Annotated in this window: 57 protein-coding genes, 1 tRNA gene and 2 rRNA genes (2 of these 60 running past the window's edge); 36 read left to right on the top strand and 24 right to left on the bottom strand. The window is 64.9% G+C overall.

The window, feature by feature from the left end; genetic code table 11:
• Positions 1-583: the 5' portion of an N-acetylneuraminate synthase family protein gene (locus DND132_RS14235; protein ID WP_014323453.1), read on the bottom strand. Its footprint begins 509 nt before the window's first position; 583 of the gene's 1,092 nt are visible here — the first part of the coding sequence; it begins with the start codon at positions 581-583; its stop codon lies beyond the left edge, outside the window.
• Between the two features lie 2 nt (positions 584-585).
• Positions 586-1,200, bottom strand: a complete 615-nt coding sequence (locus tag DND132_RS14230; RefSeq protein ID WP_238528172.1) for a winged helix-turn-helix transcriptional regulator — start codon at positions 1,198-1,200, stop codon at positions 586-588.
• A gap of 546 nt (positions 1,201-1,746) precedes the next feature.
• Here DND132_RS14230 and DND132_RS14225 point away from each other — a divergent pair.
• From DND132_RS14225 to DND132_RS14195, 7 genes are all read left to right on the top strand, one after another.
• On the top strand, positions 1,747-3,504 hold the full coding sequence (locus DND132_RS14225; RefSeq protein ID WP_014323451.1) for a long-chain-fatty-acid--CoA ligase: 1,758 nt from the start codon (positions 1,747-1,749) through the stop codon (positions 3,502-3,504).
• Positions 3,505-3,850: 346 nt separating this feature from the next.
• Entirely contained in the window at positions 3,851-5,026 is a 1,176-nt protein-coding gene (locus DND132_RS14220; protein WP_014323450.1) for an ABC transporter substrate-binding protein, read from the top strand.
• 122 nt (positions 5,027-5,148) lie between these two features.
• Positions 5,149-6,060, top strand: a complete 912-nt coding sequence (locus DND132_RS14215) for a branched-chain amino acid ABC transporter permease (RefSeq protein WP_014323449.1) — start codon at positions 5,149-5,151, stop codon at positions 6,058-6,060.
• A gap of 13 nt (positions 6,061-6,073) precedes the next feature.
• Positions 6,074-7,168: a branched-chain amino acid ABC transporter permease gene (locus tag DND132_RS14210; RefSeq protein WP_014323448.1), complete on the top strand. Its 1,095-nt coding sequence runs from the start codon at positions 6,074-6,076 to the stop codon at positions 7,166-7,168.
• A 10-nt stretch (positions 7,169-7,178) separates the two neighbouring features.
• Entirely contained in the window at positions 7,179-7,946 is a 768-nt protein-coding gene (locus DND132_RS14205; protein WP_014323447.1) for an ABC transporter ATP-binding protein, read from the top strand.
• On the top strand, positions 7,943-8,683 hold the full coding sequence (locus DND132_RS14200; protein WP_014323446.1) for an ABC transporter ATP-binding protein: 741 nt from the start codon (positions 7,943-7,945) through the stop codon (positions 8,681-8,683). The genes DND132_RS14205 and DND132_RS14200 overlap by 4 nt, the downstream gene beginning before the upstream one ends.
• 159 nt (positions 8,684-8,842) lie before the next feature.
• On the top strand, positions 8,843-9,463 hold the full coding sequence (locus DND132_RS14195) for a hypothetical protein (RefSeq protein ID WP_014323445.1): 621 nt from the start codon (positions 8,843-8,845) through the stop codon (positions 9,461-9,463).
• Between the two features lie 106 nt (positions 9,464-9,569).
• Here DND132_RS14195 and DND132_RS14190 read toward each other — a convergent pair whose 3' ends face one another.
• The 7 genes from DND132_RS14190 to dsrA all read right to left on the bottom strand — a co-directional run bounded on the left by DND132_RS14190 (position 9,570) and on the right by dsrA (position 16,009).
• Positions 9,570-10,064, bottom strand: coding sequence for a peptidylprolyl isomerase (locus DND132_RS14190; protein WP_014323444.1), 495 nt, complete (start codon positions 10,062-10,064; stop codon positions 9,570-9,572).
• 106 nt (positions 10,065-10,170) lie between these two features.
• Positions 10,171-10,521, bottom strand: coding sequence for a hypothetical protein (locus DND132_RS14185; protein WP_014323443.1), 351 nt, complete (start codon positions 10,519-10,521; stop codon positions 10,171-10,173).
• A 7-nt stretch (positions 10,522-10,528) separates the two neighbouring features.
• Entirely contained in the window at positions 10,529-11,659 is a 1,131-nt protein-coding gene (locus tag DND132_RS14180) for a DegT/DnrJ/EryC1/StrS family aminotransferase (RefSeq protein ID WP_014323442.1), read from the bottom strand.
• 74 nt (positions 11,660-11,733) lie between these two features.
• Positions 11,734-13,119 carry a cobyrinic acid a,c-diamide synthase CobB gene (locus tag DND132_RS14175; protein WP_014323441.1) on the bottom strand — a complete coding sequence of 462 codons (1,386 nt, stop codon included), beginning with the start codon at positions 13,117-13,119 and terminating at the stop codon, positions 11,734-11,736.
• 88 nt (positions 13,120-13,207) lie between these two features.
• Positions 13,208-13,456 carry a dissimilatory sulfite reductase D family protein gene (locus DND132_RS14170; RefSeq protein ID WP_014323440.1) on the bottom strand — a complete coding sequence of 83 codons (249 nt, stop codon included), beginning with the start codon at positions 13,454-13,456 and terminating at the stop codon, positions 13,208-13,210.
• A gap of 69 nt (positions 13,457-13,525) precedes the next feature.
• Entirely contained in the window at positions 13,526-14,671 is a 1,146-nt protein-coding gene (gene dsrB / locus DND132_RS14165; protein WP_014323439.1) for a dissimilatory-type sulfite reductase subunit beta, read from the bottom strand.
• An 18-nt stretch (positions 14,672-14,689) separates the two neighbouring features.
• Positions 14,690-16,009, bottom strand: coding sequence for a dissimilatory-type sulfite reductase subunit alpha (gene dsrA / locus DND132_RS14160; RefSeq protein WP_014323438.1), 1,320 nt, complete (start codon positions 16,007-16,009; stop codon positions 14,690-14,692).
• Here dsrA and DND132_RS18575 point away from each other — a divergent pair.
• From DND132_RS18575 to DND132_RS14150, 3 genes are read left to right on the top strand one after another with little or no spacing between them, the layout of a single operon-like run.
• Positions 15,998-16,351: a hypothetical protein gene (locus DND132_RS18575; RefSeq protein ID WP_190275288.1), complete on the top strand. Its 354-nt coding sequence runs from the start codon at positions 15,998-16,000 to the stop codon at positions 16,349-16,351. The genes dsrA and DND132_RS18575 overlap by 12 nt on opposite strands.
• A gap of 36 nt (positions 16,352-16,387) precedes the next feature.
• Positions 16,388-17,056: a YkgJ family cysteine cluster protein gene (locus DND132_RS18885; protein WP_014323437.1), complete on the top strand. Its 669-nt coding sequence runs from the start codon at positions 16,388-16,390 to the stop codon at positions 17,054-17,056.
• 11 nt (positions 17,057-17,067) lie between these two features.
• On the top strand, positions 17,068-17,322 hold the full coding sequence (locus DND132_RS14150) for a hypothetical protein (protein WP_014323436.1): 255 nt from the start codon (positions 17,068-17,070) through the stop codon (positions 17,320-17,322).
• 771 nt (positions 17,323-18,093) lie between these two features.
• On the opposite strand, the gene DND132_RS14145 is transcribed toward DND132_RS14150, so the two are convergent.
• The 5 genes from DND132_RS14145 to DND132_RS17795 all read right to left on the bottom strand — a co-directional run bounded on the left by DND132_RS14145 (position 18,094) and on the right by DND132_RS17795 (position 22,029).
• Positions 18,094-18,525, bottom strand: a complete 432-nt coding sequence (locus tag DND132_RS14145) for a Fur family transcriptional regulator (RefSeq protein WP_014323435.1) — start codon at positions 18,523-18,525, stop codon at positions 18,094-18,096.
• Positions 18,526-18,546: 21 nt separating this feature from the next.
• A complete protein-coding gene (locus DND132_RS14140) occupies positions 18,547-19,467 on the bottom strand; it encodes a metal ABC transporter solute-binding protein, Zn/Mn family (protein ID WP_014323434.1) in 921 nt (306 codons plus the stop codon).
• 534 nt (positions 19,468-20,001) lie between these two features.
• Positions 20,002-20,496 (bottom strand): GlcG/HbpS family heme-binding protein, encoded by a 495-nt coding sequence (locus DND132_RS14135; protein ID WP_014323433.1) that lies wholly within the window; start codon positions 20,494-20,496, stop codon positions 20,002-20,004.
• A gap of 193 nt (positions 20,497-20,689) precedes the next feature.
• Positions 20,690-21,223 carry a hypothetical protein gene (locus DND132_RS14130; RefSeq protein WP_014323432.1) on the bottom strand — a complete coding sequence of 178 codons (534 nt, stop codon included), beginning with the start codon at positions 21,221-21,223 and terminating at the stop codon, positions 20,690-20,692.
• 8 nt (positions 21,224-21,231) lie between these two features.
• Positions 21,232-22,029: a NifB/NifX family molybdenum-iron cluster-binding protein gene (locus DND132_RS17795; protein ID WP_014323431.1), complete on the bottom strand. Its 798-nt coding sequence runs from the start codon at positions 22,027-22,029 to the stop codon at positions 21,232-21,234.
• 226 nt (positions 22,030-22,255) lie between these two features.
• Here DND132_RS17795 and DND132_RS14120 point away from each other — a divergent pair, with 226 nt between their 5' ends.
• Positions 22,256-22,549: a hypothetical protein gene (locus DND132_RS14120; RefSeq protein ID WP_014323430.1), complete on the top strand. Its 294-nt coding sequence runs from the start codon at positions 22,256-22,258 to the stop codon at positions 22,547-22,549.
• Between the two features lie 191 nt (positions 22,550-22,740).
• The gene (locus tag DND132_RS14115) at positions 22,741-23,163 is read left to right on the top strand and encodes a hypothetical protein (protein WP_014323429.1); all 423 of its coding nucleotides are present in this window, start codon (positions 22,741-22,743) and stop codon (positions 23,161-23,163) included.
• Between the two features lie 95 nt (positions 23,164-23,258).
• On the opposite strand, the gene DND132_RS14110 is transcribed toward DND132_RS14115, so the two are convergent.
• Positions 23,259-24,143 (bottom strand): helix-turn-helix domain-containing protein, encoded by an 885-nt coding sequence (locus DND132_RS14110; RefSeq protein WP_014323428.1) that lies wholly within the window; start codon positions 24,141-24,143, stop codon positions 23,259-23,261.
• 162 nt (positions 24,144-24,305) lie between these two features.
• On the opposite strand from DND132_RS14110, the gene DND132_RS14105 reads away from it, so the two are divergent.
• The 9 genes from DND132_RS14105 (at position 24,306) to DND132_RS14065 (ending at position 32,651) form a co-directional block, all read left to right on the top strand.
• On the top strand, positions 24,306-25,337 hold the full coding sequence (locus DND132_RS14105; protein WP_014323427.1) for a TRAP transporter substrate-binding protein: 1,032 nt from the start codon (positions 24,306-24,308) through the stop codon (positions 25,335-25,337).
• Positions 25,338-25,408: 71 nt separating this feature from the next.
• Positions 25,409-25,915, top strand: coding sequence for a TRAP transporter small permease (locus DND132_RS14100; protein WP_014323426.1), 507 nt, complete (start codon positions 25,409-25,411; stop codon positions 25,913-25,915).
• Positions 25,915-27,195, top strand: a complete 1,281-nt coding sequence (locus DND132_RS14095; protein ID WP_014323425.1) for a TRAP transporter large permease — start codon at positions 25,915-25,917, stop codon at positions 27,193-27,195. The genes DND132_RS14100 and DND132_RS14095 overlap by 1 nt, the downstream gene beginning before the upstream one ends.
• Before the next feature lie 23 nt (positions 27,196-27,218).
• Positions 27,219-28,532 (top strand): Zn-dependent hydrolase, encoded by a 1,314-nt coding sequence (locus tag DND132_RS14090; protein ID WP_014323424.1) that lies wholly within the window; start codon positions 27,219-27,221, stop codon positions 28,530-28,532.
• Positions 28,532-29,605 carry a dihydroorotase gene (gene pyrC, locus DND132_RS14085; RefSeq protein ID WP_148267005.1) on the top strand — a complete coding sequence of 358 codons (1,074 nt, stop codon included), beginning with the start codon at positions 28,532-28,534 and terminating at the stop codon, positions 29,603-29,605. The genes DND132_RS14090 and pyrC overlap by 1 nt, the downstream gene beginning before the upstream one ends.
• Positions 29,606-29,625: 20 nt before the next feature.
• On the top strand, positions 29,626-30,321 hold the full coding sequence (locus DND132_RS14080; RefSeq protein ID WP_014323422.1) for an orotate phosphoribosyltransferase: 696 nt from the start codon (positions 29,626-29,628) through the stop codon (positions 30,319-30,321).
• A gap of 16 nt (positions 30,322-30,337) precedes the next feature.
• Positions 30,338-30,661, top strand: coding sequence for a hypothetical protein (locus DND132_RS18570; protein ID WP_014323421.1), 324 nt, complete (start codon positions 30,338-30,340; stop codon positions 30,659-30,661).
• 311 nt (positions 30,662-30,972) lie between these two features.
• A complete protein-coding gene (locus DND132_RS18565) occupies positions 30,973-31,752 on the top strand; it encodes a dihydroorotate dehydrogenase electron transfer subunit (RefSeq protein ID WP_014323420.1) in 780 nt (259 codons plus the stop codon).
• Entirely contained in the window at positions 31,749-32,651 is a 903-nt protein-coding gene (locus tag DND132_RS14065) for a dihydroorotate dehydrogenase (protein WP_014323419.1), read from the top strand. Before DND132_RS18565 ends, DND132_RS14065 begins: the two co-directional genes overlap by 4 nt.
• An 82-nt stretch (positions 32,652-32,733) precedes the next feature.
• Here the strand turns inward: DND132_RS14065 and DND132_RS14060 are convergent.
• Positions 32,734-32,820, bottom strand: a tRNA-Leu gene (locus DND132_RS14060).
• A 437-nt stretch (positions 32,821-33,257) separates the two neighbouring features.
• On the opposite strand from DND132_RS14060, the gene DND132_RS18560 reads away from it, so the two are divergent.
• A complete protein-coding gene (locus tag DND132_RS18560) occupies positions 33,258-33,755 on the top strand; it encodes a hypothetical protein (RefSeq protein WP_014323418.1) in 498 nt (165 codons plus the stop codon).
• 204 nt (positions 33,756-33,959) lie between these two features.
• On the top strand, positions 33,960-35,396 hold the full coding sequence (gene aldA, locus DND132_RS14050; RefSeq protein WP_014323417.1) for an aldehyde dehydrogenase: 1,437 nt from the start codon (positions 33,960-33,962) through the stop codon (positions 35,394-35,396).
• 64 nt (positions 35,397-35,460) lie between these two features.
• On the opposite strand, the gene DND132_RS14045 is transcribed toward aldA, so the two are convergent.
• Positions 35,461-36,351, bottom strand: coding sequence for a LysR family transcriptional regulator (locus tag DND132_RS14045; RefSeq protein WP_014323416.1), 891 nt, complete (start codon positions 36,349-36,351; stop codon positions 35,461-35,463).
• Between the two features lie 87 nt (positions 36,352-36,438).
• Between DND132_RS14045 and DND132_RS14040 the strand changes: the two genes are divergently transcribed.
• From DND132_RS14040 to DND132_RS18625, 7 genes are all read left to right on the top strand, one after another.
• Entirely contained in the window at positions 36,439-36,849 is a 411-nt protein-coding gene (locus DND132_RS14040; protein WP_014323415.1) for a CidA/LrgA family protein, read from the top strand.
• Positions 36,833-37,543, top strand: coding sequence for an LrgB family protein (locus tag DND132_RS14035; RefSeq protein WP_014323414.1), 711 nt, complete (start codon positions 36,833-36,835; stop codon positions 37,541-37,543). The genes DND132_RS14040 and DND132_RS14035 overlap by 17 nt, the downstream gene beginning before the upstream one ends.
• A 116-nt stretch (positions 37,544-37,659) precedes the next feature.
• Entirely contained in the window at positions 37,660-38,343 is a 684-nt protein-coding gene (locus tag DND132_RS14030; protein WP_014323413.1) for a DUF554 domain-containing protein, read from the top strand.
• A 135-nt stretch (positions 38,344-38,478) separates the two neighbouring features.
• Positions 38,479-39,102 carry a cysteine hydrolase family protein gene (locus tag DND132_RS14025; protein WP_014323412.1) on the top strand — a complete coding sequence of 208 codons (624 nt, stop codon included), beginning with the start codon at positions 38,479-38,481 and terminating at the stop codon, positions 39,100-39,102.
• Between the two features lie 2 nt (positions 39,103-39,104).
• Positions 39,105-39,557 (top strand): MarR family transcriptional regulator, encoded by a 453-nt coding sequence (locus tag DND132_RS14020; protein WP_014323411.1) that lies wholly within the window; start codon positions 39,105-39,107, stop codon positions 39,555-39,557.
• Complete coding sequence (locus DND132_RS14015; protein WP_014323410.1) at positions 39,550-39,756, top strand: putative antibiotic biosynthesis monooxygenase; 207 nt, start codon at positions 39,550-39,552, stop codon at positions 39,754-39,756. The genes DND132_RS14020 and DND132_RS14015 overlap by 8 nt, the downstream gene beginning before the upstream one ends.
• Positions 39,753-39,953 carry a hypothetical protein gene (locus DND132_RS18625; protein ID WP_014323409.1) on the top strand — a complete coding sequence of 67 codons (201 nt, stop codon included), beginning with the start codon at positions 39,753-39,755 and terminating at the stop codon, positions 39,951-39,953. Before DND132_RS14015 ends, DND132_RS18625 begins: the two co-directional genes overlap by 4 nt.
• A 73-nt stretch (positions 39,954-40,026) precedes the next feature.
• Here the strand turns inward: DND132_RS18625 and DND132_RS14005 are convergent, their stop codons facing one another.
• From DND132_RS14005 to DND132_RS13995, 3 genes are all read right to left on the bottom strand, one after another.
• Complete coding sequence (locus DND132_RS14005; RefSeq protein WP_014323408.1) at positions 40,027-40,518, bottom strand: hypothetical protein; 492 nt, start codon at positions 40,516-40,518, stop codon at positions 40,027-40,029.
• Between the two features lie 254 nt (positions 40,519-40,772).
• The gene (locus DND132_RS14000; protein WP_014323407.1) at positions 40,773-41,681 is read right to left on the bottom strand and encodes an AEC family transporter; all 909 of its coding nucleotides are present in this window, start codon (positions 41,679-41,681) and stop codon (positions 40,773-40,775) included.
• 78 nt (positions 41,682-41,759) lie between these two features.
• The gene (locus DND132_RS13995) at positions 41,760-42,509 is read right to left on the bottom strand and encodes an N-acyl homoserine lactonase family protein (protein ID WP_014323406.1); all 750 of its coding nucleotides are present in this window, start codon (positions 42,507-42,509) and stop codon (positions 41,760-41,762) included.
• Positions 42,510-42,808: 299 nt separating this feature from the next.
• Here DND132_RS13995 and DND132_RS13990 point away from each other — a divergent pair, with 299 nt between their 5' ends.
• Together DND132_RS13990 and DND132_RS13985 are read left to right on the top strand one after the other, a co-directional pair.
• Complete coding sequence (locus DND132_RS13990; protein WP_014323405.1) at positions 42,809-43,267, top strand: chemotaxis protein CheX; 459 nt, start codon at positions 42,809-42,811, stop codon at positions 43,265-43,267.
• Between the two features lie 33 nt (positions 43,268-43,300).
• Entirely contained in the window at positions 43,301-44,884 is a 1,584-nt protein-coding gene (locus DND132_RS13985) for a HEAT repeat domain-containing protein (RefSeq protein ID WP_014323404.1), read from the top strand.
• Between the two features lie 257 nt (positions 44,885-45,141).
• On the opposite strand, the gene DND132_RS13980 is transcribed toward DND132_RS13985, so the two are convergent.
• Positions 45,142-45,984, bottom strand: coding sequence for an esterase/lipase family protein (locus tag DND132_RS13980; protein WP_014323403.1), 843 nt, complete (start codon positions 45,982-45,984; stop codon positions 45,142-45,144).
• Between the two features lie 126 nt (positions 45,985-46,110).
• Here DND132_RS13980 and DND132_RS13975 point away from each other — a divergent pair, with 126 nt between their 5' ends.
• From DND132_RS13975 to DND132_RS13960, 4 genes are all read left to right on the top strand, one after another.
• Positions 46,111-47,139 (top strand): DUF1786 domain-containing protein, encoded by a 1,029-nt coding sequence (locus tag DND132_RS13975; RefSeq protein ID WP_014323402.1) that lies wholly within the window; start codon positions 46,111-46,113, stop codon positions 47,137-47,139.
• Between the two features lie 202 nt (positions 47,140-47,341).
• A complete protein-coding gene (locus DND132_RS13970) occupies positions 47,342-48,046 on the top strand; it encodes a DUF4197 domain-containing protein (RefSeq protein WP_014323401.1) in 705 nt (234 codons plus the stop codon).
• A 10-nt stretch (positions 48,047-48,056) separates the two neighbouring features.
• Entirely contained in the window at positions 48,057-50,117 is a 2,061-nt protein-coding gene (locus DND132_RS13965; RefSeq protein ID WP_014323400.1) for an AsmA family protein, read from the top strand.
• Positions 50,118-50,589: 472 nt separating this feature from the next.
• Entirely contained in the window at positions 50,590-51,978 is a 1,389-nt protein-coding gene (locus DND132_RS13960; RefSeq protein ID WP_014323399.1) for an esterase-like activity of phytase family protein, read from the top strand.
• A gap of 152 nt (positions 51,979-52,130) precedes the next feature.
• Here the strand turns inward: DND132_RS13960 and DND132_RS13955 are convergent, their stop codons facing one another.
• The 3 genes from DND132_RS13955 to DND132_RS13945 all read right to left on the bottom strand — a co-directional run.
• Entirely contained in the window at positions 52,131-52,889 is a 759-nt protein-coding gene (locus DND132_RS13955; RefSeq protein ID WP_014323398.1) for a dimethylarginine dimethylaminohydrolase family protein, read from the bottom strand.
• Positions 52,890-53,277: 388 nt separating this feature from the next.
• A 5S ribosomal RNA gene (gene rrf / locus DND132_RS13950) occupies positions 53,278-53,392 on the bottom strand.
• A 66-nt stretch (positions 53,393-53,458) separates the two neighbouring features.
• Positions 53,459-56,026, bottom strand: a 23S ribosomal RNA gene (locus tag DND132_RS13945) (it continues 371 nt past the right edge of the window).

Genomic DNA, 56,026 nt, shown 5'->3' with positions numbered 1-56,026 from the left:
CCTCGGGGCAGGGGTAGGTGGAATTGCAGTGCAGCAGGATGACGTTGTCGTGGTAGGCGCGGATCTCGGCCATGGCCACGTCGATGTCGTCCAGGCCGCTCATGCCGGTGGACAGGATGATGGGGATGTCGGCCCTGGCGTATTTGCGCACCAGGGGGACGTTGACGAGTTCGGCGGAGCTGATCTTGAGCAGTTCCACGTCCAGGTCCAGGATCTGGGCCAGGCTCGGGTCGTCCCAGGCCGAGGCGAAGAAGACCAGGCCCAGGGACTCGGCGTATTCCTTGAGCCGGGCCATCTGTTCGATGGACAGCTCAAGGGCGGCGCGGTGTTCGCCGTAGGTCGGGCCGAAGCTGTTGGGACCGGTGTAGGGAGCGGCCCGTCCCTGGCGGGTGAGCAGCGCCTCGCTGTCCCGTTTCTGGAACTTGACTCCCTGGACCCCGGCGCCGGCGGCCTCGTCGATCATCCGCTTGGCGATGTCGAACTCGCCCTGGTGGTTGTTGCCGATTTCCGCGACCACGAAGCAGGGGTGGCCCTTGCCGATGGTGACGCCCGAACGCAATGTGACGGATTGGAGCTGTTTCATAATCAGAATCTCACGATTTGAAATCCGCGCTTGTCGGCGTAGGGCTTGACCTGTTCGAAGATCTCGCCCTGCTTGCCGAAGGAGGTGATGACCACGGCGTCGCAGTCCACCTGATCCAGGACATGCGGTGCGGAAACCACGTGTCCGTTGAAAATCTGCCCCTGTTTCTTGGTGTCGTTGTCCAGCAGGACCTTGACCCGGAAGCGGGTGCCGCGCAGGGCGGACAGGACCACCTCGCAGGTCTCGGACGCGCCGAACAGCGCCAGGTCCCGCTTGCCTTCGTTGTCCAGGCCGTGCAGCTTGTCGAGCACGAACTCCTTGATGGTGGAATAGAGCCGGACGGTCTCCGAGGAATAGTCGGAGAACATGCGCTGGCGGGAGCGGCGGCCCTGTTCCGTCAGGGTGTAGTGGTAGCTCTTGCCGTTGACCGGGAGGAACTCGACCAGTCCCTCGGTCTGCAACTGCTTGAGGTACTGGTTGACCATGGCCCCGGACAGGTGCAGCTGCCTGCCCAGTTCGTACTGGGACAGGCTGGAATCCCGGGACAGGGCGTCCAGGATGGCCAGGACGCGGGTGCTCTTGCTCGGCCTGAGATAGCCGCCCTCGGTAATCAGCATTCCGGTCACCACATTTTCAGCGTGTTCTGCCATGCAACTTCTCGGTCATTCGTTCGGTCAATGATTCATCCGTTCGAGGTGGCGTCCGGTGTGCCGAGGATTTCACTCTAGGCACGGCCACCACCCCTGTCAACTCGGCCCCGGACCGGGCTTTCCGGTCTTCGGGCCCCGAGGTCCGTCCCGCCCGTCCGCCGGATCAATCGTTGACATATTGAATAATCGGCGCTTCCGGGTCCCGACTTTAGCCGACGGGCAACGATTTCCCCCGAAAGGGGCGTGCGCGGGAGGTTGCAAGGAGTCTGCCAAGGGACCCGCGCGGGGTGCACGTGGCCTGTCTTTACTGGTTAATATACTGATAAACAAGGAGTTAATTTTTCAGCCTTTCGCCCGGCCGGGCCGTTTCCTGGACATTCCTTCCCCGGAGACGAAAAACCGTCAAAAGTTCGACCCCGTCTGTTTGAAACACGCCATATTGACCACGGGACCGGGCTATTATACCGTCCCCGCACCTTCTCAACACCGAAACCCTCTTGAAGGAAGCGCCCGATGGAGCAAATCGACCGCCCCTGGCTCAAATCCTATGACCCGGATGTGCCGCCGACCCTGGATTACGAGCGGATTCCCCTGTTCAAATTCCTGGACCGGGCCGCGCACAAGTGGCCCAAGCGCCAGGCCATCGTCTTCCGCAACTGGTCGATCACCTACGCCAAGCTCAAGGCGCAGACCGAGATCGTGGCGGCCAATCTCCGGGCCGCGGGCATACGCAAGGGCGACCGGGTGGCGCTCATGCTGCCCAACCTGCCCCAGTCCATCATCGCCTTCTGGGGCGTGCTCCGGGCCGGAGGCGTGGGGGTCATGACCAACCCCCTGTACATGGAGACCGAGATCATCCACCAGTTCAACGACGCCGGGGTGCGCTGCTGCATCACCCTGGACCTGCTCTGGCCCAAGCTCGAGAAGCTCCGCGACTCCCTGCCGGTGGAGAAGTACTTCGTGACCACCATCGGCGAGGGGCTGAAGTTCCCCCTGAACATGCTCTACGCCCTCCAGGCGAAGAAGAACGGCAACACCCCCAGGGTGCCCTTCGACGGCCGGTCCGTGCTGCCCTTCAAGACCCTGACCAAGGGGCGCGAAAAGTTCACCAACGAGCGGGTGGACGCCGAGGACATGGCCCTGTTGCAGTACACCGGCGGGACCACGGGCGTGGCCAAGGGATGCATGCTGACCCACTTCAACATCGGCGCGAACATGCAGCAGTGCCAGTCCATGATGCACACCCTGGGCAAGAAGAAGGAGACCTTCCTCGGCATCCTGCCCTATTTCCATATATATGGGCTGACCACCTGCCTGGCCTGGCCCACCAGCCTGGGCGCGACCCTGGCCCCGTTCCCGCGCTATGTGCCGCTGGACGTGCTCAAGGGCATCCACAAGCTGCGCCCCACGGTCTTTCCCGGCGCGCCCGCCCTGTATATTTCGCTCCTGCAGCAGAAGGACATCGACAAGTACGACCTCAAGTCCATCGAGGTCTGCGTGTCCGGGTCCGCGCCCATGCCCGTGGAGTACATGGAGCAGTTCCTCGAACGCTCGGGCACGTCCATCACCGAAGGGTACGGGCTGACCGAGGCCTCGCCCGTGACCCACTTCAACCCCCTGGAGGGCAAGAGCAAGAACGGCTCCATCGGCCTGCCCTTCCCGGACACGGACGCCAAGATCGTGGACATGGAGGTGGGCGGCGACCCCCTGCCGCCGGGCAAGCGCGGCGAGTTGGTCATCCGGGGCCCGCAGGTCATGAAGGGGTACTACAACCGGCCCGACGCCACGGCAGACGTGCTCCGCAACGGCTGGCTGTACACCGGCGACATCGCCACCATGGACGAGGAAGGCTATTTCTACATCGTGGACCGCAAGAAGGACCTGATCATCTCCGGGGGATACAACATCTACCCGCGCGAGATCGACGAGGTCCTGCACGGCCACCCCAAGATCAAGGAGGCCGTGTCCGTGGGCATCTCCCACGAGGCGCGCGGCGAGATCGTCAAGGCCTACGTGGTGGTCCAGGACGGCGAGACCCTGTCGCGCAGCGAGGTCATCGCCTACTGTCGCGAAAAGCTGGCCAACTACAAGGTCCCGCGCCAGGTGGAGTTCCGCAGGGACCTGCCCAAGACCATGGTCGGCAAGGTCCTGCGCCGCGCCCTGCGCGAGGAGGAGGAAGCCAGGGCCGAGGCCAAGAAGCAGCGCCGCAACGGGAACAAGGACGCCGAGACCGCGAACGGGAACGCCGAGGCCGAAAACGGGGGTGAATAGCCGCCGGACAGGGCCGTCCCAAGCCGTTTCAAGGGCCGGTTTCCGCAAGGAAACCGGCCTTTTTGCGGGCCATCCAAGGCCTGCGGCCCGCCCCGCACGGCCAACGGGCCCGGGAGAAACGCCGATTCTCCGCTTCTTTTCTCACATTAATGAAAAATTTTATTCCCCCAAAAATTTCTTTTTGAGAAATTTCGCGCCGTTTTATCCTGAAACTGCGCAATATATTCAACCATACCGCGAGATTTGCAAAAATGTACTACCGAAAAGCCCTTCCTCTCACCCCCCTTTTCGTGTATGAATCATCACTGTTTCAACCAGCAACCATATTCCTATGAGAGGAGGAGTAATGAAACTGAGTTTGCACAAGACGGGCCTGCTGGCTCTGGCGTTCGTTCTGAGCTTCCTGATGATCGTCCCGGCCTTCGCCGCCGACACCATCAAAATCGGCTTCAACCTGCCCCTGACGGGCGACATCCCCGAGGTCGGCGACGGCTCCAAGAAGGCCGCCGAGATGTACCTCAAGGACATCAATGACGCTGGCGGCCTCGAGGTCGGCGGCAAGAAGTACATGCTCGAGTTCGTCTACATGGACAACGAGTCCAAGGCCGAATCCGCGGTCAACGCGGCCCTGAAGCTCATCGAGCAGGAGAACGTTGTCGCCATCATCGGCCCCAACTCCTCCAAGCAGGCCGTGCCCGCCGGCGGCACCTGCAACGACAACCGTTGCCCGATGATCACCCCCTGGTCCACCAACCCCGACACCACCAAGGATCGTCCGTGGGTCTTCCGCGCCGCCTTCCTGGATCCGTTCCAGGGCCCGGTCGCCGCTGACTTCGCCGCCTCCAAGTTCGGCGCCAAGACCTCCGCCGTCCTGTTCGACGTGTCCAACGACTACTCCAAGGGCCTGGCCGAGATCTTCAAGGCCGCCTGGGAGAAGAAGGGCCTCGGCCCGGTCGTGGCCTTCGAGTCCCACGGCACCAAGGACCAGGACTTCTCCGCCCAGCTGACCACCATCATCAAGGCCAACCCCGATTTCATCTTCGTGCCCGACAACTACAACCAGGTTGCCCTGATCGTGCAGCAGGCGCGTGACCTCGGCTACAAGGGTCCCTTCATGGGTTCCGACGCCTGGGGCACCCCCGACCTGATCAAGCTCTGCGGTGAGCAGTGCTACGGCAACTACTTCTCCACCCACTACGCCGCTGCCGGCGCCACCGGCGCCACCAAGGTCTTCATCGACCGCTACGAGAAGGCCTACGGCTCCACCCCGGCCGACTACGCGGCCCTGACCTGGGATTCCATCGGCCTGCTCGTTCAGGGCATCCAGAACGCTGGCAAGGTGGACTCCAACCCGCGCAAGGAGCGTCAGCTCATCCGCGACGGCCTGGCCGCCATCAAGTCCTTCGACGGCATCACCGGCAAGTCCAAGTTCGACGAACAGGGCGACCCGATCAAGTGCGCCGTCGTGGTCAAGATCTCCGACCAGGGCGAATTCGTCTTCGAGCAGTCCGTCTGCCCGTAGACACCCGATTGCATCTGCCTAGGCGAGCGGGGGCTTAACGGCCCCCGCTCTTGTATCCCCCTTCCGAGGCATCCGGCACCCCTCGGCCCAGATTCAAGACATTCTCCCCAGGGAAGGCTACCGTGGACTTCATCATTCAAAATATCATCAACGCCCTGCAGTGGGGCAGCTTCTACGCGCTCATCGCGTTGGGCTACACCCTGGTGTACGGCGTGCTCCGCCTGATCAACTTCGCCCATGGCGACATCTTCATGGTCGGGGCGTACATCGCGTTTTTCGTGGCCGGGTTCCTGCTCGGCCCGGCCATCGGGCTGTCGCCGTTCGCGACTTTCCTGCTCGCCGTGCCGCTGACCATGTTCCTGACCGCCTGCGTGGGCGTGACCCTGGAGCGCATCGCGTACCGGCCGCTCAGGCGCAAGGGGGCGCACCGCCTCTACGTGGTCATCACGGCCCTCATGTGCGGCCTGATCCTCGAGTACTCCAACCTGGCCGTGCTCGGCGCCAGCCGGTTGAAGTTCCCGGAGCTGGTCCAGAAATCCGTCTGGAACCTGGGCGGCGTGACCGTGACCAACCTGAAGGTCATCGTCATCTTCGCGGCCATCGCCGTGTTCATCATCCTCAATTTCATCGTCACCAAGACCAAGATCGGCATGGCCATGCGCGGCATCTCCTACGACAAGTTCGCCATCCCGCTCATGGGCATCCCCATCGACCAGATCATCGTCTTCACCTTCATCCTGGGCTCCGGCTTCGCGGGGTTGGCCGGGCTGCTCTTCGCCATGTCCTACCCGGTGCTTGAGCCGTTCATGGGCATGCTCATCGGCTGGAAGGCGTTCATCGCGGCCGTGGTCGGCGGCATCGGCGACATCCGGGGCGCGTTCTACGGCGGCTTCCTGCTCGGCTTCATCGAGGTCGGCGTGGTCACCGTGTTCCCGTCCACCTACCGGGACCTGTTCGCCTTCACCATCCTGCTGATCATTCTCTGGATGAAACCGACCGGGCTGTTCGGCATGCCGCAGTCCACCAAGATCTAGTTGGGAGAAACCGATGCAGAAATACTCTCTCAACGTCCTCATGGTCCTGGTGGCCGTGGTCCTGCTGGTCCTGGCCCAGTACCGCATCCTCGACAACTACATCCAGGCGGTCATCATGTTCGGCGGCATCAACATCATGATGTCCACCTCGCTGAACCTGGTGAACGGCAACATGGGCGAATTCACCTGCGGGCACGCGGCCTTCATGTGCGTGGGGGCCTACGTGGCCTCCCTGCTGTCCGTGCTCTGCTTCGGCAACAAGTTCGGCGACCCGCTGCTGCCCGCGGCGGCCTCCTACTTCGTCTTCCCGGTCATCATCCTGATGGGCGGCGCGGTGGCGGCCCTGTCCTCGATCCTGGTGGCCCTGCCCTCGTTCAAGACCCGCGACGACTACCTGGCCATCATCACCATCGCGGTCAACTACATGGTCATCTCGGCCATCGAGAACATGGACTGGATCGGCGGCTCGCGCGGCTTCCAGGGCATGAAGGACACGGTCTGGGCCATGGTCGATTCCACCCCGTCCTGGCTGGCCGGGGACAACGACTTCCCCTGGGTCCTGCTCTTCGTCATCCTGTTCACCGCCTTCGACATCTGGGTCATCCGGCGGTTCATCACCTCGACCTACGGCAAGGGCGTCAACGCCGTGTGCCAGGACGAGACCGCGGCCGAGATCATGTCGGTCAACACCAACAAGATCAAAACCGTGAACTTCATGATCTCGGCGGGTCTGGCCGGATGCGCGGGCGGCCTGTTCGCCCACGTGGTCGGCTACGTCAACCCGCAGTCCTTCAACATCCTCAAGTCCACCGAGGCCATGGTCATGGTCTACCTGGGCGGCATGGGGTCGCTCTCGGGCGCGGTCATCTCGGCGGTGGTCTTCACCTTCCTGCTCGAGGTCCTGCGCTCCCAGGCGCTCATCGACTTCCTGCTGGCCCCGGCCACCTTCGTGTTCCCGGACTGGGAGCCGTCGGCGGGCGTCATCAAGTGGGTCCTCATCCCCCTGCTCCTGGTCCTGATCATGCAGTTCCGGCCCGAGGGCATCATGGGCAACAAGGAGTTGTCGGACGTGTTCCCGAAACTCAAGAAATACTACACATTCAAATAGGGGGCTGTTCATGTCACTGCTTAAAATAGACAGCCTCACCCAGCGGTTCGGCGGCCTCCAGGCGGTCTCCGAGTTCTCCGTGGACATGCAGGGCGGCGAATTGATGGGCCTCATCGGCCCCAACGGCGCGGGCAAGACCACCATCTTCAACCTCATCTCCGGCTTCTACCAGCCCACCGAGGGGACCATCACCTTCGACGGCAAGCCCACCAAGGGGCTCAAGCCCCACCAGGTCACCTCCATGGGCATCGCCCGGACCTTCCAGAACATCCGCCTGTGGCACGACATGACCGTGCTGGACAACATCCGCATCGCCCAGCACTACCGGCTCGGTTACTCGGTCTGGGATTCGGTCATCCGGGGCAAGAAATACCGCAAGCGCGAGGAGCGCATCCTGGAGATCGCCGAGAAGCTGCTCGATGCCATGTCCCTGACCGAAGTGGCCATGGAGCTGCCCAAGAACCTGCCCTACGGCCTGCAGCGCCGTGTGGAGATCGCCCGGGCCATGTCCATCCGGCCCAAGCTGCTGCTCCTGGACGAGCCCGCTGCGGGCCTGAACTCCAAGGACGTGGAGGACCTGATCACCCTGGTCCGCTGGATCCACGAGCACTTCGACATCACCATCTTCATGATCGAGCATCAGATGAAGGTCGTCACCTCCCTGTGCCAGTGGATCAAGGTCATCGACTTCGGCTCGACCATCGCCGAGGGCACCCCCGAAGACATCCAGAGCAACCCGGCCGTCATCAAGGCCTATCTTGGAGACGACAACATATGACCACCACTCCCTTACTCGAAGTCGAAAACCTCTACGTCAAGTACGGCAACATCGAGGCCCTGCACGGCATCTCCTTCACCGTGGGCGAGGGCGAGATCGTCACCCTCATCGGCGCCAACGGCGCGGGCAAGTCCACCACGCTCATGTCCATCGCCCAGCTGCCCCCGCCCGAGGCCCCCAAGGTCATCAAGGGCGACATCCGCTTCAAGGGCCAGTCCATCCTGGGCATGTCCGCGGACAAGGTCGTCTCGGACCTGCACACGGCCCTGGTCCCCGAGGGACGCCACATCTTCGGCAACCTGACCGTGGAGGAGAACCTCACGCTGGCCACCTATTCCCGCAAGGACGGGCAGGGCGAGATCGACCGCGACTACAAGCGCGTCTACACCCTGTTCCCGCGCCTGGACGAGCGCAAGAAGCAGCGCTCCGAGTCCCTGTCCGGCGGCGAGCAGCAGATGCTCGCCGTGGGCCGCGCGCTCATGTCCGGCTGCCGGGTTATCATGCTCGACGAGCCGTCCATGGGGCTCGCCCCCCTGCTCATGTACGACATGTTCCGGACCCTCAAGGAGCTGAACGAGGAGGGCATGACCATCCTGCTCATCGAGCAGAACGCCAACCTGGCCCTCAAGTTCGCCCACCGGGGCTACGTCATCGACACCGGCGAGATCGTGGCCCAGGGCTCGTCCGCCCAGCTCATGGAGGACCCCGAGGTCAAGCGGGCCTACCTCGGCGGCTAGCCCTCCCCCTCCGAACGCGAAACCCGTCCGGCGCGCCCGTGGCAATGTCCACAGGCGCGCCGGTTTCGTTTTGCCGCTGGCACGGCTTGTGCTGTCTCCCGGAACGGGGCAAATATTGCCCCGCCGCGAACCGGCGCATCCGGCACACAAGGAGAAGGCATGAGCACCACGGCCATCGGCTCCAATCTGATCACCGGCACCTACACACTGCTCCGCGCCTCGGTGGAGCAGAAGCAGCTCTACCAGCAGGCCGGAACCCTGGACGAGGAGTCCAACCAGACCAGCGCCGCCACCGGGCTGACCTCGGACATCTACGCCCTGCTCGACCAGATTCCCAAGGGGGACGACAACCGCCTCTCCTTCCAGGAGGTGGAGGACTACCGCGAGGAGCTGGGGGACAAGTGGGACGCCTCGGTCATGGCCGACCTGAAGGAGCTGGGCGTGGACGTGTCCGCCGAGTTCGCCATGACCTACGACCCGGACACGGGCAAGGTCACCGTTCCGGACGACACCGAGGACGCGGACATCATCAACAAGTATTTCGAAGACAACCCGGACAAGGTCCAGGAGTTCTACACCATCATCCAGCTGGGCAAGCTGACCTCCACGGCCTCGTCCACCCTCTCCCAGGACGAACTGATGACCAGCCTGCAACAGCAGTCCCTGGCCTGGTGGTACGCGGACAACACCGACCCGACCAGCTGGTTCGAGGGCGGCGGCCTCCTGTCCATGAGCGGCAGCACCTCCACCGCCTACACCGGCCTCAACCTCTTCGTCTGACCGGTCTCCGGAACAAAAAAAGGCGCACCCCCAACCAGGATGCGCCTTTTGTCATGGCAAATGACCGCCTCTCCCGGCAGCGGCCGGGAGTGCGCATCGCAAGCCGCTATTCGACCACGGAGGCCTTCTCGATGAGCACCGGCTCGGCCGGGACATCGTCGTGGAAACCGTGGCGGCCGGTGGCCACGCCCTTGATCTTGTCCACCACGTCCTGGCCCTCCACGACCTTGCCGAACACGGCGTAGCCCCAGCCCTGGGGGGTCTCGGAGGAGAAGTTCAGGAAGCCGTTGTCCTTGACGTTGATGAAGAACTGGGACGACGCGGAGTGCGGGTCCATGGTCCGGGCCATGGCCAGGGTGTATTTGTCGTTGGTCAGGCCGTTGTTGGCCTCGTTCTTGATGGGCGCGCGGGTCGCCTTTTCCTTCATGTTCTTGTCCATGCCGCCGCCCTGGATCATGAAGTTGTCGATGACGCGGTGGAAGATCAGGCCGTCATAGAAGCCCTCCTCCACGTACTGCTGGAAATTGGCCGCGGTCTTGGGGGCCTTGTCGAAATCGAGTTCGATGACGATGTCGCCCATGCTGGTTTCCATCTTGATCATGCATGTACTCCTTTGTGCCGGGCCGTGCCCGGCGTGATGTCGTTCGGGGTATCCCCCTTACCAGAGCCCGTGGCGGGTGGCAAATCCGCCGCCGCACGGGCCGGGATCATTGTCCGGATTCGGGCGTATCCGCGACCTCGCCCTTGACCTCCCCGCCTCCGGTGAGACCGGGGTCGTAGAACATGTCCCCGTCGCCCGCAAGCCCCTGCCTGCGCACCTGGACCGGGTCCTCGACCCGGAATGTCAGCAGCGAGCCGAGTTTGAGGATGTTCCGCTCGATGACCAGCTCGGCCTGGGGCTCCACGATCTCCGCCTGCTTGGCGGCGCCGGGGCCGTCCGCGCGGAAGTTCACGGGCGGCGGACCGTCCACGAAGCCCGTGCCCAGGTAGGCCAGGGCCACGCCCGCGGCCACCGGCTTGAGCACCCGCACCGTGCCCGCCCAGGTCAGCCAGGCCATGGGCCCGCTACCCCTTGATGACCTTGACGATGGCCTCCTGGGCCTCGGCGGTCAGATAGGGATGCATGGGCAGGGCGAAGATGCGCGAGGCCGTGTCCTCGGACACCGGGAAGTCGCCGGGTTTGTAGCCCAGGTCGGCGAAGGCCTTCTGCAGGTGCAGCGGCTTGGGATAGTAGATGACCGACGGGATGGACGCCTCGGCCAGCCTGCCCATGACCTCGGTGCGCTGCTCGGTGTCCCGGGCCAGGACGCAGTACTGGGCCCAGACCGAGACATTGCCCTCGGGCACGGACGGCGGGGTCAGGCCGTCCACCTCGGACAGCAGCGCGGCATAGCGCGCGGCCACTTCCTGGCGCTTCTCGATCTCGCCGGGGAAAATCTCGAACTTGGCCAGGAGCACGGCCGCCTGCATGGAGTCCATGCGCGCGGTCAGTCCCAGCCGGTCGTTGTCGTACTTGTGCTCGCCCATGCCGTGCACGCGGATGGAGATCAGCAGTTTGTGCAGGGCCTCGTTGTGGGCGAAGACCATGCCGCCGTCGCCGTAGCAGCCGAGCGGCTTGGCCGGGAAAAAGGAGGTGCAGGCCAGGTCGCCCAGGGAACAGACCGAGCGGCCCTGGCAGGTCGCGCCGAAGGACTGGGCCGCGTCCACCACCAGGAACAGGCCGGAGTTGTGGGCCAGGGGCTCGATGGCGTCGTAGTCCGCGGGCTGGCCGAAGATGTCCACGGCGATGACACCCTTGGCGGTCAGGTCCTTGCGATTCTCCTTGACGAAGCGGATCTTGCGCCGCAGGTCGTCGGGGTCGATGTTGAAGGTCACGGGGTCGATGTCCACGAAGACCGGGGTCGCGCCGAGCAGGGCGACCACCTCGGCCGTGGCGATGAAGGTGAACGGCGTGGTGAAGATGGCGTCGCCCGGCCCCACGCCCAGGGCCATGAGGGCCATGAGCAGGGCGTCGGTGCCCGACGAGCAGCTCACGGCGTGGTCCACCCCGGCGTACTCGGCCAGCTTGCTTTCCAGCTCGCCGATCTCCGGGCCCATGATGTAGGCCCCGCGTTCCAGGACCGCGTCGATATTGTGTTTGATCTGGTCCTCGATCTGCCGATACTGCGTTTTCAGATCGATGAAAGGTATGCTCATGATGATACTCGCTTGTAGGAGTGGGTGATTGTGTGCCGGCAGTGTCTCACGAAAGATCACGCCGAACAAGAAATTTACCGGGCCGAGCCGCGCCGCGCCGCAGCCGCGGCCACGAACCGTTCCGCCCAGCCGGGCACGGCCAGGGCGTGGATGTGGTTGTATCCGGCCCAGGTGTTCCTGTGCAGAAACCCGTCCCGGCCCAGCGCGCTGCCCTGGCCCCGGAGCATGCGCAACCCGTGGCGCAGGTCGGCCGCGCCGTCGGACACGCACAGGGAATAATGAAATTCATGACCCCGGACGCGCGCGCCCCTGGGGAAGAAGACCGTGTCCTCGACCACCTCGGCCTCGGTGTAGCCGAGCCCCTGGGGCCGGGGGCAGAAGGAGGTGGTCAGGGGAAAGACGCCCGCCATGGCGTGGCTCCCGCCGTGGATCTCCAGGGTCTCGCACAGGACCATGAACCCGCCGCACTCGGCGTAGATGGGCAGGCCGGACTCGGACAGGGCGCGCAGGTGGTCCAGCGCGGGCCGGTTGGCCGCGATGCGCTCGGCAAAGACCTCGGGGAACCCTCCGCCCAGGTACAGCCCGTCGATCTCGGGCCAGGGCGCCTTGTCCAGGAGGCTCAACCGGACCAGCTCGGCCCCGGCGTGCTCCAGGGCCTCCAGGTTCTCGGGATAGTAGAACCACAGAGCCGCGTCGTGCACGTAGCCGATGCGCGCCCGTTTGGCCGCCGCCGGACCGGAAAAGATCGGGCCGGGCGCGGGGCCGAAGTCCGGGGCCGCGTCCGCCGCCGCCAGGATGCCGTCCAGGTCCAGCCACTCCCCGGCCAGGTCGGCCAATGCGTCCAGATGGGCGGCCCCGTCGTATTCCTGGTCGGACATGAGGCCCATGTGCCGCTCGGGGATGGGATTTCGCATCTTGGGGAGCATGCCCAGCACGGGCACGTCGCAATAGGTCTCCATGGACCGGCGCAGCACGGCGCGATGGCGCTCGCCCGCCGTGCGGTTGAGGATCACGCCCGCCAGGTTCAGGCCGGGCTCGAACCCGGCGCACCCCTGAACGATGGCGGCCACGGTGCGGGTCATCTTGGTGCAGTCGATGGCCAGGATCACCGGGGCGTCGAGCACGCGGGCCAGCTCGGCGCTGGAGCAGGTGCCCTGCTCGTTCATGCCGTCGAACAGCCCCCGATTGCCCTCGATGAGGCTCACGTCCGCGCCGCGCGACTTGTGGAAGAACACGGAACGGATGACGTCCCGGGTGTGGAAATACGGGTCCAGATTGGAACACGGCCGGTTCGCGGCCAGGCCGAGCCACTGGGCGTCGATGTAGTCCGGGCCCTTCTTGAACGGGGCCACGGTCAGGCCCCGGCGCGTGAAGGCGCGGGCCAGCGCCAGGGAGACGATGGTCTTGCCGGTGCCGCCGGACAGTCCGGCCAGGAGGATGCGCGGGAGGGGATTCTGCACGTTGAAAACCGGGCTTATTGAACCAAGAAAGCCTTGCCCGTCATCGCATGGACGAGGGCAAGGCTTGTAAACCGATCAGGCTCGAAGATTAACCTTCGCCCTCGGAAGCGGCCTGCTTGCCGACGCCGGCCAGACCGTACATGGTGGTGGACCCGGAGGACCAGAACACCATCTTTTCTTCCTGAACCAACTGGGTCAGGAGTTTTTTCACGTCGCGGCTCTTCTCATCCGGGAAAAGCTTAGTGAAGTCGTTGAAGTAAAACTTGGTCTTACTGCTGGACTTCTCTTCGCAGAATTTGATGATTTCAGCTTTTGCAGCTACGGGATCGAGTGCCATGAGGGACTCCTTATTTTTGCATAAAGTCGGGGTACGGCGGATTCGCCGTACCCCGAAACCTTTATTTTCTTACCACTTGAACTGCGTGGTCTGGCGCCAGGTGTAGTAGGCCGGATCACGGAAGTCATCGATCAGATGCTCGCTGAACGGCAGGTCGCATTTCTCGAAGAAACGCTCCCAACCGATGCGGTTGGCCCAGTCGCCCAGACGCTCGTACTTGTGGGCGTCGGCGGCGTAGGTGTCGAGGATCTTTTTGATCACCTTGGTCATCGTGGGCCAGCGAGGCGGCTCGTTGGGGATGAACGGAACCACGACCTTGGAGAAGGCGGGCTTGGTGATGCGGTTGGAGATCTTGCCGCCGACCATCAGGGCGATACCGTCGCCGTCCTTGTCAGCCAGGGGCATGGAGGGACACATGGTGTAGCAGTTGCCGCAGAACATGCAGCGCTCCTGCTTGACCGCGACGGTCTTGTAGGTCTCACCGTCGAGCTCGATCTTGGAGGGACGCACAGCGCCGGTGGGGCAGGCGGCAACGGCCAGCGGGATCTCGCACAGGTTGTCGAGGAACTTGTGGTCGAGCAGCGGCGGTTTGCGGTGGATGCCCAGGATGGCGATGTCGGAGCAGTGCACCGCGCCGCACATGTTCAGGCAGCAGGCCATGGAGATGCGCACCGGGGCGGGCAGCTTCATGCTGGTGAACTCGTCGAAGACCACGTCCATGGTCGCCTTGACGGTACCGGAAGCGTCGGTCGCCGGGGTGTGGCAGTGGACCCAGCCCTGGGTGTGGACGATGTTCGTCACACCGGCGCCGGTGCCGCCGACGGGGAACTTGTGGGCTCCGCCGGGGAACTTCTGGTCGTTCAGGTACTTCTTCAGTTCCTTGGCGGCCTCTTCGGTCTCGACCTGGAACTCGAGGTTGTTACGGGTGGTGAAACGGACATAGCCGCCGGAGAACTTGTCGGCGATGTCGCAGATTTCACGGATGTGGGTCACGGACATCAGGCGGGCGGTACCGGCGCGGACGGTGTAGGTCTTGGCGCCGGACTGAGCCACGTGCAGCAGGATGCCGGACTCGATGATCTCATGGTAGTCCCATTTACCAAAGTTCTCTTTGATAACCGGGGGCAGGTACTCGCCGAAGTGACGAGGTCCGATGTCGGAAATCCGACCTTCCATCGGTTTTGCGGGATTGTACCCAGAAGAAATAAAAGCCATATCGATACACTCCTCTTTTTAGCGCTGGTGGCGCTTGCGGAATTCGTTGATATCCCGATCCCAACCGCCTTCGACGTCTTCGGCTTTCCAGAAGATGTAGGGGTTGTGGCGAGGCTCCTGGACCTGGCGGGCATCCACGGGGACACCGGCGGCGTCGATCAGGGCGGACATGCCCAGACGCTTCATGGTCTCACCGATACGCTCACGGTTCTTGCCCTCTTCCATCCACCAATCCCAGATGTTCTCGATGAGGTCCTTGATGGACTGGTAGTCGTCTTCCTTGTTCACTTCCATGAAGGGAACGAGCAGGGAGCCCATCTGCGGGCCGTCGAGGATCGGGGCCTTGGCGCCGCACAGGATCGAACAGCCGCGCTCGTCGCCGATCTTCAGCGCGCGAGGCATGGTGTTGATGCAGTGCATGCAGCGGACGCATTCCTTGTCGTCGATGGTCAGTTTGCCGTCGGCGTAGGTAATGCACTTGGAGGGACACAGGTCCACGACTTCCTTCTGGATGTCGAACGCGCCCCAGTCACGGCCCGCATGGGCGCCGGCGTTGGGAGCGATCTCGCCGCCGACGTAGGCGGCCACGGCTTCCTGATTGACCTTGATCTGGTCTTTCCAGGTACCGATGAAGGAAAGGTCGGAACGGGCGATGGCGGCCACGCAGCCGTTCGGGCAACCGTCGAACTTGAACTTGAACTTGTAGGGGAACGCCGGGCGATGGAGCTCGTCCTGGTATTCCTGGGTCAGGTTGTAGCACAGCTCCTGGGTGTTGTAGCAGGCGTACTCGCAGCGGGACATGCCGAGGCAGGTGGCGGGGGTACGCAGGTTGGAGCCGGAACCGCCGAGGTCGATCTCGAGGTCATGGGTCAGTTCCCAGAAGATTTCCTCAAGCTGCGGGGTGGTGGTGCCCAGGAACACGATGTCGCCGGTGGCGCCGTGCATGTTGGTCAGGCCGGAGCCGCGGAGCTCCCAGATCTTGACCAGGCTGCGCAGCAGCTCGGTGCTGTACCATTTGCCGTTGGGCTGGGCCACGCGCACGGTGTGGAAGTGCGCAACACCGGGGAACTTCTCCGGCTGGTCACAGTAACGGCCGATGACGCCGCCGCCGTAGCCGAAGACGCCGACGATGCCGCCGTGCTTCCAGTGGGTCTCGCCGTCCTCGTAGGACATTTCCAGAACACCCAGCAGATCTTCGGGGCAATCGACGGGAATCTGGTAATCCAGACCCTTCTCGTTCTTGGCTCGAGAGTCAGCCTCCTGTTTGATGTCGGATACAAAGCTGGGCCACGGGCCGCTTTCCAGCTGATCCAACATAGGAGTTTTGTGTTTCGCCATTCCCTTAACCTCCATTGTTTGATTAAGATGTTGCCATCAACCATTCTTGCGCCCGGGCCGGGTAATGGTGAAAAAAATCACCTGAAGCCAGAACGCCTTTCCTACGAAACGCAACTACCCGGAATAGCGGCAATTGCGCCAATATTCACAAGGTATGCAGGGCTGATAATGTACTGGACCGTTCGGTTTTTTGTCAACCGAAATATCCAAGAAACCATTGTCAATCCTCAATTTGCCGCCTTGACGGACACCCTGATTTCGGGATCGTTCGCCACCCCCGGCCTTGCCTTCGCGGCCGAGCCGGAGTATCGGACCCTTGGCACAGGATATGGACCGCCATAAGCGTTACCGCAAAAGGGTATGAGGAGCAACACAAACTTGCAAATTCCAACCACAAACGAACCGCAATGCCGACGTTGCGGGCAGTGCTGCCGCAGCGGCGGCCCGGCCCTGCACGTGCAGGATCTCCCGCTCATCCAGGACGGCACCATCCCCCTGGCCGACATCGTCACCCTGCGCGCCGGTGAATGGGTCTTCGACCAGCCCGCCCAGAACGTCGTCCCCCTCGAGACCGAGATGCTCAAGATCAAGGGCCGCGACGGCGGCTGGACCTGCATCTATCTGAGCCCAGAGAGCAACCTCTGCGCCGTGTACGCCACCCGGCCCGCCGAGTGCGAGGCCCTGTTCTGCGAGGACACCGGACCGCTTCAGGCCATGTACGCCAGGGACCGGCTGACCCGCGCCGACCTCCTGCCCGAAGGCCACCCTCTGCGCGAACTCATGGCCGAGCACGACCGCCGCTGCGATCCCCGCCGCATGGAGGCGCTGGCCCAGGCCGCCCGGGAAGGCGACCGCGAGGCCGGCGAATCGCTCAAGGAAATGGTCGTCTACGACATGGAGCTGCGCCGCCTGGTCCCGGAGAAGTCGGGCATGGCCCCGGAGCTGAACGACTTCCTCTTCGGCCGCCCCCTGCGCGTCCTGCTCGGGGCCATGAACGTCAAGGTCTATGACACGGGCGACACGGTCCGCTTCAACTTCCAAGCCTAGGAGAACGCGCCATGAAAGATGCACGCGGCGTCTACTACACCCCGTCCCTGCAACACCCCGAGGTGCGCATGTACGTGCGCGAGAACGGGGGCGAGATCGAATTCCGCCTGTACAATCCGGACGAGCCGATCATCTGGGAAAAGCACCCCTGGGTCCCCTACGGAGCCATCGAGGCGGCCGCGGTCATGTTCCGCGAGAAAAACACCGACCGCAATCCCCTGGCCCTCTACGATCTCGACATCGCCCGCAAGCTGCTTGGCGAATAACTTCCCGAAAACACACGGTAATTCATAGCCGTTTTCAACCGCCCGGTTCCGCCGGGCGGTTTGTTTTTGTCGAATGGGAATTTTTCCTGGGAAAGGGCCTCAATATCAGGAGGTTCCCCTATTGTATTTGCAATAAAAGTATGACTGTATGGGCACGTCAACGACAACAATTGTTTTCCCGGCAATCCCCGCCGGGAACTCCCCCCGAAAGGCTCCAATCACCGCCATGGAGCCTTTCTTTTTGCCGTGCGCGCGGCTTCCGAGAGCGGCGCATCCGCACATTTTTCGGGGGGCCGTTTCATCCTCACGTAGGAAGACTACGCTGCGGTGAAACGGCCCCCCGAAAAATGCACGGCTGCACCACTCTCGAAAGCCTGACTCCGTACGGGGGCGAGAGCCGCTGTCGGGTGCCCGGGGGCACCCGAGTCGCTCCGGGGGGTGGGGAACGCTGGGGGGGGGCTGTCGGGTGGCGGTGCCGCCCGAGTCGCTCACGATGGTGTGGCGGGGGGTGGCTTCGCCACCTGGGGGTGCCTGGGGGTGTGAGGGGGGGGGAAACCGGGTCCTCCCGCTGCCCTCCCCGCCGAAGGCGGCACCACAACGAATGCCGCTGATTCGGTCATAAATCGAGGCCTTCCGTTGCACCCCGCCCCGCCGAAGGCGACGACAAAAAGTTTAGGGAAAGGAGGGGATGGGGGTTCGGGGGAAGGGGAGGAAAAACCCTTTTCTCAAAGGGTTTTTCCTCCCCTTCCCCCGGCCGCCGGAGGCGCCCCCCTACCCCGCTGCGCGGGCGCAGTCGGGGCAGAGGCCTTCGAGGTGGAGGTCCACGTGGCTGACGGCCAGGTTCAGGGCGTTGGCCACGGCGGTCTCGTCGAAGTGCAGGTCCTCGTTGGCGATGCACTGGACGCGGCCGCAGCCGGTGCAATGGAAGTGGCTGTGGTTGCCGCCCACGCAGTAGTGCTGGGCGCGTTCGCCCGAGTTGAAGCGGTTGACCGCGCCCCTGTCGGCCAGCAGGTCGAGGATGCGGTAGACCGTGACCCGGTTGATCCGGTGCTCGCGCAGGATATGGGAATGGACCTCGGCGGCGGTCACGGGCCGGTGGTGCGCGGCCACGGCGGACAGGACCAGGATGCGGTTGAGGGTCGGTTCCAGGCCGGTCCGCTCCAGGAATTCCCGGGCGGCCCCGGCCGTGTCGTGCTGAGTCATGCCGGCCTCCGTGAAGCCGCGCTAGCGCAGGGCCTGGTCAAAGGCCTGGGCCGCGTGCAGCAGGTTGTCCTTCCAGTCCGCGGCCAGAGGGTCGAGGGGCACCACCTTGGCCTTGAGCTCCGAGGCGATGACGTCGGCGCTGCGCCGCGAGAACTGCGGCTGGACAAAAACCACGGACACGCCCAGTTCCCGGCCGTGCTCGACGATCTCGGCCAGATGCCGGGGGCTCGGCTCGCTGCCGCCCGCCTCGATGGCCACCTGGGTCAGGCCGTAGCGCTTGGCGAAATAGCCCCAGGACGGGTGGAAGACCATGAAGGTCCGCTTGTCCGCCGGGAGGGCCGACAGGGTCTTATCGATGGACGCATTCAGCTCGTCCAGTTCCTTGAGGAACGCGGCCAGGTTGGCCTCGTACACGTCGCGGTGGGCCGCATCGGCGCGGACCAGCCCGGCGCAGGTGTTCCGGGCGATGGTCCGCACCCGCACGGGATCGAGCCAGATGTGCGGATCGAGGATGCCGTGCTCGTGATCCCCGTCGTGCGCGGCCTCGCCCTCGTGCCCGCCCTCCTCGTCATGATGATGGGCGGCCATGGGCAGCTTCTCCACGCCCTCCTGGGTGCGGACCACGAGCATGTCGCGGTTGGCGTCGGCCAGCTTGGGCAGCCAGACGTCCTCCAGGTTGACACCGATGGCGAAGTAGACCTGCGCCTTGGTCAGGGCGGTCATCTGCCTCGGGGTGGGCTCGTACATGTGCGGGTTGGCCCCGGGCAGGACCAGCACGCTCACGTCCACCAGGTCCCCGCCGATGCGCTCCACGAAATATTGTTGCGGCAGGATGGATACGAACGCCCGCACCCCGCCCTCGGCCGACGCGGACCCGGCCCAGGTCAGGACCAGCCCGAACACCGTCAACAGTACCATTTTCTTCAGATGAGAAACCGCCATGACAACCTCCAGGGGTCGCATTGTTGCATTGCCGTTATGAGCAAACGGATTGCATGATGCAACTCGTTTGCATACCTGTCAACCCCCCTTGCAGAATCGGGAAGACCTCCGCCTTGCGGCTGCCCGTGACGCGGACGGTGCGGGAGCGGCGGCGAGAACCAGGTACGGGATCGGGCTCCGGGCAAAGCGCGGAGGGGAGGCCGGGGCATTACATCGGGAACCGGGGCGCGGGGCCGGACCGGGGTTTTCCTGTGTGTGCTGTCGCCTTTTAGTTCAGGTGGTGTTCTTCGACGTAATCGAGGACGAAGTCTTCGGCCGCTTCGACGGTGGAGACGTCGTCGCGGACCCGGGATGTGGGGTCGGGGCGTGGGGTCGGGGCGCGGGGCCGTGTCGCGGGGCCGGGACAGGCCGTCACGAAGCGGGATGGCGCCGCGCGCACCGGGGGTGCGCCCGGTCGTCGGCAACGACACGGCCCGGTCCGGGAAACATCCCCCCGGACCGGGCCGATTCATTCTCGTTGCCGGTGAAGACGTGCTACTTGATGACAGCGGCGCCGGCCATGGCCACGCTCTCGTCCTCGTCAACGGTGCCGCCGGACACGCCGATGGCGCCGATGACCACGTTGTTCTTGTCGACCAGCGGCACGCCGCCCGCGAACAGGATCAGGCCGTTGTTGCTGGCCTCGATGCCGTACAGGGGCTGGCCGGGCACGGAGGCCGCGCCCAGGGTCCGGGTGGTCATGTTGAAGTACCGGGCCGTGATGGCCTTCTTGATGGAGATGTCGATGCTGCCGAGGAAGGCGTCTTCCTGGCGGTAGAAGGCCTTGAGGTTGCCCCCGGCGTCAACGATGGCGATGTTCATGGGAATCTTGATCGCCACGGCTTTTTCCAGGGCGGCCTTGAGAATGGCCTGGGCCTGGACCAGGGTGATGTCCCCCGGCAGGGTCTTGACCGGCTCTCCCGCGAACACGGGCGCGGCGAACAGGGTGACGCAACAGACAAGCACGGCGGAAAGAATCATTTTACGCATACCAAACTCCTACTCAAAGACTTGGGCCGCCGACCCCCGCCTCACACTGAATCCGGGGTAACCGGCGGCGGATGTAGCAGTAAATTACCTTCCGGGAAAAAACACTGCAACAGAAAAAAGGCATGTTTTTTCGATGGACAAACCATCCCGGCGCGAGGTCCGAAACGGTCCTTCGGCCACGGGAACCGGGACGTCACGCCCCGCCGTCGCCAAAGGGGCGCGCCAGCCCCACGCAGACCGCGGACAGCAGCGCCCCGGCCAGGGTCAGCAGCAGGAAAAGCCCGGTGAACCGCCAGCCGAAATAGCCCACCAGCACGGGGACGAGCACGGGCTTGACCGAACGGCAGCACATGAAGTTGGCGATGTTGAAGGCGGACGCGCCCTTGTCCTTGAGGGTCGTGAACAGCGGGTACCATGCGTAGATGGGGCCCATGGAGACGATGCCAGCTAGGGCCGAGAGCACGAGCCCGCCGGGTCCGGCCTCTCGCCCCATGAGCCGGGACGCCAGGGACGGCGACAGGAACCGGTTGAGCAGCACCATCATGGCCAGGGCCGCGCACATGGGCAGCCCCAGCTGCAGGAAGATGGTCCCGCAGACGCGCAGGGCCCGCAGGGTCTTTTCGGGATCGAGCAGGAAGGCCCCGGCGTAGAGCGCGGCGCAGACCAGGGGGAACCGCCACGGCCTGAGCCGCGCCGACCATCCGGAAGAGGGCTTGTCCGTGCGCATGGCCCGCCTCACCACCACGAGCCCACGGCAAAGGCCAGCAGCACGGCCATGACGAACCCCGCCAGGTTGCGGACCACGGCGAAGCGCATGCCCAGGGCCTCGGCCTCCACGGGCAGCTGAATCAGCCCCACCGTGACCCAGGCCATCATCAGGGCCAGGACCCCGGCCAGGCTCACCCCGGCCTTGAGCAAACTCTCCCCGATGACGTAGCTGTTGACCGGGTTGCCGACCATGACGCTGCCCAGCACCGCGCCCCACAGGGCGTCCGGGAGGGGCGCGCCCGCGAACAGCGCGAACAGGGCCTCCTGGCTGACGAACCCCCGGAGCAGCCCGAGCAGCAGGATGACCCCGATCAGGCGCGGGACCATGGCGTAGAACTGGCGCACCCCCTTTTTCGCGGCCTCGCGCCACGGGTGGGCCGCCTCGGGCGCGGAAACATCGGAAGACGCGGAGGAATCGACGGATGCGGCGCCGGGTGCGTCCCCGGCCTCCCCGGCCGCCAGGTACGCGGCCACGGCCTGGGACACGGTGCCGGACGCGCCCTGGACCACCTCGATGCCGCGCCGTTCCAGGGCCGCCGTGATGTGCGGGGCCACGTGGCCCGCCAGCAGGACCCGCGCGCCCTGCTCCACGGCCAGGGCCATGACCGCGACCCCGGCGCCGGGACCGGCCGAGACCGGCGGACCGGGAAAGGTCTCGAAGGACATGTCGTCGGACTCGACCAGGACCAGATGGGCGGCAACCCCCAGGCGGTGGGCCACGTTCCCGTCCAGTCCGGGCCGGGTGGAGGGAACGGCGATCTTCACCCGGGCCTCCGTGTGCGGAAATTTCGCATCGCCCCCATGGCGATGCCCTCCCTTCCCGTACCCCCATTGCTGCGCGCGGTCCACTTCGATGCCCCGGCCGGAGGAGGGGGCGGTCCGTGCGGCACATTGCGCATTGACGCCGCTCGACAACGATGATTGAATACCTGCAACATCTGTCCAGATGTCCCGCCACATCCGAGAGGGAAGGAAAACACCGGAGGCCCCCGTGCCTGCTTATTCCATCGAGACGCTCAACGGCCTGCTCGAAGAACTTCTTGACCTCCCCGCCCGGACCAGCCCCGCGGCGGACGTGAACGCGGCCCTGCGCGTGGCCGACCGCCTGGAATCCGACGGATACGTGTTCAGCCTGAAGGACCTGTGCCCCCGAAGCATGGACAGCCTGTGGCGGGCCTCGTTCCGCCTGGGCGACAGGGAGTTCTCGGCCGAGGACGCCCGCTCCGCCCCGGCCATCTGCGCCGCCGCCGTGGCCGCCCTGCGGGAGCGGCCCGGCAAGTCCTAGGCCGGAGCACCCCGGCCCGCACGGTGCGCCGGGCAACCGGCCTCCGTCTTGACAACGGGCGAAATCCGGCCAAGGACGTACCCGCATTCCCACGCGACAATCCGGCGGCGCGGCGACATGTTCGCCACGCCGCCCCCAGCCCGCCGACGCGAACGGCGCAACAACGACAACCCCCCAGGAGACCCCCGGCCATGGACACCCGACCCGCTCAAGAACTGGCGACCTTCATCGACACCTGGACCACGGACCCCAACCGGACCAAGGACTGCTTCACGGCCCTCAAATGCCGCCTCGAAGGGTTGGACGGCATCAAGCTCGACTTCGTGTCCCGGCCCGGCATCACCCATTCCCTACGCGCCGCCCACGAGAACCAGCGCAAGCGCAACCTGTTCGCCATGGTGGACATCATCGACGACGACCCGGACGACCGCTGGCTGTCGGTCTGCTTCTACAGCGAACTGGTGGACGACCCCGACGGCCTGGGCGACGAAGTCCCCGGCGGCCTGCTGGGCGAGGACGCCCGATGCTTCGACCTGTACGAGGGGGACGACGACATGGTCCGCTACATAGGGGAGAGGCTGGCCGCCGCCTGCCGGGCCGCGGCCGGGGAATAGCCCCCCCTCGGAGGGGCCGGGAGGCGGGCTGGAGGGAACGTGCTCCGGCCCGCCGCCGCGCTTTTCGCGAAAGGGAGAAGGTTGCCGCGAGCCGCCTAGAGGCCGATGGCGTCCCGCAGGTAGCGGGCGGCGCTTTCGCCCTTCAGGCTGCGGTCCCAGAGCTGGCGGGTCAGGTCGTTGTGCAGCCGGATGGATTCCGGGGCCGAGGAGATGGTGGCCACGCCGATGCGGATGTTGGCGAAGGAGCCCAGCTTGTAGGGGCTGACCGCGACCTCGGAATGGTTGGCCTGCTTGAAGATCTGGAAGCTGGCCCCCGGCGCGGAATCGACCAGCACCCCGATCTGCACGCCCATGGGCTGCTCCCGGAGCAGGTCGATGATGTTCAGGACCTCGCGCTTGGCCGTGCGCACCCGGTCCTCCAGGTCCACGCCCTGCGGGTTGTTGCAGCCGATGAAGCCGGTCTTGCAGAAATATTCGAGTTCGGCCGCCGAGATCAGGCTAATGATGTGCGGCCTGCGCTCCCGGTAGCTTTTCTTCCTGGCCTTCAAAATCTTGAGAATCTTCTCGATCTCCAGAAGGGACTGGGCCCGGTCGTCCACGTCCAGCGGGATGCTCTCGGCCAGCACGTCGGCCAGCACCCAGTCGTAGTCGTCCGTGGTCAACAGATAGGAGATGGGCCCGAAGAGGACGCTCAGCTGCTCGGCGGTCTCCTCCAGCTGGCGCATGCGCTCGAAAAACGCCAGGGCCGAGGAACAGTATTCCACGCCGACCCCGAGGAGCGATTCCAGGGACACCTGGAGCAGGTCGGCGATCTTGCCCAGCACGTCCACACGGATGGGCTGGCCGGATTCATACCGGTATATGGCCGCGCGGGAGATGCCTGTCCGCTGGGCCACGTTCTCCGGCGTCAGGTTTTTCCCTATTCTGTAAGCCCGGAGCCGTTCCCCCAGGTGCGCGATGGATTCGGATTGAGAGATCATGTCTTCCTTTGTTCCCCTTTTTATATTTTTTTACAAAAACGTAGTTCTAATGTCAATATTTTTCAAATTTGAGATACGTATCAAATCTGAGATATTTTGCTTGACTTCGTTGGAGACCACATACTAGCGTGAACAAAATTCATCATCAGTGAGGAGAGAAAGATGAAATTTCATTCCCGGTCTATTTCAAAATTGTTCATAGGTTTCGCGGTCTTCGCCATGGCCGCCGTCTTCTGCGCCAACGCGCAGGCGGCGACCTACGTGGCCAAGATCGGCCACCTGGAGTCCGCCCAGCAGTCCCGCAACACCCTGCTGGTCAAGGTCGCCCAGCTGGTCAAGGAACGCACCAACGGCGACGTGGAGTTCCAGATCTACCCCCAGGGCCAGCTCGGCGGTCAGCGCCAGATGAACGAGGGCGTCCAGCTCGGCACCCTTGAAGGCACGGTCGCCCCGGCCGCGTTCCTGGGCGGGTTCAACCCCATGGTCTCCATCCTGGACGTGCCCTACTTGTACCCGGATGACGACGCCCGCTCCCAGCAGTTGCGCGAGAGCAAGTTCGGCCAGATGTTGCTCGACAGCTTCGCCGACAAGGGTGTGGCCGCCATCACCATCTGGCCCAACGGCCGCAAGTGCTTCTCGTCCAACAAGCCCATCGACACCCCCGACGACTTCAAGGGTCAGAAGTTCCGGGTCATGGACTCCAAGATCCTGATCGAACAGTTCAAGGCCCTGGGCGCCTCGGCCATCGCCCTGCCGTTCAGCGAGCTCTACACCGCCCTGCAGACCGGCGTGGTCGACGGCGAGGAGAACCCCCTCGATACCATCCAGCGCATGAAGTACTTCGAGGTCCAGAAGAACTTCGTCATCTCCTACCACGGCCTGATGGAAGACTTCGTGCTCTTCAACCAGATGTGGTGGTCCAGCCTGCCCGAGAACTACCGGACCATCATCCGCGACGCCTTCCGGGAAGTCATCCCCGAGCTGGTGGCCCACAAGGCCAAGTCCGTGGCCGCCGCCCTGGAGGACATCAAGTCCCACGGCGTGAACGTCCGCGTCCTCTCCGCCGACGAGAAGGCCGAGTTCCGCGCCAAGATGTTCAAGCCGTCCATGGACGTCTTCCTGTCCAAGACGGGCGACCAGGGCAAGAAGCTCTTCGAGGTCTACACCGAAGAGTACGACAAGATCATGAAGTAGCGGCCCCCGGGGCCCCTTGGAACTGAATGTGTCGATCCCGGGTGCGAACCCGGAGAGTTTCGGAGCGTATCATGTTTCTTCTCAATTTGTTGCGTAGGATAGAACGGGTCTTCCTCGTCAGCACGTTTTCCCTCATGGTCGTCCTGTTCTTCATGAACGTGGTGGCCAGGGAGGTGGGCGGAGAAATGGCGAGCAACCTGTCCTGGGTCGAAGAAGCGGTCCGCCTCATGAATCTCTTCCTGGTCTTCGGCGCGCTGGGCATCGCCCTGGAGCGCGGCATGCACGTCGGGATCGACACGTTCAGGGACCGGCTCCCGGCCGGTATCCGCAAACCGCTGCTCAAGGTCATCGACCTGTCCGGCCTGTGCTTTTGCGCCTATCTCGTCTGGCAGGGGTACGTCCTGGTCAAGTTCGTCCTGGGCACCGGCCAGACCAGCCCGACCCTGGGCATGCGCATGGGCTGGATCTACCTGGCCCCGGTCATGGGCTTCACCCTGCTGGGCCTGCGCTATTTCCTGAGCCTCATCGGCTTCATCGACCGGTTCGGACAGAACAAGTCCGAGGAGGAGGCCGCGTAATGCTTGTTCTCATCATCCTTCTGGCGGTGCTCCTGCTCTTCGCGGGGTTCGAGATGTTCCTCGTCCTCGGCTGGCCCGCCCTGCTCATCAAGTCGTCCTTCTACGCGACCATCCCGAACCCGGCCATCATCCAGAAGCTCGTGGGCGGCATCAACCACACCACCCTGCTGGCCATCCCGTTCTTCATCCTGGCCGCCCACCTGATGGGCTCCGGCCAGATCGCCAAGCAGCTGACCAACTGCGTCAAGCTGCTCATCGGCCGGACGCCCGGCGGCGTCGGCCACACCGTGGTCGGCGGGTCCATGGCCTTCGGCTCGGTCTCGGGTTCCGCGCCCGCCACCGTGGCCGCCATGGGCGGCATGCTCTACCCCGAGATGCGCAAGAGCGGCTTTTCCGAGAAGTTCAGCCTGGGGCTGATCGTCTCCAGCGCCGAGACCGCCCTGCTCATTCCGCCCTCCATCACCTTCATCATCTACGGCTGGATCACGGGCACCTCCATCGCCAAGCTCTTCGCGGGCGGCATCGCCGTGGGCCTGTTCCTCGGCCTGGCCTTCTCGGTCATGGTCTGGCTTGAGGCCAAGCGCAAGGGCATCGCCCGCAGCGAAAGGACCTCCTTCGCGGACAAGCTCAAGGGCATCCGGGCCGCGGGCTGGGCCCTGGGCATGCCGGTGATCATCCTGGGCGGCATCTATTCCGGCGTGTTCACGCCCACCGAGGCCGCCGCCGTGAGCGTGGTCTACGCGGTCATCGTCGAGTCCCTGGTGTACCGCGAGTTCACCTGGAAGAAGCTCTTCGACGTGGTCGAGAAGAGCGCCGTGTCCACGGCCATCATCTTCGTCCTCCTGGCCGTGGGCGGGCTGCTGTCCTTCTTCGTCACCCTGGGCCAGGTGCCCACGCACATCACCAACTTCCTGGACGCCGCCCACGCAGGGCCCGTCGCCTTCCTCATCTTCGTCAACATCTGCTTCCTCATCGCGGGCATGTTCATCGACCCCAACTCCGCGCAGCTGATCCTGGTGCCGCCCCTGTTCCCGGTGGCCACGGCCCTGGGCGTGGACCCGGTGCACTTCGGCATGATCGTCACCCTGAACATCAGCCTGGGCATGATCACGCCGCCCTTCGGCCTGGACATCTTCGTGGCCGCGTCCACCCTGGGCAAGCCGGTCATGAGCATCATCCAGGGCGTCTGGCCCTTCGTGATCGTGAACATCCTGGTCCTGCTGGTGGTCACCTACGTGCCGGACCTGTCCCTGTTCATTCCCCGGCTCATCTTCAACTGATCCGAACCCGGTCCGGAAGCGACATGGCAGTGATGAAGAAATCCGCCCCGAGCGGAATGGCCGCTCATTCCCCCCGCAAGGGGGCCGTCCCCGACGCCGAGGCTTTCGCGCGCGACCTCTTCGACGAGGCGGCCCGCCTGAGCCCGGCCGACGTGGGCATCAGCCGCCCGGCCTACTCGGCCACCGAGACCCGCGTCCTCGAGGCCCTGCGCGAACGGGCCGAGGCCTGGGGCCTCGCGGTCCGGGCGGACCGGGGCGGCAACTATCATTTCGCCCTCCCTGACGACATGGACGCCGGGCGCTTCGCCGTGGTCGGCTCCCACGTGGATTCCGTGCACCAGGGCGGCAACTACGACGGGCTGGCCGGGGTGGCCGCCGGGCTGCTCTGCCTGATCCGGGCCAAGGCCGCCGGACAACGCTTCGCCCGCCCGGTCCGCTGCATCGCCATGCGGGCCGAGGAGAGCCACTGGTTCGGGCCGTGCTACATCGGATCCAAGGGGCTGACCGGCCAGCTGACCGGGGCCGAGCTGGCCGCCGTGCACCGGGACGACGGCCGGACCCTGGAGAGCCACATGCGCGCCCTCGGCATCGACGTGGACGCCATCCGGGCGGGCCGCCCGCTGCTGGACACGGCCTCCGTGCTCGAATACGTCGAGCTGCACATCGAGCAGGGCCCCATGCTGGTCGAAAAGCGTCTGCCCGTGGCCGTGGTCTCGGGCATCCGGGGCAACTTCCGCCACCGCAGGATCACCTGCCTCGGCGAGGCCGGGCACTCCGGGGCCGTGCCCCGGGCCTACCGCCGCGATCCGGTCTTCGCCCTGGCCGACCTCCTCTCCCGGCTGGACGACAGCTGGCTGACCATCCTCCAGAAGGGCGACGACCTGGTCCTGACCTCGGGGGTGGTCTCCACGGACCCGAGGACCAACTCCCTGTCACGCATCCCGGACAAGGTGACCTTCAGCTTCGACTGCCGCAGCCAGAGCGGCGCGGTCCTGGACGGCATGCGCGAGATGCTCCGCGAGGAGATGCACCAGGTGGAGCGGGCCCGGAGGGTCGAGTTCGTCCTGGACGACGAGCTGTCCACGGCCCCGGCCCTGATGGACGGCAAGGTCATCGCCGGGCTCAGGGCGGCCATGGCCCGGACGGGCCTGGAACCCTTCGTCATGCCGTCCGGCGGCGGCCACGACGCGGCCGTCTTCGCCAACGCGGGCGTGCCCTCAGGAATGATTTTCGTGCGCAACCGCAACGGGTCGCACAACCCGGACGAGGCCCTGGACGTCGCGGACTTCCTCCTGGGGGCCGAGGTCCTGTACAACCATCTGCTGGAGGGGGAATGATGTCCGTGACGGAACTGACCATCCGGCGGCCGGACGACTGGCACGCCCACCTGCGCGACGGGGACATGCTCCGCGCCGTGGCCGAATGGACGGCGCGCGACTTCGGCCGGGCCATCGTCATGCCCAACGTGGTCCCGCCCGCGACCACCGTGGCCCTGGCGGACGCCTACCGCCGGCGGGTGCTCGACGCCCTGCCCGAGGGCTGCGATTTCACGCCGCTGATGACCCTCTATCTCACCGAGGCCACCGCCCCGGAGGAGATCGACCGGGCCGTGGCCTCGGGCTTCGTCAAGGCCGTGAAGCTCTTCCCGGCCGGGGCCACCACCAATTCCGAGAACGGCGTCCGGGACATGGACCGGGTCATGCCGGTCCTGGAGCGCATGGCCGAGACCGGGCTGGTCCTGTCCGTGCACGGCGAAGTGACCGACCCGGCCGTGGACGTCTTCGACCGCGAGGCGGCCTACATCGACCGGGTCCTGGACCCGCTCCGCCGCCGTCTGCCCGAGCTGCGCATCGTCATAGAGCACGTCACCTCGGCCCGGGGGGTCGAGTATGTCCTCTCGGCCGAGCGCAACCTGGCCGCGACCATCACCCCGCACCACCTGGTCCTGACCCGCAGCCACATCCTGTCCGGCGGCATCCACCCGCATTACTACTGCCTGCCCGTGGCCAAGAGTCCGGAGGACCGCCGCGCCGTGCGCCGGGCGGCCGTCTCCGGCGACCCCCGCTTCTTTTTCGGCTCGGATTCCGCGCCCCACCCCGACGCCGCCAAGCTGCGTCCGGCGGGCAGCGCGGGCATCTTCAACGCGCCCACGGCCCTGGCCTGCGTGGCGGCCGTCTTCGAGGAAGAGTCCAGCCTGGAGAAACTTGAGACGTTTGTTGCCCTGAGCGGCCCGGCCTTTTATAACCTGCTGGCGAGCTCATCCCGGATCACCCTCCGCAGGAGCGAACAGGCGGTCGCCTTCCCGGACCGGATCATGACCGCCGACGGCCCGGTGACCGTGTTCGATCCGGGCTTTCCCCTGCACTGGCGGGTGGTCGGCCGGGACGGGCTGGACGATTCAACATTTTAATCACCAAAGGGAGTTGAGAGATGTTTCCGAGCACCTTTCCCAGCAGGGAACTGATGGCCGAGATGACGGCGAAGATGCTGCTTGAGATCAAGGCCGTGCACTTCCAGGCCGACAAGCCCTACATGTTCACGTCCGGCCTGGCGAGCCCCGTGTACATCGACTGCCGCAAGCTGATCTCCTACCCGCGCATCCGGAACACGCTGATGGACTTCTGCGTCTCCGTGCTCCTGCGCGAGGTCGGATTCGAGCAGTTCGACGCCGTGGCGGGCGGCGAGACCGCGGGCATCCCCTTCGCGGCCTGGATCGCCGACAAGATGAACATCCCCATGCAGTACGTCCGCAAAAAACCCAAGGGATTCGGCCGTGACGCCCAGATCGAGGGCGACATCACCGAAGGGCAGCGCGTCCTCCTGGTCGAGGACCTGACCACGGACGGCGGCAGCAAGATCAAATTCTGCGAGGCCCTCCGGAAGGCCGGCGCCCTGGTGACCGACGCCATGGTCGTCTTCTACTACGACATGTTCAAGGAGACGCGCGACAACCTGCTGCACCACGACCTGCGGCTCCACTGGCTCGCCACCTGGTGGGACGTCCTGGCCGTGTGCAAGGACAACAACTACTTCGACACCAAGACCCTGGGCGAGGTCGAGGCCTTCCTGAACGAACCCCTGGTCTGGTCCGGCAACCACGGCGGATCGACCGAAATCGCCAAGTAACGATTTGGAGTGAACGATGTTTGATTCCCTGACCGAAGTCCTCGATACGGAAGGCTGCGGCATCCACGGATTCCAGAAATGCGCCGCCCTGGCCCTGGAGCAGGGCGCGGAGGACGCCGTGAACGCCGCCCCCTGTCTCCTGCTGGCCGCCGCGGCCGAACAGTTCGTCAACCTGTACGAGGGGCAGCCGTTGCCCACCGAGGTTGCCGAGGAGGAGTACCGGCGGTTCAGCGCCTACGTCGCCGAGCTGGGCGAGGCCTTCGCCTCCGGGGAAGAGAACAAACGGGTGGCGGCCATGAACGGCATCGCCGCCGGAATCATCGAGAGCAAACGGGCATAGACCGGCCCGTTGCCGCGCCGACTCGGCGCGAAGCCGCTCCCTCCCGCATCCGCGCCGGGAGGGAGCGCCGGTCGGCGGGACCGTTTCCGAGACCGTTCCGCCGACGCAGGGCCGCCGCCTCCGGGCCGTCGGCCGCCATGCGCGGACCGCGCACCATCCATCCGCGACAGCCCGTCCGCGCCCCTTTTCCGGGGCCCGACCGTCGCCCCGTCAGCGGGGCGTCGGAACGGTCCTTTCGCCGATTCCGCCGGGCGGAAGCGCCGACATCCCGGACGGACCGCGCCGCAACCAACCGCGAGGGGGAACTTGCCATGTGCCAAGAGAGCAAAACGGGTCGGACCCACTGCACCATCCTCTCCAACGAGCCGCTCGCCGAAGGCGTCCGGGAGCTGATCTTCGAGAGCCCGGCCATGGCCGCCAGCGCCCGCCCCGGACAGTTCGTCAGCGTCTACTGCCGCCACCAGGGCCAGCTCCTGCCCCGGCCCATCTCCATCTGCGAGATCGACCGGGACAACGGGCGGCTGCACCTGGTCTACGCCTGCCGGGGCAAGGGCACCCGCGAGTTCGCGGACTACCGGCCCGGCGAGCGGGTCGACGTCATGGGCCCCCTGGGCAACGGCTTTCCTCTGGGCGCGGCGGGCGAAACCAACCTGATCATCGGCGGCGGCGTGGGCACGCCCCCCCTGGTGGAGCTGTGCAAACAGCTTCCCGGCCGCAAGGTCGTCGCGGTCAGCTTCCGGAGCGATCCGTATCTGATCGAGCGCCTTGCCCTGTACGGCGAGGTCCTGGTCGCCACCCGCGACGGCTCCGTCGGGGTACGGGGCAACGCCATGAAGATTGTGGAGGACCGGGGGCTCACCGGGACCATCTTCGCCTGCGGCCCGACCCCCATGCTCCGGGCGGTACAGGCCTATGCGGCCCGGCGGGAGCTCCCCGCCTACCTCTCCCTGGAGGAGCGCATGGGCTGCGGCTTCGGCTGCTGCGTGGGCTGCGTGACCAAGATCCGGGACGACGGAGAGGCCGGTTTTTCCTATCGCAAGGTGTGCAAGGACGGTCCCGTCTTCGCCGCCGAGGAGGTCATATTTTCATGAACCTGCGCGTGAACATCGCCGGTGTGGAGCTGAAGAATCCCATCATGACCGCCTCCGGGACCTTCGGTTCCGGCAAGGATTTCGTGGACTACGTGGACCTGAACCGGATCGGCTGCGTGGTGGTCAAGGGCGTGGCCAAGACCCCCTGGCCCGGCAACCAGCCGCCCCGCATCGCCGAGGCCTACGGCGGCATCCTCAACGCGGTGGGTCTGCAGAACCCCGGGGTGGACGCCTTCTGCCAGGACGACATCCCCTTCCTGCGCGGCTTCGACACGAAAATAGCGGTCAACATCGCGGGCCGGACCATCGACGAGTACGTGGAGGTGGCCGAGCGGCTGGCCTCGGCCGATGTGGACCTGCTGGAGCTGAACATCTCCTGCCCCAACGTCAAGGAGGGCGGCGTGGCCTTCGGCGTGGACCCGGCCATGGCCGAGGCCGTGACCCGGGCCGTGAAGGCGGTGGCCGGGCAGCCCCTGATCGTCAAGCTGAGCCCCAACGTCACCGATATCGCGGCCATCGCCAGGGCCGTGGAGGCGGGCGGCGCGGACGCCGTCTCGCTGATCAACACCCTGCTCGGCGCGCGCATCGACGTCCACCGCCGGGCCTTCGTCCTCTCCACCAAACAGGGCGGCCTGTCCGGCCCGGCCATAAAGCCCGTGGCCGTGCGCATGGTCTACCAGGTGGCCCGGGCCGTGCACCTGCCGATCATCGGCATGGGCGGCATCATGACCGGCGAAGACGCGGCGGAATTCCTCATGGCCGGCGCCACCGCCGTGGCCGTGGGCACGGCCAACCTCTTCAAGCCCACCGCCACCATGGACATCCTCGACGAACTCATCACCTTCATGCAAACCACCGGCGTCGAAGACGTCAACACCCTCATCGGCGTGGTGAAGTAGCCGCGCCGCGACACGAAAGGACTACCCCGGCGCACAAAAAAGCGGCCCCCGGCAAATAACCGTGGGCCGCTTTTTTCATTCTTGGTACCAGGGGAGGGACTCGAACCCTCACAGTATCACTACCGGCGGATTTTGAGTCCGCTGCGTCTACCAATTCCGCCACCCTGGCGTGGGAGAGGTTATCTCATAGGGCAGCCGTGCGGGCTCTGTCAATGGCATTGTGACGCGGAGACGACGGCGGGACGGGGCGTGGCCGGACGGCGGGAGGAGGGTCTGCGTGTGCCGGACGGCAGGACGGGGGGCGCGCTGGCCGAATGGCGCGACGGGGTGCGAGCGGGGCGGCGGGACGGGGCTGCGTGGGCCTGCGGGACGAGGCTGCGGGGGCGGCGGGACGTGGCTGCGTGGGACTGACGTTGGGAAGGGGGTGCAATTCGGGTAGCGGGGCGGGGGGCGCGCGGGCCGGGCACCGTGGGCCTAGCTACAGTCATTTACACTTTTTTACATGGGCTGAATGGTGCTTTTGCCGGGGGAAGACTATATGCCGGGGAGTGCCGGGCGCGCCTGTGGGGCGGTCCGGCGGTGAAACGTAAACCCTGCGAGGTTGTCATGAAACGATATCTTGTCCCGGCCGTCCTGGCCCTGCTCCTTCTGGCCGCCGGTTGCGCGTCGCAGGACACGCGCGGGCAGGGGCCTTCCGGCGGACCCGGTGGACCCGGCGTCCAAGGTGAATCCGGTGGCCCCGGCGGTCCGGGCGGACCCGGCGGGCCGGTCACGGCCGAACAGCGCGTGGCCGACATGAAAACCCGGCTCGGCCTGACCGACGAGCAGGTCGCGGCCGTCACTCCCATCATCCAGGAGCAGCTTGAAGGCGAGAAGTCGCTCATGGACCAGGCCCGGTCCGGGGACAGCGACGCCCGCAAGGCCGTGCAGCAAAAGATGGACGATCTGAACTGGGAAACCGACAAGAAGCTGGCCAAGATTCTGACCGAGGACCAGATGCTCGCCTACTCCAAGTGGCGCGACGAGATGGCCGCCAAGCGGAACAGCGACCGGCCCGAACCGCCCGAGGGCGGCCCCGGCGGCGGCAGGCCGCCCCGGCAGTAGCTTCGACCGCGCCCCTTCCGGCCCCCCTTCCGGCCCCTTCCAACCCCCTTCCGGCAAAGAACCCGCAATTTTTCCGGAAGGGGGTTGTTTTGAACCGCGCCTTCTGTCAAGTTGTGTGGCATCTCCGTTTGTCACCCGGCGGTGGCATGGTCCGGCAACGGACCGCCGGTGCCGGACCAACCATCCAGGACCCGGGAGGGTTTCATGAAAACATACCGGCAGTACATCAACGGCGAATTCCGCGACGCGGTCTCCGGCGAGCAGTTCGAGGTCATCAACCCCTTCACCGAAAAGGTCGTGGCCATGGCCCCCAAGGGCAATGCCCAGGACGCCGCCCTGGCGCTGGAAGCCGCCTCCGCCGCCCAGAAGGCCTGGGCGGCCACGCCCTGCTCGGCGCGCGCCCCGTACCTGGCCCGGATGGCCGCCGCCATCCGGGCCAACCGCGAGATGCTCGCCCGCACCCTGGCCGAGGAACAGGCCAAGGTCCTGCCGCTGGCCCAGGTGGAGATCGACGCCACCGCCGCCTATTTCGACTACTACGCGGGCTGGTCCAACAAGTATGAGGGCGAGGTCATCCAGAGCGACCGGCCCACCGAGAACATCCTGCTCTACCGACAGCCCATCGGCGTGGTGGTCGGCATCTGCCCGTGGAACTTCCCGTTCTTCGTCATGGCCCGCAAGGTCGCCCCGTCCATCCTGACCGGCTGCACCATCATCCTCAAGCCGAGCAGCGACACCCCGAACACCACCTTCGAGTTCGCCAGGCTCATCGCCGACATCGGCCTTCCCAAGGGCGTGCTCAACTTCGTGTCCGGCGGCGGGTCCACCCTGGGCGACGCCCTGGTGCGCAGCCCCGAGGTCGGCCTGGTCACCCTGACCGGCAGCGTGGAGACCGGCCAGAACATCATCACCTCCACCGCCCAAAACATCACCAAGACCTCGCTCGAACTGGGCGGCAAGGCCCCGGTCATCGTCTGCGCCGACTGCGACATGGACCTGACCGTCAAGGCCGCGGTCGCCTCGCGCGTCATCTTCTCGGGCCAGGTCTGCAACTGCGCCGAGCGCGTCTACGTGGAGGCCCCGGTCTACGACGAGTTCATGGAACGCATGACCAAGGCCATGGGTGCCGTGACCTACGGCGATCCCTTCGCCGACCCCGCGCCCGACATGGCCTGCCAGATCAACGCGGCCCAGCTGGGCAAGATCGAGGACATGGTCTCCACGGCCAAGGCCGACGGCGTGGAGGTCCTGGTGGGCGGCAAGCGCGCCGAGGGGCAGCCCTCGGGCTACTTCTACGAGCCCACCCTGCTGGCGGGCTGCACCCAGGACATGGAGATCGTGCGCAAGGAGATCTTCGGACCGGTCCTGCCCGTGGTCAAGGTGGACGACTTCGACCAGGCCATCGACCTGGCCAACGACTGCGAGTACGGCCTGACCTCCTCCATCTTCACCCACAACGTGACCAAGATGATGCGGGCCATCAACGAACTGAAGTTCGGCGAGACCTACGTCAACCGCGAGCACTTCGAGTCCATCCAGGGCTTCCACGCGGGCTGGCGCAAGTCCGGCATCGGCGGGGCCGACGGCAAACATGGCCTGTACGAGTACCTCCAGACCCACGTGGCCTACATCCAGTACTAGCCCTCGCTTCCATTACGACAAAAGGGACCGGCCACGGGGCCGGTCCCTTTTGTCGTCGCCGGGCTCACTCCGCCTGCCCGCCGTAGAGATCGCGGACCACGTCGAGCCAGGCCTGGGCCGCCCGCGAGCGGTACGCGCCCCGCCGCCAGATCACGGCCATGTCCCAGACCATGTGCGGGTCCTCGACATCGATGATCCCGACCGCGCCGGAGGTCCGCCGCTCGGCCACGATCCGGGGCAGGAAGGCCGCCCCCAGTCCGGCCCCGGCCAGCTTGCAGATGAAGTCGATCTGGCTGCTCTTGGCGATGACCGCGGGCTCGAACCCGGACCGGCGGCAGGCCGTCAGGATGATCCGGTTCAGGGCGAAGCCGTCCTCGAACAGGATGAACGGCACCTCGCGCAGGGCGTCGAGGCGGATGGATTTCCGCGCGGCCTGGGGATAGTCCGGGGAAAGCAGGGCCACCAGGGGCTCACGCCGGACCGGCAGCCACTCGAACTCCTCGGACACGGGCAAGAGGGACGCGGCCAGCTCCACGCGACCGGCCCGCAGCAGCTCCTCCAGCTCGTCGCTGCCGTGCTCCATCAGCCGGATGTCGATGCCCGGAAAACGCTTGCGGTATTCCGCGAACACCGGGGCGAACAGGGTGGCCGCCCCGATCTGCGGCAACCCCAGGACCAGCGTGCCCTTGGCCAGCCCCTGAAGCTCCTCCAGCTCGCGCTCCATGTCGCCCCGCTCGGCCAGCAGGCGCAACCCCCGGCGGTAGACCACCTCGCCCGACGGGGTCGGCACGATGCCGGGCGCACCCCGGTCGAGCAGCGGCGCGTCCAGTTCGTTCTCCAGCTGGCGCACGGCCTTGCTGATGGTGGACTGGGTGCTGAACAGGACCTTGGCGGCTCGGGAAAACCCCTGCTGCCGGACCACTTCCACGAACATCTCTATTTTTCTGAACTCCATACCCATTCCAATATGGAATAGTTTCAAGTTACACAAGTCATTTGCTTCATCGAATGGGCCGACCTATGTTCCCGGCACGAGGTAATCATGACAACACGCGCCATAGCCATCCCCCTGCGGAGGAAATTCCACAACAGCAGCCTGGCCCAGGCCGGCCTGCTCTTTCTCGTCTGGCTGGCCAGCGAGGGGTTCGTCCGGGCCACGCACGTCCCGGTTCCGTCGGGCATCATCGGCCTGCTCATCGTCTTCACGCTGCTCTCCAGCCGGAGGGTCAGCCCGCGCAGCCTGCGCCGGGGGTCCGACTGGTACCTGGGCGAGATGCTGCTCTTCTTCATCCCGGCCGTGCCCGCGGTCATGGCCCACCCGGAGTTCTTCGGCCTGCTCGGCCTGAAGCTCCTGGCGGTCATCCTCCTGGGCACCGTGGCGGTCATGAACGTCACGGCGCTGACCGTGGACCTGTTCTTCCGCCTGGAGGCCCGCCGTGAACGCCGCGGTTGAGTTCTGGAACCAGCCCCTGGTCCAGGCCGTGGTCTGGTCCCTGCTGACCATCGCCCTCTACCTGGCGGCCAAGCTGGCCTACCGCCGCTGGCACCAATGGTGGCAGATGCCCCTGGCCCTGGCCCCGGCCCTGCTCATCCTGCTGGTCTGGGCCATGCACGTGCCCTACAGCCGGTACCACGACTCGGCGGGCTGGCTCCTGACCATGCTCGGGCCGGTCACGGTGGCCTTCGCCGTGCCCATCTACGAGCAGCGCAGGCTCATCCGGCGCTACTGGGCGGTCCTGAGCATCGGCATGCTGGCCGGGTCCGCAACGGCCTTCCTGACCAGCTGGGCCTTCGCCTCCCTGATGGGCATCGACGGGACCCTGCGCCTCAGCCTGCTGCCGCGCTCCATCAGCACCCCCTTCGCCGTGGACGTATCCAGGGACATCGGCGGCACGGCCGACCTGACGGCGGTCTTCGTCATCGTCACCGGCGTGCTCGGCTCCTTGGTGGGCGGGTTCCTGGCTGAACGGCTGCCCCTGCGCTCGGCCCTGGCGCGCGGGGCCATGCTCGGCGTGGCCGCCCACGGCGCGGGCACGGCCAAGGCCAACGAGCTCGGCCCCGAGGAGGGGTCCATCGCCGGGCTGCTCATGGTCCTGGTCGGCATGCTCGACGTGCTCGGCGCGACCGTCTTCGCCCTTTTCCGATAAGCGCGCTTTTTCCCCCGTTGCCGGGGCGGCGCGCACCCTCATTCCCCTTGTCAGGCCCTGCGCTTGGTGGTAGCACCGCTGGACCAACACACCCACGTCTGAGCAAGGAAACACGCATGCTGCCCATTGGTTCCATCGTCAACGCCTGCGCCATCATCGGCGGTTCGCTGATAGGCTGTTTTTTGCAGTCCCGCTTTCCCGAGCGCATCCGGTCCATCGTCTTCCAGGGGCTGGGGTTGTGCGTCCTGCTCATCGGCATCCAGATGGCACTCAAGGTGGAGAACATCCTGATCGTCATCTTCGCGGTGCTCCTCGGCGGCATCACCGGGGAATGGCTGCGCCTCGACACCCTGTTCGAACGGCTGGGCAACCGCTTCAAGCAGCTGGTCCACTCCAAGAACGCCACCTTCACGGACGGCCTGGTGACCACCTCCCTGCTCTTCTGCATCGGGGCCATGGCCATCGTCGGCTCGCTGGAGGAGGGCATCCACGGCGACGCCACCATCATCTACACCAAGTCCATCCTGGACGGCTTCGCGGCCATCGCCTTTGCCGCCACCTACGGCACCGGGGTCATCTTCTCGTTCATCCCGGTCCTCCTGTACCAGGGCTCCATCACCCTGGGGGCCTCCTTCTTCCAGCAGTACTTCTCGGACCTGATGATCGCCCAGATCACCGGCTGCGGCGGTCTGCTCATCGTCGGCATCGGCATCAACCTCCTGGAACTGACCGAGATCCGGCTGGCCAACCTGCTCCCCGCCCTGGTCTACGTCATCGTCCTGACCTACTTCTTCGGCTGACCGCTTCCGGCGGCCCGCCCGGCCTCTCCCCTCCCCTTTCGCCTCCCCTTCCGGCCGCCCCTTGACAATGCGGCGGACGCTAATTAGTTATCATGGTAACAATAAACGCCGGCAGGCGAACCCGTGGAGGAACCCATGCTTTACGACATAGATAAGGAGCGCTCGGCGCTCGTATTCATCGAGTTCCAGAATGAATGGCTCTCGGACGAGGGGATCCTGCAACGGCGGGTCATCAAGGACCTCGACGCCTTCCGGGACGCGGTGCGGACCGGCGCGCGGATCATCGAGTCCGCCCGAAGCAACGGCTGGACCGTGGTCCACGCGGGCCTCGACCTGCGCGACGACCCCGACTACCTGCTCTTCAACGGCGGCCGGGACGTGCTCGGGCTGCGGGGGGCCATCCCCCGCGCCGGGACCTGGCGGGACAAGGGCGTTGAGCGGCCCGCGCCGTTCGCGCCGCTCAGGGGCGAATTCGTGGTCGCCGGGCGGTCCGGGGCGAGCGTGCTCAAGAACTCCACCCTGGACCCGTTCCTGCGCAACCGGCGCATCGACACCCTCTTCCTCATGGGCTTCGCGACCCACGTCTGTGTGGAGTCCTCCCTGCGCGAGGCCCACGACATGGGCTACAACGCCTACCTGGTGGAGGATGCCTGCGCGGCCTTCGAGCGCGCCCAGCACGAGCACGTGCGCAAACACGTGGTCCATCACTTCGGCGCGGAAACCAACGGCGCGGAGCTCATCGCGCGCATGGAGGGCTGACCGTGTTCTTCCTCAAGGAACTGCCCACCCGCGAGACCCTGGAGCGCTACCACCGGCGCTTCCCCGGCATGCGGCCCGAGGTGGTCATGGAGGCCCTCGTGCTCATGAAACAGGGCAGCCTGCTCATCCGCCGCATGGACGAGTACTTCGCGGCCCACGGCCTGTCCCAGCTGCGCTACCTGGCCCTGGTGGTCATCGACCGCGAGCCGGACCGGGAGGAGATGACCGTCACGGAGCTGGCCTCCAAGCTCGACGTGTCCAAGCCGGTCATGACCCGGACCCTCAAGTCCCTGGTCGACGACGGCTTCCTGGCCGTGGCCGCGGACGAAACCGACCGGCGCGCCAAGCGCGTCCGGCTGACCGGTCCGGGCCGGGACAAGCTCGAGGCCATCCTGCCCGGCTACTACGAGACCATCCAGGCGGCCATGCAGGGGCTGGAGAGCGACCATGCCTAGCCCGGTCTTCGTCCTCAAGGTCTGGGTCTGCGTCTGGCTGCTCGTCACCCTGTTGACGGCCGCCGTGCGCAGCCTGGCCTGGCAACCGCCCCTGTTCGTGCAGACCATGGCCGTCAGCGGCATCCTCGTGCCGCTGATGGTCTACGTGATCCTGCCCTTCCTGCGCAGCGACAAGCCCCCGCAAGGAGACCGCCGATGACCCTGCGGCGCGCCAACCATCCCGGCCGGCCCGACCCGCTCGGGCCTTACGGCCATGCCGTCCGGCACAACGACACCCTGTACCTGTCCGGGCTCACGGCCCACGGCGCGCCCGCCCGCTCCCCGGTCCGGGTGGCCGGGCTCTTTGCCGACGGTCTCAGGATCGGCGTGGAGACCGTCCTGGACGTGAACGGGTAGCCTTCGCGAAAAAATGAAAAAAGGCCCGCCGGACGATCGTCAGGCGGGCCTTTCTGCGTGCTGAGGGGGATGCCTATTCGGCGGCCGCCTGCTTTTTGGCGGGCTTCTTCTTGGAGGCGCAGCCGCCGCAGCCCTTGGTCTTCCTGATTTCCTCGTCCGGCTCCAGGGTGCGGATTTCGGCCTCGGACTGGATGTGGCCCTTTTCCACGGCATAGGCGATGCAGTCCTCGAGGATCTGCTGGCAGTGCCCGGTGGGGATGAACTCGCCGACCATGGCCCGCTGGAACTCGGGACGGTCGAAGGGCTCGGCCCATTCCTTCTCGCGCAGGGACATCCATGGCCCGATCTCGGGGGTGTCGATGGGCGGCGTGGTGGAACGCAGGAACACCTCCCAGTGGGTGTACCCGTAGATGTCGTCCAGGGTCTCCTCCGGGGTGCAGCTGTGCACCTCGCTGGCCTGGAACGAGACGAACAGCTTGAAGCCCACGGCCAGTTCCTTGAACACGCGCCCGAACTCCTCGGTCCGGTAGCCCTCGACGAGATATTCTCTGAAATCTTTAGCCATTACATACTCCTTGACGGGTGCCATGAACAGGAAATCAGCGGCATACTTACTCAATTCCCCACTTAAATCAAGGGGTTTCGCAAAACCACCTCCCCGCCCCGGCATTCAGACCATAAGCCACCACACCCCGCGAAGCGGCGATACAAAGTTTAGGGAAAGGTGGGGATGGGGGGTCCGGGAAAAGGGAAGGAACACCCCTTTTCTCAAAGGGGTGTTCCTTCCCTTCCCCCGGCCGCCGGAGGTGCCCCCCCCCTCTACCCCAGCAGGGCGAGGACGAGGGGCATGGTCAGGGCGGAGAGCACGGTCTGGGCGGTGATGATCAGGGCCATGACCTCGTGGTCGCCGCCCATCTGGCGGGCCAGGATGAAGGAGGACACGGACACCGGGATGGCGGTGTAGATGAGCGCGGTGGTCACGGCCGGGCCGGACACGCCGAGGAGCCGGGCGCAGCCGTAGGCGGCCAGCGGCAGGGCCACGAGGTGGGCCAGGGAGGCCAGGACCACGGGCAGGGTGGACGCGCCCAGGCCGCCGAAGCGCAGCCCCGCGCCCACGGCCAGCAGGCCGAGCGGCAGGGCGGCCTTGCCCAGGATGGCGAGCAGGTCCGTGACCACGCCGGGCAGGGGCAGGCCGAGCAGGCTGATGGCCATGCCGACCACGCAGGCCAGGATGAGCGGGTTCTTGACCAGCTCAAGGCCCACGCGGCCCAGCCCGCCGCCGTGTTTGCCGTGGCGCGACAGGACCAGGACGCAGAGCACGTTGACCAGGGGGATGAGGGTCAGCATGGCCACGGCGGTCAGGGTCATCCAGTCCGGGCCCAGGAGCGCGGCGGCGGCGGACATTCCCACGTAGGTGTTGGGCCGGATGGCCCCCTGGAAGACCGAGGTGAAGACCGGGCCGTCCAGGTGGAACATGGTCCGGGTGAAGACCAGGAACGCGCCCACCAGGCAGACGGCCGAGACCAGGGTCAGGACGAGCCCCATGGAGGAGGCGTCGAAATGGCGCCCGGCCAGACCGCTGACGAGCATGGCCGGGAAGAGCACGTAGTAGGTCAGCCGTTCGGACACGGGCCAGAAGCCCACGCTGGGAAAGTCGAGGCGATGCAGGACAAAGCCGATGAGGATGAGCCCGAAGATGGGCAGGATGGCGAGGACCACGGGCGACATGCTCGGCACGCTACGCCCGGAGACTGTGGCATGGCAAGAAAAACGGGGGGCTTCCGTGCGGGAAGCCCCCTGTCGCGTCTATTCGGGGATGGTCTCCATGGAGGCCCATTTGGGCTCGTGGAGGGGCAGGACGTAGTCGGCCATGTCCCGGGCCTTGAGCAGGATGTCGTAGGCCTCGTAGGGGCCGGTGTTGGTGCCCGGCGGAATGACCTCCATCTCCATGGCCCGGACCTCCTTGGGCGGATCCAGGTTCTCGAGGATGGTGCAGAAGCCGCAGATGAGCACCGACCCCTTGTCGGTCTCGATCTTCACGGACATGCCGCCGGGGGTGTGGGCCGGGGTGTGGATCATGGTGATGCCGGGCAGGACCTCGGTGTCCTTGTTCACGGTCACGATCTGGCCGTTCTCCTTGACGTCGTCCACGTAGTCCTCGAGGTAGCGGAAATCGAGCGGGTGCGGGTTGTAGACCGACTCCAGCTCCTTCTCGTGCACGTAGAAGGTCGCGTTCACGCACTTGTAGTCGTTCTCGCAGTGGTCGTTGTGCAGGTGGGTGTGGATGACCACGTCGATGTCCTCGGGCTTGAGGCCGTATTTGGCCAGCCCCTCCTCGAAGGTATATATGTGGCCGCCGATGGCCTTTTCGCGCTCCTCGGAGACGATGGGCTGCATCTCGCCGGTATCCACCAGGATGTGCTTGTCGCCGCCCTCGATGTACCAGGTGTAGATGGGGATGGTGTACGGGGTCCCGTAGTCGTGCTGGTAGGTCATCATGCCTTTGTCGAAGACCTTGGTGCCCATGACGATCGGGTGAATCTTGTAGGTGCTCATGCTTCACGCTTCCTGTTGTATTTCAACTCTAAGTATGAGCGGACGTACCCCCTGTCAAGACCGGGGCAGCCCCCCGCGCCCCCGGCCCGGACCGGACTCGGGCGGAACACGCGGGGAGGTATTATTAATATTATACACACCTTGACCCGTTAACTCATCCTCGGGTAGGTACTTGCAATGCGGGGCTATGCCGTTGCGCTGGCCGCCGAAGGCTATTTACGGGTATTCTCTAATTATTGCGGATAATTGGGGAAACTTGAAGACAGATACACAGACCCTCATTTTCAAGGAGAGCGAGCATGGACGTCGAACTGGCCAAGCCCTTCATCAAAGCCGCCATAGATGTCTTGTCCACCATGGCCTTCATCAAGCCCGAGGTCGGCAAGCCGTATGTGAAGCGAAACAACGTCGCGGCCGGCGACGTGTCCGGGATGGTCGGCATCACCGGCGAGAAAAACGGCAGTGTTTCCCTTTCCTTTTCCAAGGGCTGCGCCGTGGCCATCGTCAGGAACATGCTCGGCGACGAGATCGAGGACATCATGCAGGACGTCAAGGACGCCGTGGGCGAGCTGACCAACATGATCTCCGGCCAGGCCAGGGCCGGGCTGGCGGAGAAGGGACTCGTGTTCCAGGGCTCCACGCCCACCGTGGTCATGGGGGACAACCACACCATTTCCCACATGGCCAAGGCCCCGATCATGGCCATCCCCTTCAAGACCAAGGACGGGAACTTCACCATCGAGTTCTGCTTCGAGTAGGCCGCAGCCTTTTCAACAACACGCGGAGACGACATGTCACCACTAGACAACTTCAGAGAAAAGGAATTCCTGGATCAGATCACGATCCTCAATGAGATTTCCGGAAGCAAGGACTCGGAGGCCCTGCCCGACCTGGTGGACCTGCTCAAGGACCCCGTTGGCGACACGTCCATCGACTACATGGTGGTCAATGCCCTGAACGCGGTCCTGTCGAGCGACGAGGACAAGGCCATCGAGGGACTGAAGGACCCGCACGAGGGGTTCAGCATCCTGTGCATCCGGGTGGCCGGGGAATACGGCCTCAAGGGCGCGGTGGGGCCGCTGGTGGACCTGGCCCTGACCGAGCAGGACATCGACCGCCTGATGGAGATCCTGACCTCGCTCGCGCGCATCGGCGACGAGGCCGCCACCCCCGTGTTCCGCCGGTTCCTGAACCACCAGGACCCGTTCATCCAGTCCTCGTGCATCGAGGCCCTGGGCAAGCTCGGCGACCCGCAGTCCATTGCCGAATTCAAGAAGATCATTGCCGACAGCGAGGCGGACGACCGCTTCGAGGTCTGCGACATCACCACCTGGAAGGCCGTGGACGCCCTGGCCCGCAACGCCACCGAGGACACCATCGCCTTCCTGGTCAACACCCTGCATCACAAGAACCCCACGGTGCGCCGGATCATCACCGACGCTCTGATCAACGTGGGCCCGTTCTGCATCCCCATGCTCCTGGGCGCCTTCGAGACCGGGGACACGGACACCCGGATTCTGGCCGCCAACGTGCTGGGCTTCCTGCGCGACAAGGCGGGCGCGGACGGGCTGGTGGCCGCCTTCGACAAGGGCCGGGCCGACGACCTCAACGTGCGCTACGCCGTGTACGAGGCCCTGGGCCGCATAGGCACCATGAAGGGCATCATCTGCCTGGTGGACGGGCTGTCCGAGACCGACGAACTGATCCTCATGGCCGTCATCGGAGGGCTGGAGCAGCACGTCAATCCGGGCATGATCTCCACCCTGACCAACCTCATCGTCAAGGCCGACGACCAGGCCTTCCGCCTGGCCAAGGCGGTCATCAGTTCTCGGGCCACGGCCATCTTCGACCGCCTGTACGACAACCAGGGGGCCGGGGACATCCTGGTGGACGCCCTGGCCGAGTCCCGGGACCCGGAGATCGTCGAGGAATTCCGGGGCGTGCTGGCCGAGATCGGCGGCATGCGCGCGGAGCAGGACCTGGACCGGCTGCCGAGCCTGACCCTGGGCACGCGCAAGGCTCTGGCAGCGGACGACTCGCGCTCCATGTGCGCCATGCACCGGGCCATCCTCACGGACCTCGGTTTCGAGCCGTCCATGGCCGCCAACGGCGAGGAGGCCTACGAGTTCATCGAGCAGGGCGAGACGTTCGAGGTCATCATCACGGACATGAACATGCCGATCATGGACGGCATGGAGCTGGTCGGCAAGATCCGCTCCACCCCGGGCATGGAGGACGTGCCGATCATCATGGTCACCACCGAGTCCGAGGCCTCCCAGCAGGGGCTGGCCTCCAAGACCGGCGTGACCGCCTTCATCACCAAGCCCTTCAAGCCCGACGACCTCAAGGCCAAGATCCTCGAAGTCACCGGGTAGCGACCCGACGGAAAAGCCGTGCAAGGGGCCTCGTTCGAGGCCCTTTTTTTTGGACGTATAGAGTTGACCCTTTTCGCCGGTTGAAAGCCGCGTGGCGATGAAACATTGCGTCGCAGGCGCTGAAGGGGGATGCAGGGGCGCGAGTCCTCGCCCGCCGGAGGCGAAATCATCCGACTTGCGCCGCGAAGCGGCTTTCAACGTTTGATTTTTCCGCCAGTGAGTAAAAGGGATGGTTCTTTTTTTTGTGTGGGGGGCGCCTAGCCCTCGTCTGTTCCCGCGTCCCTGAGCGGGCGCAGGAAGTCGATGACCATGTCGGCCACCTCCGGGGAGTAGAGCATCCAGACGTGGCCCATGGGGGCGCAGACGCGCTCCCGCCAGCCGGGCCGACCGGTGCGCAGAAGGTCGAGCGGGATGACGTAGTCGTCGGCCATGGTGTAGACCGCCAGCTTGGGGCAGTCCGGGTCCGGGGCTTCGGCCACGGCCTCGGTGATGTCCCGGCCCGGAATGAGCCCCCGGGCCATGCGGTTGCCGCCCAGCCAGGCCAGCTCGCTGCCCCCGTGGGGCGAGCCCAGGGTGACCAGCGCGGCCACCCGGTCGCGGAACCGGGGGTCGCCAGCGGCGCAGCGGCAGAGCAGCCCGCCCAGGCTGTGACCGATGAGGATGACCCCGCCGTCCGGGGCGTCGCCCAGGATCGCGTCCAGCCTGTCCTTGAGCCCGGCCAGGGCGTGGTCGAAGTCCCTGGTGAAGCTGTTGTAGCCGTAGGTGTGCAGGTTGCGGAACCCGGCCCGGCGCAGCCTGCGGGCCATGACCAGCCAGGCCGTGCGGTTGTGGTACAGGCCGTGGACCATGAGCACGGGCGTGCCCGTGCGCGAGGCGGCCCGCTCGGGCAGGGCCAGGAAGAGGATGCTCGGCAGGGCGACCACGTCGGCGGCCATGGCCGTGACCACGCCGCGCGCCACGGCCGCGCCCAGGCCGCCGGTCTCCTCGCGGATGAGCCCGAGCCGCCCGGCCAGGGCGTTGGAAAGCAGGAAGATGCCGTAGCGCAGCAGGGTGAACAGGGCCAGGCCCAGGAGGACGTAGCAGAAGACTTTGACGGGCATGCCGCACCATGACGTCCGCCCTGTCCGCTGTCAACCCGGCCCATCCCCGTGACCAGGCAGGGCGCATGCCCTTGCGCCGGGCCCCGGCACGGTGTACCTAGGCCGGACATCAAAAGGAGCATTTTCGTGACAACCACACTCTGCCTCGACATCGGCAGCGGCACCCAGGACGTGCTGCTCCACTACCCGGACAGGGAGATCGAGAACTGTCCCAAATTCGTCATCCCCTCCCCGGCCCTGCAGATCGGCCGCCGCATGGAGCCCCTGCGCATGGCCAAAAAGCCCGTCTGGCTGCACGGCAGCAACATGGGCGGCGGCGTGACCCGCTTCGTCAACGCCCACCTCAAGGCCGGGCTCAAGGTGGCCGCCTCCGAGAGCGCCGCCTACACCATGGCCGACGACCTGACGCGCGTCACCGGCATGGGCATCGAGCTGACCGACACCTGCCCGGACGGCTACGTCCCGGTGCGCTTCACCGACTTCGACGAGGCCTGGTGGCGCCGCTTCCTGGACGCCGCCGAACTGCCCTGGCCCGACCGCATCGCGGCCTGCGCCCAGGACCACGGCTTCCACCCCGGCAAGTCCAACCGCCTGGGCCGGTTCAAGCTGTGGCAGACCCTGCTCCACGACGGCGAAGGCCGCCCCGAGGCCCTGGTCTACCAGACCCCGCCCACCATGCTTACCCGGCTCAAGGACCTGCAACGTGACATCGGCGGCGGGCCCGTGGCCGACACCGGCGCGGCCGCCGTGCTCGGCGCGCTCTACGTGGACGAGATCGAACGCCTGAGCTTTACGCGCGGCATCACCCTGGTCAACATCGGCAACTCGCACCTGATCGCCTTCCTGCTCTTCAACGGGCGCATCCACGGGGTCTACGAACAGCACACCGGCTGCGTGAACGGCGAGAAGCTGTGGGCCGACCTGGCCGCGTTCCGCTGCGGCTGCCTGTCCTTCGAGCAGGTCTTCGACGAGAAGGGGCACGGCTGCCTATGCCTGGACCTGCCCGCCGCGGCCGAGGGTTTCACGCCCACCTTCGTCATCGGCCCGCGCCGGGGCATGCTCAATGGGTACGACGTGGAATTCCCCTCACCGGGCGGCGACATGATGCTGGCCGGCTGCTTCGGCCTGCTCAAGGGTCTGGCCATGCAGGAATAAGCGCGGGATCGACCTCGGTACGATCCGCCTCCTTCTCCGTGTTATATCCGCCTCATACCGCCTTCATCGAATGATCGCGCGCCGGTCCGCCCCCGGACCGGCGCGCGTGCACAGTGCCGAAATTCGTCCCGCCCCCTAGGCAGAACGGCCGTCGAGTGCTATCGTTCAACCTGTCCATTACCCCTGCAAACCGGAGTTCGTCATGTCCGTCAAATACAATGCCGCCCCCCTGCTCACCCTGCTGCTCGTGCTTTCCTGCCTCCTGACCGCCGCGCCCGCCTCGGCCGGATGGGGCGACGCCCTCAAGGCGGCCGGAGACGCCGGGGCCAAGGCCGCGGGGTTGTCCGTGACCCCGTCCCAGATCGAGACCGCCTTCCGCGAACTGCTCTCCATGGGCGCGGATTCCGCCGTGGAATCCCTGTCCCAGGACGGCGGCTTCTCCAAGCTGGCGGCCACGTCCCTGTCCCTGCCGGACAGTTACCAGAAGGTTGCCGAGACCGTGGCCCCGAACCTGCTGGCCAACCTGAACTCCGCGGCCGAGGCGGCCGTCCCGGCCGTGGGCGAGCTCTTCCAGAAGACCATCAAGAGCATGGAGTTCGCCAACCCCACCGGCCTGCTCTCGGGCAAGAGCGACGCCGTGACCAGCTATTTCGAGGAGAGCGCCCGGTCCGATCTGGCCAAAAACGCGGCCCCGCTGATCCAGGCCGCCCTGGAAAAGGCCGGGGCCGGCAGCGCGGTCAGCGCCGTGCAGCAGCTCTCCTCCCTGACCGGCACCGCCTTCGACCCGGTGGACTACCTGACCGACAAGACCCTGGACTCCATGTTCCTGTACATGGCCCAGACCGAAAAGGGCGTTCGCTCGGGCGACATCACGGCCACCAGCGAACTTCTGCAAAAAGTCTTCTAGGAGCGAAACCATGAACAAGACCCTCAAGATCAGCCTGATCGTCGTCGGGGCCCTGGCGGCCCTGTTCGTGACCGCCTGCATCGTCCTGGTGCTGGTCGTCGATCCCAACGACTACAAGGTCCAGATATCCCAGGCGGTCAAGGATCGCACCGGCCGTGAGCTGAAATTCGAAGGCGACATCGGCTTCAACTTCTTCCCCTGGCTCGGGCTCAAGGTCGGGCCCATGGCGCTCGGCAACGCGCCGGGCTTCGCACCCGACGAGATGGTCCGCATCAACCGCGCCGAGGCCTCCATCCGGCTCCTGCCCCTGCTCTCGGGGGACGTGGCCGTGGGCACCGTGGTCCTGGACGGCCTGACCCTGAACCTGGCCAGGAACAAACAGGGCGCGACCAACTGGGACGACCTGGCCAAGGGCGGCGAGGCGGGCAAGGCCGAGGCCGAGACCGCCACAGGCTCCGAATCCCCCGCCGAGTCCGGCTCCGCCCCGTCCCTGTCCGTCGAGGGCGTGGAGATCACCGGGGCCAACATCGTCTACGACGACCGCCAGGCGGGCACCAGGACCACCGTCAACGACCTCAGCCTGATCATCGGCGCGGTCGGCGACAAGATCCGCTTCCCCTTCGAACTCAAGTTCCGTCTCAAGCTCGACAGTCCCAAGGTGGACACCCGCCCGGTCCTGATCGGCTTCGCCCGGTTCGACCAGGAGGCGGGCAGCATAGAGGTGGACGACATGGAGTTCTCCCTGCTCAACCTCAAGCTGACCGGCCTGCTCTTCGCCAAGAGCAAGGCCGACGACACCTCGTTCTCCGCCGAACTCAAGCTGGCCCCGGCCTCGGTTCGCGAGCTCATGAAACAGCTCGGCCTGACCCCGCCCGAAACGGCCGACCCCAAGGTCCTGGAGAACCTGTCCGCCGACCTCAAGGTCAACGGTTCCGACACGCAGGCCACCCTGGAGTCCCTGACCGTCAAGCTGGACCAGACCCTGCTCACGGCCGAGGGCGCAGTCAAAAACTTCAAGAAGCCCGCCGTGACCCTCAACGCCAACGTGGACGACATCGACGCGGACCGCTACCTGCCGCCCAAGTCCGAATCCGCCGACTCGAAGCAGGCCGCACCCGCCGCCCAGGCCACGCAGGCCCCGGCCGCCGAGCCCGACCTGAGCGCGCTCAAGGACCTGGACCTCAAGGCCCGGCTGACCGTGGGCAAGCTCAAGGTCATGAACCTGACCATCACCGATATCCTGGCCGCGATCACCGCGAAGAACGGGCTGGTCACGGCCGACCCGGTCTCCCTGAACCTCTATGACGGCGCCTACACGGCCAAGGGCACCCTCAACGCCAACCAGGCCGTGGCGGGCTGGACCGAAACAGGCCAGCTCAAGAACGTCCAGGCCGGGCCGCTGCTCAAGGACCTGACCGGCAAGCAGCGGCTGAGCGGCACGACCAACGCCCAGTACGACCTCAAGGGCGCGGGCCTGACCCCGGACAACATCAAGAAGTCCGTGACCGGCACCGCCTCCTTCGCCTTCACCGACGGGGCCATCCACGGCGTGAACGTGGCCAAGATGCTCCGCGACGGCTGGAGCCGCCTCAAGGGCCAGGCCGTGAGCGGCGACGAACCGGCCAAGACCGACTTCGCCGAGCTGCTCGGCTCCGCCACCCTGACCAACGGGCACATCGTCAACAAGGACCTGCTCATGAAGTCCCCGCTGCTGCGCGTCACCGGCCAGGGCTGGGCCGACCTGCCCAAGAACACCACGGACTACACGGCCACGGTCACCGTGGTCGGCACCCTGGAGGGCCAGGACGGCAAGTCCATCGAGGATCTCAAGGGGCTTCCCCTGCCCGTCAACGTCAAGGGCAGCCTGGACGACCCGTCCATCTCCCTGGACCTCAAGGCCATGGGCGAGGCCCTGTTCAAGGGTACGTTCAAGGAGGGCGCCAAGGGCATCGAGAAGACCCTCAAGCAGGACCTCCTGGGCGGCTCCAAGACCTCCGGCTCCACCGGCACCACCACCGACACCAAGACCACGGACAAGCCCGTGAACCCGCTCAAGAAGCTGTTCCAGTAAGCGCTTGCCTCCGGCGGCCGGGGAGAGGGAAACCCTTTGAAAAGGGTTCTCCCTCTCCCCGCCCTCCGGCTCCCCCATCCCCTCTCCCTTCCCAAACCTTTTGGTTCCGCTTCGCGGGGCAGGCACACGATGGACCGCCCCCTCTGCCCTATTCCGCTCCGCCCCCATCCTCCCGAACGATCTCACTCCACTTCACCGCGCAGGTTGCCCGACTTTCCGCGTTAGACGGCAGCCTTTTTATACCCCCCCGGCCGTGGGACAGGCTTGGGAGAGAGTGGGGCAGCGTGCATTTTCTTTTGACGGGCTTTCACCGCAGCGTATTGCGGCATACGCGAGGATGAAAGCGCGCCGGGAAAAATGCGCGGATGGCCCGCTATCGCAAGCCGCTAGACGTTACAGAAATGCCACCCCCCTGAAACAACTGTTTCTCGGACATTCCTTATAAGATGCAAAATTCATCAGGAGGCATTCCATGCTGCGCTCTCTCATTCTGTCCGCCTTGCTCCTGGCCTCCGCCGTCCAGACCGTCTGGGCCGCGGATGTCACCGTGGAGAAATACGACATCGAAATTCCCAAGGAATTCATGGTCCCCTACACGGGCCAATACGCCGACCGGTTCCCAGGCGGGTTCACCATCGGCGTGGGCTCGGGCATGACCTACGTGGGCCGCGCCGCCGACGGTGCGCGCGTGTTCTACGCCATCACCGACCGTGGCCCCAACGCCGACGCGCCCAAGTTCGAGCTGAACGGCAAGGCCACGGCCAGCAAGATGTTCCCGGCCCCGAACTTCGCGCCCTCCTTCGGGGCGGTGCGCGTCAAGGACGGCCACGCCGTGCTCGCCTCCCTGATCACCATCAAGGACGAGAAGGGCCGCCCCGTGTCGGGCAGGGCCATCCCCATCGGCTCCGTGGGAGCCACCGGCGAAGTGCCCCTGGACGACGTCCTGAAGCGGCTGCCCTTCGATCCCGAGGGGCTGGACACCGAGGGCATCGCCATCGACAGCAAGGACAAGCGCTACCTGTGGATCTGTGACGAGTACGGCCCGTTCATCGCCAAGATCGACGGCTACACCGGCAGGATCGTCAAGAAGTTCGTGCCGGGTAAGGAGTTGCCCATGATCGTCACCACCCGCCAGCCCAACCGGGGCATGGAGGGCATCGCCGTGACCCCCGGCGGCAAGGTCCTGGCCGCCGTCCAGTCGGTCTGCGACGTGGACGGCAACATCAAGAAGTCCAAGGCCACCTTCATCCGCCTGGTGCTCCTCGACCCGGCCACCGGCAAGGTCGAGCAGTTCGCCTACCCGCACGACATCCGGAACTACGCCCAGTCCGCCCACGCCATGATCGGCGACCTGCACGCCATCTCGGACAGCAAATTCCTGCTGGTGGAGCGGGGCAAGAACGCGGACGGCAAGGGCCGCATCCCCATCTACCTCATCGACCTGGCCCAGGCCACGGACATCTCGGACGTCAAGACCAATGACGGCAAGGAGCTTGAGACCCTGGCCGACCGCAGCGCCGTGGAGGGGCTGGGCGTGAAATACGTTCAAAAGACGAGGCTCCTCGACATCAAGGAGTACGGCTGGAAACCCGCCAAGGCCGAGGGTGTGGCCCTGCTGCCCGACATGCGCACCATCGCCGTGACCTCGGACAACGACTTCGGCTTCACCTTCAAGGTCGTGGACCCGGTCAACGACGAGGACGGCAAGCCCGTGACCAAGGCCGCCGCCTACACCGTGGACGGTTCGGGCCAGGTCAAATACAAGGGCAAGCCCGTGAACACGCACATCGAGCTCTCGCCCTCCGAGACCGCCTCCAAGCTCTGGCTCTTCACCCTGCCCAAGCCCGTGACCCAATACTAGACCCCATCCGAGGCCGGGGGAGGCAACCTCCTCTCCCCTTCCCCGGTCTCGACATCCTCCATCGCCGACCGCCGACCCGCGAAGGAGCAAACAAAAGGCCCCGGTTCGAATGAACCGGGGCCTTTTCATTGCGGAACAGGACCGCGAGCTGCCTAGAATCGCAGGGACAGGCAGGTCAGGCCGCCGTCCAGCTTGCGGAACTCGGACACGTCGATGACCACGGTCTTGACCCCGGTGGCCTGGACCTTGGCCAGGGTCTTGGGGAAGCCCGCCGGGACGATGACCGTGCCGTTGATGTACAGGCAGTTGCGGGCATAGGCCTCGTCGTCCTCGACCACGACGTGCCGGAAGCGGGCCAGCTCGGGCAGGGAGTCGCAGCAGGGCGAGACCAGAATGGTGTCGTTGCCGATGAAGTTGACGTCAGTCTTGAAGTGCAGGGAGGGGCAGCAGGCGATGACCACGGTGTCGTAGCCGTGGGGCCGGACCGCGTCGGCCAGGGCGGCCGCGCCTTGGGCATTGGTGCGGTCGGACAGCCCCACGAAGAAGGTCTTGTCCACCAGGAGCACGTCACCGCCCTCGATGAGCGCGGGCGGGACGATGCGGACCACGGGCTTGTGCCGGGCCAGCTCCGGCTCGATGGTCAGCTGTTCGCCCTGGCGCGACGGCGCGCCCAGCGGGGTGAGCACGGCGACCTCCGCACAGACCACGGCGGTGTCCTCCACGAAACAGCAGTCCGGGAATCCCGGCGCGGCATCGAGCACGGTCACGTCCAGGCCCAGATCGCGCAGGGTCCGGCAGTAGGCGTCGTGCTGCTCCAGGGCCAACTCGAAGTCCGGCTTGCCCAAGTTCTGCGAAGTGATGCCGTCGACCATCTCGGGTCCCGGACGGCGGGTAATGGCATGAGTGAACATGGTGATCTCCTTCAATGAAAAGTGCCCGCACAGAGTGCTGATTCCCCACCCGCCCGTCAAGCACGTTCTCTCTCGAAAAGCAAGGTGGACAACGCCCAACCGCGAGCGCCGGCAGCCCCTCCGTTGCGGGCAACCCCAGCCTTCCCTCTGGAGCGCCTTGGTGCGCATAGCGCACCAACAGCGGCTCTCTCCTCCCGCGTCCGCACGGAGCGAGGCTTTCGAGAGTGGGTCGGATGTGCATTTTCCGAGGGGGACGGGCGACCGCAGCGTATTGCTCCATACGTGAGGATCGCCTGCCGCCTCGGAAACGGTGCGGGCGGCCCGCTCTCGGAAGCCGCTCGATAAAAAAGAAAAAGCCCCAGTCAGAGACTGGGGCTTTGGAAATATTCCTTGGCGGCGACCTACTTTCCCACACGCTACCATGCAGTATCATCGGCGATGGAGGGCTTAACTACCGGGTTCGGAATGGGACCGGGTGTACCCCCTCCTCCTTGGCCACCAAGAAAATTTGGTGAACTTGGAAGTTCGAATATATAAGTAAATAGGGGAAGAGAGAATTCCATTAGTTGTTAAATAAGCCGCACGATCTATTAGTACTGGTCAGCTGAACAACTTGCGTTGCTTACACCTCCAGCCTATCAACCTGGTGGTCTTCCAGGGATCTTTAGGGACATAATGTCCAGGGAGAACTTATCTTAAGGCGGGCTTCCCGCTTAGATGCTTTCAGCGGTTATCCTTTCCGAACTTAGCTACCCTGCTATGCCGCTGGCGCGACAACAGGAACACCATAGGTTCGTCCACCCCGGTCCTCTCGTACTAGGGGCAGACCCTTTTCAATTCTCCTACGCCCACGGAGGATAGGGACCAAACTGTCTCACGACGTTTTAAACCCAGCTCGCGTACCACTTTAAACGGCGAACAGCCGTACCCTTGGGACCTGCTTCAGCCCCAGGATGTGATGAGCCGACATCGAGGTGCCAAACCGCGTCGTCGATGTGAACTCTTGGACGCGATCAGCCTGTTATCCCCGGCGTACCTTTTATCCTATGAGCGATGGCCCTTCCATTCGGAACCACCGGATCACTAAGACCAACTTTCGTTCCTGCTCGAGATGTCTCTCTCACAGTCAAGCTCCCTTATGCCTTTGCACTCAACGGCTGGTTTCCAATCAGCCTGAGGGAACCTTTGCAAGCCTCCGTTACTATTTTGGAGGCGACCGCCCCAGTCAAACTACCCACCAGACAATGTCTCCACACCGGATAACGGTTATGGATTAGATACCTAAGTAATCAAGGGTGGTATTTCAAGGGTGACTCCACGCATACTGGCGTACACGCTTCAAAGTCTCCCACCTATCCTACACATGATTAATCAAATACCAATGTCAAGCTGCAGTAAAGGTGCACAGGGTCTTTCCGTCCTTCCGCGGGTAACCGGCATTTTCACCGGTAATTCAATTTCACTGAGTCTCTGGTTGAGACAGCGGGGAGATCGTTACGCCATTCGTGCAGGTCGGAACTTACCCGACAAGGAATTTCGCTACCTTAGGACCGTTATAGTTACGGCCGCCGTTTACTGGGGCTTCGATTTAGAGCTTCGCTTGCGCTGACCCCACCTCTTAACCTTCCAGCACCGGGCAGGCGTCAGTCCCTATACATCGTCTTACGACTTAGCAGAGACCTATGTTTTTAGTAAACAGTCGCCCCCCCCGATTCCTGCGTCTCAAATCCGCTCACATAGTCAAATGGTCACGGAATCGAGCACCCCTTATCGCGAACTTACGGGGTCATTTTGCCGAGTTCCTTAACCAGAGTTCTCTCAAGCGCCTTGGTCTGCTCGACCCACCTACCTGTGTCGGTTTGCGGTACGGTATGCATACGCTAAACTTAGAAGATTTTCTTGGCAGCATGGACTCAACGGCTTCAGTCAGTTTAATGACACGGCATCACGTCTCAGGCATAGAGAGCTGCGGATTTACCTGCAACTCAACCCTACTCGCTTGCACCGGGATATCCAACACCCGGACCGCCTATCCTCCTGCGTCCCTCCATCGCACACGTATACATGTACAGGAATATTAACCTGTTTCCCATCGACTACGCATTTCTGCCTCGCCTTAGGGGCCGACTTACCCTGGGAAGATTAACTTTACCCAGGAAACCTTAGGTTTACGGCGAATAAGTTTCTCACTTATTTTATCGTTACTCATGCCAGCATATTCACTTCTCATTAGTCCAGCGCACCTCACGGTACACCTTCGTCCCATCTGAGAACGCTCCCCTACCGCTCATAGTAAACTATGAACCCAAAGCTTCGGTACAATGCTTAGCCCCGTTACATTTTCGGCGCAGAATCGCTAGGCCAGTGAGCTATTACGCTTTCTTTAAAGGATGGCTGCTTCTAAGCCAACCTCCTGGATGTATCAGCAACTCCACCACCTTTCCCACTTAGCATTGATTTAGAGACCTTAGCTGTTGGTCTGGGCTGTTTCCCTTTTGGCCACGGGCCTTCGCACCCATAGCCTGACTGCCATACATCATTTACCGGCATTCGGAGTTTGAAAGGGGTTGGTAACCTGGTGGGGCCCCTAGCCCTGTCAGTGCTCTACCTCCGGTAAACTAATATGACGCTATACCTCAATATATTTCGGGGAGAACCAGCTATCACCGAGTTTGATTGGCCTTTCACCCCTATCCACAAGTCATCCAAATCGTTTTCAACCGATACTGGTTCGGCCCTCCACTTGATTTTACTCAAGTTTCAGCCTGCTCATGGATAGATCACCCGGCTTCGGGTCTAATCCGCAGTACTTGGCGCCCTATTCAGACTCGCTTTCGCTACGGCTACGTCTCAAGACTTAACCTCGCACTACAGATTAACTCGCTGGCCCGTTATGCAAAAAGCACGCGGTCACGGAACAAGTCCGCTCCCACAGCTTGTAGGCACATGGTTTCAGGTTCTATTTCACTCCCCTAACAGGGGTTCTTTTCACCTTTCCCTCACGGTACTGGTTCGCTATCGGTCACTAGGGAGTATTTAGGCTTGGGAGATGGTCCTCCCGGATTCCCACGGGGTTTCACGTGTCCCGCGGTACTCAGGTACCGGTCACGCCACTTTCGATTTAAGGTACGAGACTT

This window comes from Pseudodesulfovibrio mercurii (assembly GCF_000189295.2).
Lineage (GTDB): Bacteria > Desulfobacterota > Desulfovibrionia > Desulfovibrionales > Desulfovibrionaceae > Pseudodesulfovibrio > Pseudodesulfovibrio mercurii.
The sequence above is the reverse complement of the archived record's forward strand: the minus strand, read 5'-3'. Positions and strand labels throughout refer to the sequence as shown.

Bases quoted from the DNA above. Each gene is read 5' to 3' on its own strand.
- DND132_RS14065 (WP_014323419.1), top strand. From the start codon at position 31,749: ATGAACCTGCGCGTGAACATCGCCGGTGTGGAGCTGAAGAATCCCATC.
- DND132_RS14135 (WP_014323433.1), bottom strand. From the start codon at position 20,496: ATGCGTAAAATGATTCTTTCCGCCGTGCTTGTCTGTTGCGTCACCCTG.
- dsrB (WP_014323439.1), bottom strand. From the start codon at position 14,671: ATGGCTTTTATTTCTTCTGGGTACAATCCCGCAAAACCGATGGAAGGT.
- DND132_RS18560 (WP_014323418.1), top strand. From the start codon at position 33,258: ATGAAACGATATCTTGTCCCGGCCGTCCTGGCCCTGCTCCTTCTGGCC.
- DND132_RS14225 (WP_014323451.1), top strand. From the start codon at position 1,747: ATGGAGCAAATCGACCGCCCCTGGCTCAAATCCTATGACCCGGATGTG.
- DND132_RS13995 (WP_014323406.1), bottom strand. From the start codon at position 42,509: ATGAGCACCTACAAGATTCACCCGATCGTCATGGGCACCAAGGTCTTC.
- aldA (WP_014323417.1), top strand. From the start codon at position 33,960: ATGAAAACATACCGGCAGTACATCAACGGCGAATTCCGCGACGCGGTC.
- DND132_RS14195 (WP_014323445.1), top strand. From the start codon at position 8,843: ATGAGCACCACGGCCATCGGCTCCAATCTGATCACCGGCACCTACACA.
- DND132_RS14190 (WP_014323444.1), bottom strand. From the start codon at position 10,064: ATGATCAAGATGGAAACCAGCATGGGCGACATCGTCATCGAACTCGAT.
- DND132_RS13980 (WP_014323403.1), bottom strand. From the start codon at position 45,984: ATGCCCGTCAAAGTCTTCTGCTACGTCCTCCTGGGCCTGGCCCTGTTC.
- DND132_RS14150 (WP_014323436.1), top strand. From the start codon at position 17,068: ATGAAAGATGCACGCGGCGTCTACTACACCCCGTCCCTGCAACACCCC.
- DND132_RS14030 (WP_014323413.1), top strand. From the start codon at position 37,660: ATGCTGCCCATTGGTTCCATCGTCAACGCCTGCGCCATCATCGGCGGT.
- DND132_RS14115 (WP_014323429.1), top strand. From the start codon at position 22,741: ATGGACACCCGACCCGCTCAAGAACTGGCGACCTTCATCGACACCTGG.
- DND132_RS18565 (WP_014323420.1), top strand. From the start codon at position 30,973: ATGTGCCAAGAGAGCAAAACGGGTCGGACCCACTGCACCATCCTCTCC.
- DND132_RS14015 (WP_014323410.1), top strand. From the start codon at position 39,550: ATGCCTAGCCCGGTCTTCGTCCTCAAGGTCTGGGTCTGCGTCTGGCTG.
- DND132_RS14040 (WP_014323415.1), top strand. From the start codon at position 36,439: ATGACAACACGCGCCATAGCCATCCCCCTGCGGAGGAAATTCCACAAC.
- DND132_RS18625 (WP_014323409.1), top strand. From the start codon at position 39,753: ATGACCCTGCGGCGCGCCAACCATCCCGGCCGGCCCGACCCGCTCGGG.
- DND132_RS14185 (WP_014323443.1), bottom strand. From the start codon at position 10,521: ATGGCCTGGCTGACCTGGGCGGGCACGGTGCGGGTGCTCAAGCCGGTG.
- DND132_RS14130 (WP_014323432.1), bottom strand. From the start codon at position 21,223: ATGCGCACGGACAAGCCCTCTTCCGGATGGTCGGCGCGGCTCAGGCCG.
- DND132_RS14210 (WP_014323448.1), top strand. From the start codon at position 6,074: ATGCAGAAATACTCTCTCAACGTCCTCATGGTCCTGGTGGCCGTGGTC.
- DND132_RS14180 (WP_014323442.1), bottom strand. From the start codon at position 11,659: ATGAGCATACCTTTCATCGATCTGAAAACGCAGTATCGGCAGATCGAG.
- DND132_RS14100 (WP_014323426.1), top strand. From the start codon at position 25,409: ATGTTTCTTCTCAATTTGTTGCGTAGGATAGAACGGGTCTTCCTCGTC.
- DND132_RS14105 (WP_014323427.1), top strand. From the start codon at position 24,306: ATGAAATTTCATTCCCGGTCTATTTCAAAATTGTTCATAGGTTTCGCG.
- DND132_RS14205 (WP_014323447.1), top strand. From the start codon at position 7,179: ATGTCACTGCTTAAAATAGACAGCCTCACCCAGCGGTTCGGCGGCCTC.
- dsrA (WP_014323438.1), bottom strand. From the start codon at position 16,009: ATGGCGAAACACAAAACTCCTATGTTGGATCAGCTGGAAAGCGGCCCG.
- DND132_RS14230 (WP_238528172.1), bottom strand. From the start codon at position 1,200: ATGCTGATTACCGAGGGCGGCTATCTCAGGCCGAGCAAGAGCACCCGC.
- DND132_RS14080 (WP_014323422.1), top strand. From the start codon at position 29,626: ATGTTTCCGAGCACCTTTCCCAGCAGGGAACTGATGGCCGAGATGACG.
- DND132_RS14090 (WP_014323424.1), top strand. From the start codon at position 27,219: ATGGCAGTGATGAAGAAATCCGCCCCGAGCGGAATGGCCGCTCATTCC.
- DND132_RS14145 (WP_014323435.1), bottom strand. From the start codon at position 18,525: ATGACTCAGCACGACACGGCCGGGGCCGCCCGGGAATTCCTGGAGCGG.
- DND132_RS13960 (WP_014323399.1), top strand. From the start codon at position 50,590: ATGCTGCGCTCTCTCATTCTGTCCGCCTTGCTCCTGGCCTCCGCCGTC.
- DND132_RS14200 (WP_014323446.1), top strand. From the start codon at position 7,943: ATGACCACCACTCCCTTACTCGAAGTCGAAAACCTCTACGTCAAGTAC.
- DND132_RS14005 (WP_014323408.1), bottom strand. From the start codon at position 40,518: ATGGCTAAAGATTTCAGAGAATATCTCGTCGAGGGCTACCGGACCGAG.
- DND132_RS13965 (WP_014323400.1), top strand. From the start codon at position 48,057: ATGAACAAGACCCTCAAGATCAGCCTGATCGTCGTCGGGGCCCTGGCG.
- DND132_RS14095 (WP_014323425.1), top strand. From the start codon at position 25,915: ATGCTTGTTCTCATCATCCTTCTGGCGGTGCTCCTGCTCTTCGCGGGG.
- DND132_RS14170 (WP_014323440.1), bottom strand. From the start codon at position 13,456: ATGGCACTCGATCCCGTAGCTGCAAAAGCTGAAATCATCAAATTCTGC.
- DND132_RS14000 (WP_014323407.1), bottom strand. From the start codon at position 41,681: ATGTCGCCCGTGGTCCTCGCCATCCTGCCCATCTTCGGGCTCATCCTC.
- DND132_RS14110 (WP_014323428.1), bottom strand. From the start codon at position 24,143: ATGATCTCTCAATCCGAATCCATCGCGCACCTGGGGGAACGGCTCCGG.
- DND132_RS13985 (WP_014323404.1), top strand. From the start codon at position 43,301: ATGTCACCACTAGACAACTTCAGAGAAAAGGAATTCCTGGATCAGATC.
- DND132_RS18570 (WP_014323421.1), top strand. From the start codon at position 30,338: ATGTTTGATTCCCTGACCGAAGTCCTCGATACGGAAGGCTGCGGCATC.
- pyrC (WP_148267005.1), top strand. From the start codon at position 28,532: ATGTCCGTGACGGAACTGACCATCCGGCGGCCGGACGACTGGCACGCC.
- DND132_RS13990 (WP_014323405.1), top strand. From the start codon at position 42,809: ATGGACGTCGAACTGGCCAAGCCCTTCATCAAAGCCGCCATAGATGTC.
- DND132_RS13955 (WP_014323398.1), bottom strand. From the start codon at position 52,889: ATGTTCACTCATGCCATTACCCGCCGTCCGGGACCCGAGATGGTCGAC.
- DND132_RS14045 (WP_014323416.1), bottom strand. From the start codon at position 36,351: ATGGAGTTCAGAAAAATAGAGATGTTCGTGGAAGTGGTCCGGCAGCAG.
- DND132_RS14220 (WP_014323450.1), top strand. From the start codon at position 3,851: ATGAAACTGAGTTTGCACAAGACGGGCCTGCTGGCTCTGGCGTTCGTT.
- DND132_RS14140 (WP_014323434.1), bottom strand. From the start codon at position 19,467: ATGGCGGTTTCTCATCTGAAGAAAATGGTACTGTTGACGGTGTTCGGG.
- DND132_RS13970 (WP_014323401.1), top strand. From the start codon at position 47,342: ATGTCCGTCAAATACAATGCCGCCCCCCTGCTCACCCTGCTGCTCGTG.
- DND132_RS14025 (WP_014323412.1), top strand. From the start codon at position 38,479: ATGCTTTACGACATAGATAAGGAGCGCTCGGCGCTCGTATTCATCGAG.